Below are 57,671 nucleotides of genomic sequence, written 5' to 3' on the forward strand. Positions count from 1 at the left end.
GTTTAAATGGGCTACATAATTTGACTAGTATTACAGGGTCTTTAGTTTTATATGGTAATGCTAATATCACTTCATTAGATGCTTTTAGTTCTGTAAACTCGACAGTAACGTCCCTTGAGATTTATGTGTTCAGAGAAATAGAAACCTTAGATGGTCTTGAAAATATTTCAATAGCTTCTGGTGGTAATTTAATCATTGAAGGAAATGACAGTTTAACTAGTTTAGATGCTATTCAGGATGGAATCCCTTCTATCATGGGTATTGTAAAATTTGAAGAATTAATTGCTCAATGCGGACCTTTTCTTGGTTGTGGCGACATACCGCCAGTTCCACAACCATTTACATCTTTAATATTTTTAAGTAATTTGACAGAAGTAGAATGGTTACGTATTAAAGGTTTTCAAGGGATAAGTCTTGCAGGAGTAGAAAATATTACTGATATAAATCGCCTTTCCCTTTGGTACAATCCAAATATTACAAATCTTCAAGAATTAAGTGCAGTTACAAGTGACCTTCTTGGTGTTTTTATTTCAGATAATATTCAATTAGAAACGTTAGATGGTTTAGAGAATATTACAACAATAACAAATGGCCTTAATGTAGTAGGCAATTTATCTCTTACAGATTTTTGTGCATTGGGAAATAGTATATCTGGTCTTTCAAATGATGATGTTTTAATATTGATCAATTCATTTAACCCAACATTGCAGGATTTAATAGACGGGAATTGTAGTAATTAAGTACATTCATAAAATCTCCTAAATAATCGCAACTCTCTGTGTGCTTATTCCTATCTTTAGCCTACTAAAGAGTAACTATGAATTCATTACTTGTGGCAGATACAGTTTCTAAGCAATTTGGAAACTTTACTGCACTTAACGGAGTGTCTATAGCTGTACCTCAAGGAAGTATTTTTGGACTTCTAGGCCCTAATGGTGCAGGAAAGACGACACTTATACGTATCATTAATCAAATCACGATGCCAGATACGGGAAGCGTTACCCTAGATGGCGCCCCATTAGAACAGCATCATATCCGAGATATAGGCTATATGCCTGAAGAACGTGGGTTGTACAAATCTATGAAAGTAGGTGAGCAGGTGTTATACTTGGCACAACTCAAAGGACTCTCAAAAGCAGAGGCACAAAAAAGAGCCAAACATTGGTTTGATAAACTAGACATTGGAGCTTGGTGGAATAAAAAAATCGAAGAATTATCCAAAGGTCAGGCACAGAAAATTCAGTTTGTAGTCACGGTAATGCACAATCCTAAACTGCTCATTTTTGATGAGCCTTTTAGTGGTTTTGATCCTATCAACGCAAATCTTATTAAAGACGAGATTCTTCAATTGCGAGATGAAGGGGCTACCGTTATTTTCTCCACACACCGTATGGAGTCTGTAGAAGAATTATGTGATCACATTGCACTGATTCATAAGTCTAATAAAATCCTGGATGGAGAGATTAATACGATTAAACGTCAGTACAGAAATAATACGTTTGATATAGGTGTGGAGGTGGATGAGTCCGCTTTCGCGAAAGCGGAAACAGATTTAAAATCCAAGTTTCAAGTAACACCTGCACAATTCAAATCTCTTGGAGATGAACTAAAATTGCGCATTGAACTTGGAGACAAAGGGAGTCCAAATGAGTTGCTGAAACAACTACAATCTTACGGGCAAGTGACCCACTTTACAGAAGTAATTCCTAGTGTAAATGATATATTTATCCAAACTGTAAATGAAAGTATATGAGTGTATTGTCATTAATTATTAAAAGAGAATACAAGGCGAGAGTACGTAATAAGTCATTTTTGATCATGACTTTTTTGAGTCCGCTTATTTTAGTGGGTATGGTTTTCTTAATTACGTATCTCACACAATTAAACAGCGATACAAAACGCACCATTGTAATTGTAGATGACTCAGGTTTGTTTGAAGCAGAATTTACAAATACAGATCAAACAACCTATATTGATTTATCAGTCCAAGGACTTGAAAACGCAAAGGAAATTGCTGAGAAAGAAGACTATTATGGATTAATTCATATTCCGTCAGATAGAGAAGGTCTCACATCTAGCATTACCTTTTATGGAAAAGAAACCCCTTCTTTTGGTCTGGTAGAAAGTATTGAGAAGCGAATAGAAAAAAAACTAACTGATCAAACATTGATTGATAAAGGCGTAGACCTTGTCGTTATTGAGAATTCAAAAAAGAATATTGATTTGGCAATAGAAAATTATTCTGGAGAGAAATCTTCAAAAATGAGTAATTGGATCAAAGCCGCATTTGGAGGTGCAGCTGGATATTTGCTTATGATGTTTATTATTATCTATGGCAATATGGTCATGCGTAGTGTGATAGAAGAAAAAACGAATAGAATTATAGAAGTGATTATCTCATCGGTTAAGCCATTCCAGTTAATGCTAGGTAAAATTTTAGGTACCACGATGGCAGGGATTACTCAGTTTACGATATGGGTAATTTTAGGAGGTGTATTGATGGTTGTGCTGCAAGTCGTGTTTGATATAGATCCCTCTACAACTTCTGGAGCTGTAAATTCTGAAGCACAAGCGATTGCTAGCGATCCAGATAAGTTGACAGAAATCTTTACAGAAATCAGTAAATTACCGTTGCTACAATTGGTTTTCGGTTTTCTTATTTACTTTATAGGAGGGTATTTTTTATATAGCTCTATTTATGCAGCGATTGGAGCTGCGGTAGATAATGAAACAGACACACAACAATTTATGTTGCCTATCATTATGCCTTTAATGCTTGCTATTTATGTAGGCTTTTTTGCTGTGATAGATAACCCTCACGGAACCGTGGCAACCGTATTTTCTATCATTCCTCTTACATCACCTATAGTGATGCTTATGCGCATTCCGTTTGAGGTGCCAGCATGGCAACTTGCATTATCTGTAACGTTATTAATTGCTTCTTTTATCTTTACCGTATGGTTTGGTTCAAAAATATACAGAGTTGGGATCTTAATGTATGGTAAAAAACCTACCTATAGGGAGCTTTTTAAATGGTTAAAATATTGATGTATACACAAGAAGAAACAGCAGAGAAGGTCGAAGAGGCTGTAGACAAGGTAAAAGATGTCATTACTGATGATATCTGGGGGAGTATTGTGGATTTTTTAAATCTAGGATTACATTTTGGTCCTGATAATAAAAAAATTCATATCACTATAGGTACGTTCTTGTTTGTTGTTTTTGCATTTATTATTATGGGAAGGCTACTTAAGCTTTCGCGAAAGCTAGTATCAAAAAGACTGCCAGAAGACGATCGTAATAAGTTCAATAGCATATTTACTTTTGCAAAATACATTATTTATATTCTAGTTGTTATTGCTGTACTCAGCGCATCTGGAATAGATGTTACGGTGTTCTTAACAGCATCTGCTGCGCTGTTTGTAGGATTAGGATTTGCGTTGCAAACCTTATTTCAAGATGTATTGTCTGGGATCTTTATCATCTTAGACAAGACTTTGCATATAGGCGATATTATTGAATTTGATGATGGGAAAGTAGGTCGAATATTTGATATTAAGTTAAGGACAACACGTGCATTAACCAGAGATGATAAGGTAATTGTAATCCCTAATCATAAGTTCCTAACAGAAACAGTATATAACTGGACTCAAAATCATAAAACAACAAGAGAGAGCGTTAGTGTAGGGGTTGCTTATGGAAGTGATACAAAACTAGTGACGGCGCTATTGTTGAAAAGTTTGGAAGGACAGGCAAATATTCTCAAAAATCCAAAACCTTTTGTACTGTTTGAAGATTTCGGGGATTCTGCATTAATATTTGGATTGTATTTCTTTACCAGTAATAGTTTTGTAGATCTTCGTATAAAAAGTGAATTGAGATATAAGATAGATCAACTCTTTAGAGATAATAATGTATCGATACCTTTCCCACAAAGAGATGTACACATGTACGCCAAAAAGGAATAGTATTTGATTAGATAGCTATAAAACAAAAAGACATATATGCCTAAAATATTGATTATAGAAGATGAAGCCGCCATACGCAGAGTACTTACAAAAATTCTTTCTGAAGAAAATAAGGATTATGAGGTAGAAGAAGCCGAAGATGGGCTAGAAGGCATAAATAAAATTAAAGAGACAGATTATGATTTGGTGCTTTGTGATATAAAAATGCCAAAGATGGATGGTGTTGAAGTTTTGGAAGCAGCAAAAAAACTAAAGCCAGAAACACCTATGGTAATGATTTCTGGACATGGCGATCTTGATACTGCAGTAAATACCATGCGCCTAGGAGCTTTTGATTATATCTCAAAACCACCAGATTTAAACAGATTGCTCAATACCGTCCGTAATGCACTAGATAGAAAAAATCTCGTAGTAGAAAATACGTTACTTAAAAAGAAAGTGAGTAAAAAGTATGAGATGATAGGTAATAGTGATGCGATCTCTCAAATAAAAGAAATGATTGAAAAGGTAGCTGGAACTGATGCACGTGTTTTAGTAACAGGACCTAATGGGACAGGAAAAGAACTTGTTGCCCATTGGCTACATGAAAAAAGCGAGCGATCCAATGGTCCATTAATAGAAGTGAATTGTGCAGCAATCCCATCAGAGTTAATAGAGAGTGAACTCTTTGGACACGTAAAAGGAGCTTTTACCTCAGCAAATAAAGATAGAGCTGGAAAGTTTGAAGCAGCAAATGGAGGTACCATATTTCTTGATGAAATAGGAGATATGAGCCTTTCTGCTCAAGCAAAAGTACTAAGAGCACTTCAAGAAAGTCGGGTACAACGTGTTGGGAGTGATAGAGATATTAAAGTGGATGTGCGTGTTGTTGCTGCTACAAATAAGGATCTCAAAAAAGAAATTGAAGAAGGAAGGTTCAGAGAAGATTTATATCATAGGCTTGCGGTTATCCTTATACAAGTACCGTCTTTAAACGATCGTAGAGAGGATATTCCATTGTTGATTAACCATTTTGCAAAAAAGATATCACAAGAACAAGGAAATGCCGATAAGAAGTTTTCTGAGAAAGCTATAAAATTATTACAAGATTATGATTGGACAGGAAATATTAGAGAATTACGTAATGTCGTAGAACGCCTTATCATTTTAAGTGGTCAGGAAGTTTCTGAAGATGATGTAAAGTTGTTTGCAAGTAAATAAAGGTCTTACACAAACTAGCTATAAATAAAAACGCCGTGATCATTTTGATCACGGCGTTTTTGTTATTTACTATATAAAAACGAAAATGTCTTTCTATTAGTTTTTAATAAACTTAATAGTAGTAGTACCTTCTTGAGTGGTTACTTGAGCAAAGTAAATACCATTTGCTAATTTACTAGTTGCAATCGTATTGTTTCCAAATCCTTCCATAGAAGCATTGAGTACTTTCTGTCCATTTACATTAATAACAGCAACATTTGTAGCACCAAAGTTTCTAGCAAAGTTGATATTCAAATCTGTAGTTGTAGGATTAGGAAAAACAGAAATATTATCTGCAAGTACATTATCATTTACAGATAATGGATCACAATCACCGTTAAGATTATATGCTACTCCTGGAGGTAAGGTAGCTGGATTACCACCTCCGTCTGTAAATGTATTAGACCATGCAGCTGCAGGGTCATTACCAGTTTTGAATGCAGCAAGAGTAGTATCACTTGTCTCATCAGTAGTTTCTAGGAAATTACTTGCTGATGTACTATTTGGAAGAAATACACTAAACCAAAACTCTGTTTCTGCACCTGGTGCTTCAAGAGTAACCGATGAGTTGAGAGTAAAATCCAATTGATAAGCGTTCAAAGAAGCATTCACATCTCCTAAGTCTGTTACCGTTGGAGATACGATAATGTCTTCACTTATGATTGTGCTAGGAAATTCTCCTGCACTCTCATATAATCGAATGACTAAATTAGCAAATGTAGCCGCATCAGATGTGTTATCTGCAATTACAAAAACAGTACCATCTGTAATTTCAAAGAATTCATCTGCGGGTACGGTGAAGTTATCTCCTACTTCATTTGCATTAAGATTTCCAAATCCCATGTCTATAGATGTGCTTACTATTTCTGTAGTACAAGCAACTTGAGCAGCTGCAGTAGTAGCTGAGACATTGTTAGTAATTTCAAATCCTGCAGAAGAAATACTTTCTTGGGCAAAACTAATTCCTGAGATACATAGTCCCAGGGCTAATAGAGTAATTTTTTTCATATTGTTTTTATTATAATTATACCTAGCTAATATATCAAATAAATTGATATTTTTTTATGATACAATACGCTTTAACAATACTATATTGCATAAAAAACAGTTTTTTATTAAAAATTTAAGATTTCATGGAAAAATTAGATCAATATAAAGTCAGTAAGAATATTCGTCTAAAAGATTTTGAAGGAACTAAAATTTCTGAACTTTCAGAAGATGAGTTAGAGAAAAAACTTCGTAAAGTCCGTAAAAAACTAGGCAAACTTCAAGATACTTTATATGCTCATGATACCTATAGTGTTTTAGTATGTTTACAAGGGATGGACACATCAGGAAAAGATAGTTTGATTCGTGAAGTTTTTAAAGATTTTAATGTCAGAGGTGTAGAGGTTTATAGTTTTAAAGTGCCTACAGATTTAGAATTGAGTCATGATTATTTGTGGAGACACTATATTGCATTGCCACAGCGTGGTAAATTTGGAGTGTTTAATAGAACCCATTATGAAAATGTATTAGTCACAAGAGTACATCCCGAATATATATTAGCAGAAAATTTACCAAACATACATTCAGTAGACGATATCAATGATGCTTTTTGGGACCGACGCTTTGAGCAGATCAATAACTTTGAAAAACATTTATCAGAAAATGGGACTCTTATTTATAAGTTTTTTATGCACCTTTCCAAAGAAGAGCAAAAGAATAGATTGTTACGTCGCTTAGACAAAAAAGAAAAGAACTGGAAGTTTTCTGCAGGAGATTTGAAAGAACGTAAACTATGGGACGACTATCAGCGTTGTTATGAAGATGCTATTAACCGTACCTCAAAACCTCATGCGCCTTGGTATGTGATTCCGGCAGATAATAAACCTGCTGCTAGACTAGCGGTTGCAACTATTTTGCTAGAAGCATTAAGCGCCTATGATGACATTAAGGAACCAGAACTTGACGATAAAACAAAGGGAAATATTGAGTTGTATAGAACTCAATTAAACAACGAATAAATACACGGTGATGATAAAAAAAATGATAATTCTAATTTTGATTTGCGGGGTGTCCGCTTTCGCGAAAGCGCAAAATGACTCCATTCAAATTAGAAAGATATATGATGAAGCCCTGAAAAATGGAAATAGCTATCAATGGCTTGATTACTTATCTACTCAAATAGGATCTCGCCTTAGTGGTAGTCTTGGAGCAGAGCAAGCTGTTACCTGGACAAAAGAACAGTTAGACAGCGTAGGACTGGATAAAGTTTGGTTGCAGCCTGTTATGGTGCCTAAGTGGGTCAGGGGTGTCCCTGAATATGCGTTTATAGATACAGGATCAGGAAATACAACACAAGTGCCTATCTGTGCATTAGGAGGATCTATCGCAACACCTAATGGAAGTGTAAAAGCATCCGTGATAGAGGTGCAAAGTATAGAAGAAATAGAACAATTGGGAGCTGCCAATATAGGAGGTAAAATTGTATTCTTTAATCGCCCAATGCAAGCAGATGTTATTGATACCTTTAAGGCGTATGGAGGTTGTGTAGATCAGCGGTATAGTGGAGCAGAAGCTGCCGCAGCTTATGGAGCCGTAGGTGTTATTGTAAGATCAGTTACCCATAGTCTTGATGATTATCCACATACAGGATCTATGTCTTATGGAGATTTAAAACCCGCACAACGTATCCCAGCGGCAGCCATTAGTACCAATGGAGCAGATTTGTTAAGTACACTCCTTAAATTAAACCCAGCGACAAAGTTTTTCTTTTCTATGGGATGTAAAAATTTACCCGATGTACAATCATATAATGTGATTGGTGAGATTACAGGAAGTACATTTCCAGATAAATATATGGTAGTAGGCGGACATTTAGATTCTTGGGATTTAGGAGACGGATCTCATGATGATGGCGCTGGCATTGTACAAAGTATGGAAGTATTGCGTATTATGAAAGCTATTGATTATCAACCAAAACACAGTGTACGTGTCGTACTCTTTATGAATGAAGAAAATGGATTACGAGGAGGACGCAAATATGCTGAAGTAGCAGAAAGCAAAAACGAAAAACACGTATTTGCACTAGAGAGCGATGCAGGCGGCTTTACGCCTAGAGGTTTTTCTTTTGATATTGATGATAGAAACTTCAATGAAGTTTTAAGTTGGAAACCGCTTTTTGAACCTTACTTTATTCATTATTTCGTAAGAGGTGGGAGTGGTGCAGATATTGGTCCACTTAAAGGAAGTGGAACCGTACTTGCTGGTTTACGACCAGATTCACAGCGTTATTTTGATTATCATCACGCAGCAAATGACACTTTTGATGCGGTAAATAAAAGAGAATTAGAATTAGGTGCTGCTACGATGACGAGCTTACTCTATATGATGGATAATTATATACAAAAGCCAGGAAAACTGATGACGTTGCCTGTTAGAGAATAAGTTGATAACGATATAATACATAAAAAAGGGAAGCTACGAGCTTCCCTTTTTTATGTATTATAAAAGTATTTTTATTGTCTCCATTTGACCCAGATAATTACTGTCACATCTGTAGTTGTAGTTGCGGCATCTCTCGCTCTTGCAGTAATATGCTCATTAGCACTAAAATCAAGATTTGTGGTAGTGTCAATATATCTTAGACCAGATAGACTAAATGTTTCATTTACAGAATTTGTCCCAGCGGCGGTTCTAACCCTAACATTGAAATCTGTATCATCTCCAGAAGCCCCCATAGCAGTAATGGCTACAATGGTTCCGTTAAAAGGCATTAATGCACCAGAATCATTAGCCACCATATTACCTCCATAATGAAGAGCATTTGTATCTACATCTCCGTTACGTCCAAATTGAATAGCGGTACTTTCTACACTCAGCCATGCCGTTCGAGTAAGATCATACATATACAATTTGTCACCTATAACAGCAAGCTGTCCATTAGCGAGATTGGTGGTTGGTGTTGCTTGCGGTACTAGTTCTAATGCTGCTGTTGTTTCTGCACTAGCGTCTATAGTCAGTTTTCCATTTGGAGTTATTGTGCCTACACCCACTTGTGCATTAGCAAAAACGGATACGAGTAAACATAAAATAAGTAGTTTAAAATGAGCCCCTTTCATCTTCATTTTTTTTATATGAACATTAAAAGTAAAGACTTTTGCGGCAAGAATCATTTTTTTTAAAAACTATTCGATCAAGAACCGTAAAACTACGATGAAATCACATAATTCAACTGCGGTTATTACGTAATTAATAGCTTTTTTTCTTGATATACTTTAATACCCGTAGCAATCATTCTTGTAAGGTGGGTTTTTAAATCATCATCTATTTTTTTGAAGTGAAAGCAACTTTTGCCTTTTAAGCATTTGCGCAACATGGGATCAATATGCTCAAAACGTTCAGCATCTGTGTAGATAGGAAAAAAGTACAGTCGGACGTCTTTAGGTTTAGGCATTACACTTGCAAAATAAAAACCATCTACTTTTTGTTTTCCTTGCATTGCAGGAATTGTTCCAGCCACTTCTAGAACGTCTTCTTCGTCTTTTCTAATTTGTAAAGGGCCTACGTGTTCTTTAATTATTTCTCGGAGTATCTGGTCTATTTCTTTAGGATCGGTAATCATAGGATTTAGATGTAGTGGAGGTATGATATGTATCTTATTAGTAGGGTAAGCATACTAACAAGATACATAATAATTTAAAAAATGATGATAAGTTCGTAAGAAGTGAGTCTGTAAGTTGTGATGCAAGTCTTATTTTTGTTGCGAAAATGTATCCAGCTTTTTGAGTTGAGAATTATAGACTCCAAAGAGCAAAAAGTAACCATGGGATTAGACCGATATACTAAAGAATTTAAGAGCAATCTTATCATAGCATTTCCTATTATGTTAGGTCAGTTGGGTCATATTCTTGTGGCGCTGGTAGATAATTTAATGGTAGGGCGTTTGGGTGCTGCGCAACTTGCCGCCATAAGTTTGGGAAATAGCTTAGTATTTATTGCACTGTCTCTAGGGATTGGTTTTTCTTTTGCAATCACGCCATTAATTGCAGAAACAGACGGAGCAAACAACATAGAAAAAGGGCGTTTACATTTTCATCATGGAATCATCATGTGTACCATAAATGGGATTTTATTATTCTTAGCTTTACTATTGGCAAAACCTATTTTATATTATTTAGACCAACCTGATGAAGTCGTAGCACTGGCGATTCCGTATATGGAAGTGGTAGCGTTTTCCTTGATTCCGTTAATGATCTTTCAAGCCTTTAAGCAATTTGCAGATGGGCTTTCTCAAACGCGATATGCCATGTATGCTATCTTGGTAGCCAATGTGGTTAATATTATTTTTAACTATTTCTTGATTTACGGGATATGGATTTTTCCAAGGCTTGGAGTGGTAGGAGCTGGTTGGGGTACGTTGATCTCTCGATTTTTTATGTTGGGATTACTCGTTTTTATGCTTTCGCGAAAGCGTACATTTAAGCCTTATTTTCAGATCTCAAATGTATCACATATTAGATGGTCAGAGTTTAGAGAGCTATTTCGTCTTGGTTTTCCAACCGCATTACAAATGCTTTTTGAAGTAGGAATTTTTACAGCAGCTATTTTCTTATCAGGAATTTTAGGAACCAATGCACAGGCAGCTAATCAAATAGCGCTGAATCTAGCCTCAATGACCTTTATGATTGCGGTAGGTCTTGGTGTCACTGCAACCATACGCGTAGGAAATCAAAAAGGGAAAAGGGATTATCCTAATTTAAGACGTATCGCTATTTCTATTTTTTTATTGGTGTTTCTAATCGAAGCTGTGTTTGCAGTAGCATTTATACTGCTAAAAGAGATGCTTCCTCCTTTATATATAGACAACCCTGAAGTGATTTTAATTGCTTCTCAATTGTTGATTATTGCAGCATTATTTCAATTGAGTGATGGAATACAAGTCTCCATTTTAGGTGCATTACGAGGGTTACAAGATGTAAATATTCCTACAGGGATTTGTTTTATAGCCTATTGGATCATAGGGCTTCCTATAAGTTGGTATTTGGGAAAACCTGATCAAATGGGAGCCCAAGGTATTTGGGTAGGACTATTAGCGGGATTAACAGCATCTGCTGTGATGCTCTATTTTAGATTTAATTACCTTAGCAAAAAATTAATTAGAAGTACCCAAAACCACATCCTTACTTCTAATTAGGACGCAAAACAATAATACCTATTGACTAACCAATACGATATTTAAAATGACAATTCCAAAATTTCTTATAGGAGATCACTCTGAGCATGGAGATGCTATTTTTGTGATACATACAGAGTTTCCAAGATTCATTATTGATCTTACCAAAGACGAAATTGAGTGGTTTGAAGAGTTTGATAAACAAGATGAAGCAGAGCTTGCTTCCGAAACAGAAAATGCGATCAAAGAGGCTACTGAATTTTACGATTCGGAAATCGCCAAATATGAGCAGGAGTAAATAACATGGAGACACTTATAGAATATGATCAAGAACTTTTTCTTTTTTTAAATAGTCTCGGAACAGAGACATGGGATGGTTTTTGGTTGGTAGTAACCAATAAGCTATCTTCTATTCCTTTATATGCATTATTGCTATTCTTTATCTATCAAAAATTTGGTATTAAAGGAATGTTTATGACGATGGTGATCGTAGCAGTTATGATTACCTGTACCGATCAGATTTCAGATTTTTTTAAAAACTTTATCCAAAGACCTCGTCCCTGTAAAGTATTTTCGTGGGAGGAAACCATGCGTTTTATTGCTCCTCGTTGTGGGCGTTATGGCTACTTTTCAGGGCATGCTACCAGTAGTATGGCAACAGCTGTTTTTGCTGGACTTGCTTTACAATCTAAATACAGAAATCTTGTTTTTATATTGTTATTTTGGGCGGCTGCTATTGGATATAGCCGTATTTATGTAGGTGTTCATTATCCATTAGATGTCCTTACAGGTATGATGGTAGGAGCGTTGTTAGGTTATGGCTTTTATAGATTACAAACCTATCTTACTTTAAAATACACCTAATCTTCTACTTAAAAAAAGGACACTTTTTCAAGCTTTATGTTAACGTAAATTAACATACCCCCTTTTTCATTTTGGTTATCTTCGATGCTTAATTCCAAGTATACCTTTATGAACACTTTTCGTTTACTAACGCTAGTATGTAGTTTTTTATTAGTTCTTTCTTGTGATCAAGAAAAAACAGTAGCTATTGTAGAAGATTCAAAAGAATTTAAAGTCCCTTTTGAAAAATTTACTTTAGACAACGGATTAACCGTAGTCCTTCACAAAGACACCTCAGATCCTGTAGTTGCTGTTGCATTAACCACCCATGTAGGTTCTGCTAGAGAGATAGAAGGACGTACAGGTTTTGCCCATCTATTTGAGCATTTATTGTTTCTAGAATCTGAAAATTTAGGCAAAGGCGGACTCGATAAAATGAGTGCACGCATTGGAGGATCCGGCGCCAACGGATCTACAAGTCGTGATCGAACCAATTATTTTCAAACCGTACCTAAAGATGCACTAGAAAAAATGATTTGGGCAGAAGCAGATAAATTAGGGTATTTTATAAATACAGTAACCGATCCTGTACTTGCTAAAGAAAAACAAGTCGTAAAAAACGAAAAAAGACAAAGCGTAGATAATCGTCCTTACGGTCATGTACAGTCTGTAGTAGATAAGAACTTATATCCAGAAAATCATCCCTATAACTGGCAGGTCATAGGATCTTTGGAGGATTTGCAAAATGCAACATTACAAGATGTAAAAGATTTTTATAATCGTTGGTATACGCCTAACAATACGGTCTTGACAATCGCAGGAGATTTTGATACAGAACAGACAAAGGCTTGGGTGCACAAATATTTTGATGAGATCAAAAGAGGAGAAAAAGTACCTGCTCTAGAAAAACCAGCAGTCACCGTATCTGAAACAAAAAAACTGTACTACGAAGATAATTTTGCCCGCATACCTCAACTTACAATGTCATGGCCTACCGTGCCCTTATACCACAAAGACTCGTATGCACTTAGCGTGTTAGCAAGATATCTTTCAGATGGAAAGCAAGCTCCTTTTAATGAAGTGTTAGTAGATGATAAGCAGCTCACGTCTAGTGTGACCATGTATAATTACGCATCAGAGTTAGCAGGACAATTCCGAGTTCAAGTTCGGGCTTTTAGTGGAAAAGATCTGGATGAGGTAGCACTCAGTATTGATGACGCTTTCGCGAAATTTGAATCAGAAGGAATCCCACAGTCTGCCATAGATCGTATAAAAGCAGGGCAAGAAACCAATTTTTACAGCGGACTTTCAAGTGTATTAGGAAAAGGATTTCAGTTAGCTCAATACGAAATATTTGCTGGTGATCCAGGGTTTATTGAAACAGACATCCAAAATATTCTAGCAGTTACTACAGAAGATGTCATGCGTGTGTACAATGCTTACATTAAAGATAAAAACTTTATTGCAACTAGTTTTGTGCCTAGCGGGCAGATAGATTTAGCGTTGGCAAATTCAGAATTAGCCAAAGTTGTTGAAGAAAAAATAGTAGATGGCGCCGAAGATTCTTTTGATGCTAGTGTCGTAGCTACCTATGAAAAAACACCTTCTTCCTTTGATCGCTCTGTCGAACCTCCTTATGGAAATGCACCAGACTTGAAAATTCCAGCGGTATGGCAAACAGACCTTTCTTCAGGAATCAAGGTGTCGGGAATCGAAAATGCAGAAGTCCCTCTGGTAGAATTCCAATTAAGCTTTGATGGAGGTTTATTATTAGAAAACCCAGAAAAAGTGGGTGTTTCTAATCTGATGGCGCAATTAATGACCAAAGGAACTACTACCAAGACAACCGCAGAACTCGAGGAAGCTATAGAAAGCCTAGGGGCTTCTATTAATGTATATGCAGGAGATGAAAATGTAGTCGTAACAGGAAATACCCTTGCTAAGAATTATGAAGCGACCATGGCTTTAGTAGAAGAAATCATTTTACAACCTCGTTGGGATGAAAAAGAATTTGATATTATCAAACAAAGTGTGATGAATCAAATCGTACAAGAACAAGCAAACCCTAATAGTATTGCTGCCAATGAGTATGCCAAACTTATTTATGGAGACAAGCATATTTTATCTAATAATCGATTAGGAACTCTTGCCTCTGTAGCATCAATCACACTAGAAGATGTAAAAGCATTCTATAATAATCTGTCTCCTACGGTGGCAAACATGTATGTAGTAGGTGATATTAAAGAAAATAGAGTTGTTGCTTCCTTAGCAGGAATCAATGAGAATATGAAAGCAACAGAAGTAGTTATTCCTACCTATGAAATGCCTACACGACCAGAACAGTCCAAAGTATATTTTTACGATGTGCCTGGAGCTAAACAATCCGTATTACGTTTTGGATATCCTGCACTTGCAGCAACAGATTCAGATTACTACCCAGCACAAGTCATGAATTATCGCTTAGGAGGCGGAGGATTTGCTTCTCAGCTCACACAAGAGTTGCGAGAAGGAAAAGGATATACCTACGGAATCAGATCTGGCTTTATAGGTAGCGCCATCCCTGGTGCTTTTACAATTTCAAGTGGTGTACGCTCTAATGTGACCTACGAGAGTGCCGCTTTAGTAAAACAAATTCTTGAAGAGTATGGAAAGAATTTTAGCGAGGAAGATCTAGAAGTATCTAAAAGCTTTTTAATCAAAAGTAATGCACGTGCTTTTGAAACGGGTAGAGCGAAACTAGGAATGCTCTCTAATATCTCTGAACTTAATCTTCCAGTTGATTATGCAAAACAACGCGAAGCCACTGTGAGAGAAATGACCGTAGAAGATATCAAAGCGCTTTCTGCTACATACCTAGATCCTAATAAAATGATCTATCTAGTGGTAGGCGATGCCAAAACACAGTTGAAGAAACTAGAGCAATTAGGGTATGGAACGCCTGTGTTGTTGAATCCTAAAGAAGAGATTAAGAAGTAAACGGTATCCTATTTATTACTATTGATTCTATAATATAAAAAGAGGCTGTTGTACTGTATAATAGCCTCTTTTTATATAAAGCTTTTTAATGAAGGATACAGCATTTTCCATCAATAACAATACCTCCAATCTTTGCGCATAATTGGAGTGGTGTGTTAGAAAAAGAACACTCTAGAGGGACTGGTCTTGGGCTTAATCCTCCTTATACTTTTTTTCTGTGCAGTTTTTGATAATTCCTGAGTTCCTTCAATTTTCAAAATTAGAGACACTCACAGCTTGTGTCTTATTAGTAAAATGTTGCTTTTAATTCTTGAATCCACCACGAGCAAAGAAAATGAATAAACATATTGATTGTAAATTGATTACATTAAATTTAACGTAATTACACTAAAAGACTTACTAATTTTTTACGTCGAACCCACGTTAAATTAAGTGTAAAAAAATGGTAAAAGTGATCAATTGATAAACGTTAGCGATTAACATTTAAACGCAGTTATTTTATGTTTGAACATACACATACGTTCTGTATCATTTATTGAGCAAAGAAAAATTGTATGTTGATCAAGCTTGAATAAAAGATAATAAACCGTAGATCCCAGTGTTTACTGAAACAAGTTCAGTAAACACTGGGATTAGTTTAACTAACTACTTTGTATGGGTCTTTTGGACTTTACAAAACAGTGTTTCACTTATAAAATGAGGTCTTTCTTGAAGAAAACTGAGAAAAATCATCCCTTCCGTTTGATCCATACATTTAAGAGCATCCCTACAACCACGAGTGTCATCCCAACAATAGGCCAGAGGGTGTAGCTCTCATCAAATAAGAAAAAGCCAAAAAGTAATGCATATACAAGCTCCATATATTTTATAGGCGCTACTGTGCTGGTGTCTGCGAGCTGAAAGGCACGTGTTAAAAATACCTGTCCTATAAGCCCTAGAATCCCTATAATACAAACCCACCACCATTCTTCGCCTATAGGTATACGCCAATATTGAATAAAGAATAAACTCCCTACAATAGAAAAAACCATAAAATAATTAATGATGGTTAAGTAATGCTCACGAGATCCTAGATAGCGCACAATAGCAAACACACCTCCTACAAGTAATGAAGAAAACATAATCAGTATAAAACTTGTGGAGTCTATCCTAAAGTCAACGCCCTTCATAATAAAAGCACCCGCTATGGATATGATAAGACTTAACCATTGCCCTAATTTTACAGCTTCTTTTAAAAAAAAATACGCAAAAATGACACTAAAAATAGGGGCTGTATATCGTAAAGCAACTGCAGATCCTAACGGGATGTCTTGTACTACTTTAAAAAATAAGGCAAGTGACACAAAACTGAGAACGCCTCTAAGGCTTAACCAGAATACATTCTTTTTCTTTCCTACAACAGGCACCTTTTTGTAAAGCATGTACGGAAAAATAAAAATAAAAGTTCCAAAAGCTCTAAAGAAAACCACTTGAAGCGGATGAAAGTCTTGTAGGTATTTTGCCAGAAGATTCATCCACGCAAAGGCGAATGCGGCAATAAGCATATAGAAAATTCCTCTACCCACAAAGATGGTTTTATGTGCTCGCGAAAGTACGATAAATGTGCTAGGTGATATCGCCTAAAATCTCAGTTTTTATATTTTAGCTTAAAAAAAGGATCAAATCAACATCATAAAAAAAGCGAGCCTATCTAGACTCGCTTTTGGTATTTTATGTTGTGTACGCTTTCGCGAAAGCGTATAAAGAATATGTAAATAATAGATTACTCTTTAATCAAACTTCTAGAAATCACAATCTTCTGAATCTCTGAAGTCCCTTCATAAATCTGAGTAATTTTTGCATCACGCATTAAGCGCTCTACATGATATTCTTTTACAAAACCATTTCCTCCATGTATTTGTACCGCTTCTACCGTATGCTCCATTGCTACTTTTGAAGCATATAATTTTGCCATAGCACTAGAGCGATCATAGTTATTTCCTTGATCTTTATCCCAAGCGGCTTTCATCACAAGGTAACGCGCAGCTTCTATTTCTGTGTACATATCGGCAAGCTTGAAGGCAATCGCTTGGTGATTACAAATCTCTGTTCCAAAAGCTTTACGTTCTTTAGAGTATTTAAGTGCGATTTCATAAGCTCCAGAAGCAATACCTAGTGCTTGCGCAGCAATCCCAATACGTCCGCCAGAAAGTGTTTTCATCGCAAACTTAAATCCAAAACCGTCTTCTCCTATACGATTTTCTTTAGGCACTTTTACATCATTAAACTGTAACGTATGTGTATCACTCCCTCTAATGCCTAACTTATCTTCTTTAGGACCTATTTCAAAACCAGGCATTCCTTTTTCTACAATAAATGCGTTAATACCATGGTGTCCTTTAGATCTATCTGTTTGTGCAATTACAAGGTATACATCAGAGCGACCCCCATTGGTGATCCAGTTTTTTGTGCCATTTAATATATAATGATCTCCTTTGTCTATGGCTGTTGTCGCTTGTGACGTCGCATCAGATCCAGCTTCTGGTTCACTTAAACAGAAAGCACCTACAAACTCACCTGTAGCCAGTTTTGTAAGATATTTTTCTTTTTGGGCCTCATTACCATACGCTTCTAGTCCGTAACAGACCAAAGAGTTATTTACAGATACAATTACAGAAGCAGAGGCATCTATCTTAGATAACTCTTCCATAATTAATACGTACGAAATAGCATCCATACCACTTCCTCCGTATTTTGGATCGACCATGATTCCTAGAAAACCGAGATCTCCCATTTTTTTGACAAGTTCTGCAGGAAAATGTTGTTTTTCGTCACGTTCTATAACGCCAGGAAGTAATTCTGTTCTAGCAAAATCACGTGCTGCGTCACGTATCATTAAATGTTCTTCAGTTAAACTAAAATCCATGTGAGGGTACTTTTTTAAGAATTATGTAAAAATTGTATGCAAAGATACTAGATTCTTGCATTTTTCTCAATAATTTTAACGCTATGAAGAGAGAATATTACAACGTTATCGGAGTGATGAGCGGAACAAGCTTAGATGGTATTGACTTTGCGTATGTAAAGATCACCACAAAGCCACAGTATACAGCAGAGGTGATCGTGGCAGAAACACAAGCCTATCCAGACGTTTGGGTCGAAAAGCTTCAAAAAGCAGTTGATCATAGTAAAGATAAACTCCAAGAATTGAATGAAGATTACACACAATATCTAGGAGAAGCTATTAATCGATTTATTGAAAAAAATACCATTTCTCGTGATCAGATAGATGCTTTATGCTCTCATGGACATACTATTTTGCATCAACCTGATCAAGGATATACTCTGCAAATTGGTAATTTGCCAGAAATTGCGACGATTACAAAATGTACTGTAGTCTGTGATTTTAGAGTGCAAGATGTGGCAATGGGTGGGCAAGGAGCTCCTTTAGTACCTATAGGGGATCAATTGTTATTTCAAACGTATGATTACTGTCTCAATTTAGGTGGTTTTGCCAATGTATCTATGCAAAAAGGAACTATTCGGATTGCGTATGATATTTGTGCCGTCAACACCGTGCTGAATGTATATGCACAAAAATTAGGCGCAGCGTATGATGATGAGGGCGCTTTCGCGAAAGCGGGAACAACACACATCCCATTATTAGAGAAACTCAATACCTTGCCATTTTTTGAAAAATTACCTCCCAAATCCTTAGGGATAGAGTGGGTACACGAGTATATTTTTCCGATGATTAAAAGCTTTGATCTAGAACCAACCACTGTTTTAGCAACGTTTACAGAACATATTGCGCAACAACTTGCACATCAGTTTGAAGGGGGCGGCACTGTTTTAATTACTGGTGGTGGTGCCTATAATACTTTTTTGATAGAACGATTGAAGACGTTAAAAAATATAGATATTGTACTTCCCGATCCTGTACTTATAGAATATAAAGAAGCCATTGTCTTCGGGCTATTAGGTGTTTTAAAACTAGAAGGGAAAGATAATTGTCTAGCAAGCGTTACGGGAGCAAGTAAAGATCACAGTTCAGGCGTGATACTACCTTATACTATTTGATTTTTCAGATCAAAAAAGTAAGATTTTGTAGGATTATAACTGTATGAGATACAAACGATTCCTTATTTTTCTATTTATATTCTAAATTCTTTAGGGTATAAGTACGATGCTTTTTTATATTTGTAGTACACTATAATCTGTGTACACATAATATGAGACACCTACTTTCAAAGTACGAAGATAAATCTCCAGAAATCGTTTTTCATTGGAATGACCCAGAAACAGAAGCAGAAGGCTGGGTAGTTATTAATTCATTACGAGGTGGCGCTGCAGGTGGTGGTACACGTATGCGTAAAGGGCTTAATATGAATGAGGTACTTTCGTTGGCAAAGACCATGGAAGTAAAATTCACTGTATCAGGGCCTGCAATTGGAGGCGCAAAATCTGGAATCAACTTTGACCCTAAAGACCTTCGTAAAAAAGGAGTTTTAGAGCGCTGGTATAAAGTGGTATCTCCTTTACTTAAAAGTTATTACGGTACAGGAGGAGATCTGAATGTGGATGAAATCCATGAAGTAATTCCTATCACAGAAGAAAGCGGTGTTTGGCATCCTCAAGAAGGAGTATTTACAGGGCATTTCCAACCTACAGAAGCCGATAAGATTAATCGCATAGGACAACTTCGTCAAGGCGTAATTAAGGTCATAGAAAATCCAAAATTTTCTCCTGATGTTACACGTAAGTACACAGTAGCCGATATGATTACAGGCTATGGTGTGGCAGAAGCAGTACACCATTATTATGATATTTACGGAGGTAATATAAAAGGAAAACGTGCTGTTGTGCAAGGTTTTGGAAACGTAGGAGCTGCAGCAGCATATTACTTAGCTCAAATGGGCGCTAAGATTGTTGGTATTATAGATATTGTAGGAGGACATATCAAAGAGGATGGTTTCTCTTTTGAAGAGATTCAAGCGATGTATTTGGCTAAAGAAGGAAATACACTAGGGGGAGACAACTTAATTCCGTTTAAGGAAATGAATGAGCGTATCTGGAATCTTGAGACAGAAATTTTTGCTCCGTGTGCAGCTTCCCGATTAATCACACAAGATCAAATAGATCGAATGATCGACACAGGACTAGAAGTCATTTCTTGTGGAGCAAACGTTCCTTTTGCAGATACAGAAATATTTTTTGGACCTATTATGGAGCATACAGATGCAAAAGTGAGCTTAATTCCAGATTTTATTTCCAACTGCGGGATGGCTCGTGTATTTGCTTACTTTATGGAGCGTAAAGTACAAATGACAGATGATGCTATTTTTAACGATACCTCTATGACCATTAGAAATGCGATTCAAAAGACCTACGACCAAAATCCAGATACAAAAAATATTAGCAATACTGCTTTTGAAATTGCATTAAAACAACTACTTTAAAAGCTTCTTAAAAACCAACTTTTTTTATGGAATCAGTTATTATACTAATTTTTGTTATTGGCTACCTTTCAATAACCCTTGAGCATCCTTTAAAACTTGATAAAACCGTACCAGCACTTATTATGGCGTCCTTAATGTGGGCCTTCTTGGCCGTTGGATTTAGTCAAGGTTGGTTTAATGTAGTGGATTCTCACGAAGAAGTTTTTAGTTTTTTAACAGGAGGTGATGATGCCATGCATGGATTTGAAAACAGCTTACTTCACCATCTAGGAAAAACAGCCGAGATTCTGGTATTCCTAATTGGAGCGATGACCATTGTGGAAATTATAGATTTACATCGCGGTTTTGAAGTCCTTAAAACAGCGGTGCGTACCCGTAGTAAAAGAAAGCTGTTGTGGATTATTGGTATTTTAGCCTTTATCTTATCGGCTATTATAGATAATCTTACAGCGACGATTGTTCTAATTACGCTATTGCGAAAATTGATAAGTAACAAAAATGAAAGACTTTGGTTTGCAGGGCTTGTAGTCATAGCAGCAAATGCTGGAGGTGCTTGGTCTCCTATTGGAGATGTGACCACCACCATGTTATGGATTGCAAATAAAGTATCTGTAGGCGGACTTGTAAGCACATTAGTGATTCCTTCTATTCTTTGTTTTGCGGTTCCTTTTGCAATCGCAATGTATTTGCCTGCTTTTAGAGGGGACATAGAAATCGAAGAACTAGAAGACGATGAAGAAGCTGGTCGTTTACTGAGTAGTAAAACCATGTTGTTTTTAGGCTTAGGAATGATTGTTTCTGTACCAGTATTCAAAACCCTAACACATTTGCCCCCTTATATGGGGATGATGTTAGCATTGGGGGTTGTATGGCTAGTCTCAGAATACATTCATCCTGAAGAAGATTTCTCTAAAGAACGTCGTCACTTATATTCTGCACATAAAGCATTATCACGTATTGAGATAAGTAGTATCCTGTTTTTCTTAGGAATCTTAATGGCCGTAGGAGCTCTGGAAACACTCGTATATGGAACGATAGGAGGAGAACAAGTAGGAACCTTACGCTACCTAGCAGAAGTCTTACAAGCAGCCATTCCTAATCAAGATGTTGTTGTGGCATTATTAGGAGTGTTCTCAGCAATTATAGATAACGTACCCTTAGTAGCCGCTTCTATCGGAATGTATGGAGGTACAGCCCTCGATGCAGATTTATGGCATGCTATTGCCTTTGCGGCAGGAACAGGAGGAAGTATGTTAATTATAGGTTCGGCAGCAGGAGTCGCTGCGATGGGAATGGAAAAAATAGATTTTATCTGGTATCTTAAAAAAATCTCTTGGCTTGCTGCTGTAGGATTTTTAATAGGCTACTTATACCTTGTCATCATGTTCTCCTTATAGCACATACTTATTCCCCATATAATGCGTTATGAACTTAACTAATTCTGAATTATGATTAATAGATTACTGCAAGATGGCGCCCAAAACGCTGCCGATGCATTGAATACGGACGAACCTGTAGAAAAAACACTTTCGATAATAGATTTGTTAGTTACAGGAGGAATCTCTGGAATGATTATTATAGGAGTTTTATTTGTACTCCTTTTTGTGGCTATTTATATCTATTTTGAACGTGTATTTGCCATCAAAGCCGCTTCAAAAATAGATAGCAATTTCATGAATCAAATTCGTGATAATGTTTCTAACGGAAACATAGAAGCTGCAAAAATACTATGTGCTCAGACCAATTCTCCCGTGGCTAGACTTACAGCAAAAGGAATCTCCAGAATTGGAAATCCTCTTGAAGATATCAATACCGCGATTGAAAACAGTGGTCGTCTGGAAGTATATAAACTAGAAAAAAATGTAAGTGTACTTGCAACCATTGCAGGAGCCGCTCCTATGATTGGGTTTTTAGGAACTGTAATAGGAATGGTTATGGCTTTCCATACATTAGCTACCAGTAGTGGACAAGCAGAGATGGGTACCCTTGCCGAAGGGATTTATACGGCAATGACCACCACCGTAGCAGGACTTATTGTGGGTATTATTGCCTATATGGGATACAATCACTTGGTAGTTCGTACAGATAAAGTAGTACACTCTATGGAAGCAAATGCGGTAGATTTCTTAGACTTACTTAACGAACCGATCTAGTATGAATCTTAGAGGAAGAAATAAAGTAAGCCCAGAGTTCAGTATGAGTTCTATGACAGATATTGTATTTCTGTTGTTGGTCTTTTTTCTATTGACCTCTCCAGCGATTACACCAGATGCATTAGACCTTATATTGCCCAAAGCAAAAGGAAAGACCAGCAATAAACAAAACCTATCGGTAAGTATCACAAAAGACCTTGATTATTACGTTAATAAAGAACGTGTGAATGAACAAGGTATCGAAGCCTTTATCACAAAAGAATTAAGCGGTGTAGAAGAGCCTACCATTATTTTAAGAGCAGAAGAAGGAGTGCCTATCGAAAATGCTGTAAAAATCATGGATATCGCAAATCGTAATAAATATAAGATTGTACTTGCCGTACGACCTAATTAAATAGGAATTGGTACGCTTTCGCGAAAGCGTATAAAAGTGCATAACAAATTAATATACACGCTATAAAGTGCCATATCTAGATACGCCACATAAAAAGAAATCCTTTACCATAAGTAGTATTATTATGGCGATCATCCTTTTGTTGATGTTTTGGGTGGGTATGGACTATATGGATCCGCCTATAGAAGGAGGGATTGCCGTCAACTTTGGAACCTCTAGTGTGGGATCAGGAAATGTACAGCCTACAGAACCTGTAGCTTCAGCACCTAAAAATACCGCACCAGAACCAGTGCCGACACCACCTCAGCCAGAAATTACCGAAGAGGTTGTAACTCAAGACACAGAAGACGCTCCCGTCATAGAGGAAAAACCAAAAGAAACACCGAAACCTAAGGTAAATAAACCGAAAGAAAAGCCTGTTGAAAAACCTGTAGAAGAAGCAAAACCAGACCCTACACCAGATAAGAGTACGACAAGTGCATTAGATGCATTAATCAACGGTCCTAAAAAAGACGGTACTGCTCAAGGAGGTCAAGGTGATGATAATCAAGCAGGCGATAAAGGTGATCCTAATGGAGATCCAAATGCCTCTAGTTATTACGGAACAGGAAAGGGACTAGATGGTGATGGGAATTACCAACTTGGCGGTCGTAAAGCGCTTGGGAAACCAAAACGTGTACAAGAATGTAATGAAGCTGGTATTGTTGTGGTGAGTATAGAAGTAGACCGAACAGGAAAAGTTATCAAAGCCATGGCAGGAGTTCGTGGTACTACAAATAGCACAAAATGTTTGTTAGATCCAGCAAAAGAAGCAGCACTTGCTACAAAGTTTAATGCAGATCCCAATGCACCTTCCAAACAAATAGGTAAAATCGTATATCGTTTTAGCCTTTCTAATTAATTCATAAGGTAAAAGTCTTTTGCTTTTTATTTGTAAATTTTACAAAACGTAGTAGTACTTCCTTTGAATAAATGAGTTTCTTTCATTTATTTTTCAAGTATCTTTAGATTAAGATTATTAAAAAATTTCTATGAAAAACTTCATATTCCTCTCATGTATAGCATTATTTGCTTTTTTATCGTGTAGTGAAAAGCCTACTGAAAGCAAGAATATTAAAACAGAAATAGCTAAAAAGCTTCCCACAGATTATATGTTTATGCAAAGAGCATATCCTAAGGGAGAAATAAAACCCAATGCACAACGACAAGCAGCCATCTGGAGAAAAGACCAGGTGCAAAACACAAGAAATCAAGCCAACCTTTTTGAATTTGCAGGGCCACTCAATATAGGAGGACGCATCACCGATATCGAGATAGTCTCTGGTACAGCAAACACCGTCTATGTAGGTGCAGCTTCTGGTGGAGTATTCAAATCTACAGATTCTGGAGATACGTGGCAACCTATTTTTGACGATCAACCTATGCTAGCCATAGGGGATATTGCTGTTTCAGAAAGTAACTCGGATATTATTGTTGTAGGAACGGGAGAGCCAAATGCAGGTGGAGGTTCGCTTGCCTATGATGGCGATGGTGTTTACATCTCTGAAAATGCTGGAATGACTTGGCAAAATATAGGTCTTCAAGAAGTAGGAAGCATTGGTAAAGTACTCATCCATCCTTCCAATCCAGATATTATCATCGTAGGAGCAATGGGATCTCTTTTTAGAAACGATTCCAACCGTGGGATTTATAAAACCACAGATGGTGGGACGACTTGGAATCAAGTACTATTTGTAGCAGATAACACTGGGATTATTGATATGTCTATTCATCCTACAAATCCAGATATTGTATATGCCGCTTCTTGGCAACGGGAACGCACGCCAGAAAATAGAACGTACGGTGGGGATGCTTCTAATATTTATAGATCTACAGATGGCGGAGAAACTTGGTCTATTCTAACCAATGGACTCCCAACAGAAGGGGGGTTAAAAGGACGCATTAGTATCGATATATCATCATCTAATCCAGAGATCCTTTATGCTTCTTATGCAGATGCCTCAGGAAATATTCAAGGGATTTACAAAACGGAAAATGGAGGCGATTCTTGGATGACCAAAAATTCAAGTCAACTCACAAATGTAGGTTTTCATTGGTGGTTCGGAGGTTTATTTGTAAACCCCCAAAACCCAGATGAGGTGTATCACTCAGGTTTTAGGATGCAAAAAACTACAGACGGAGCAGATAGTTGGCAATCTACCTTTCCAAATGTACATGTAGATCAGCATGCATTGGCTTTTGATGCTACCAATCCCGCTACCGTTTTTGTAGGAAATGATGGAGGTCTTTATAAAAGCGCAAATAGTGGAGATACTTCAGAACTAGATATCACACTCCCGATTACACAATTTTATAGAATGTATGTAGACCCTTCCAATCCTGATAAAATATATGGAGGCACACAGGATAATAGTACAATGCGTACAACGACGTCAGGTCTTTCTGACTGGACGATTATAACTGGAGGTGATGGTTTTCAACCACTTGTAGATAAGGATAATACCAATGTCATTTATGCACTTTCTCAGTTTGGTAATTTGATTCGGTCTACCGATGATGCTGTAAGTTTTGTAAGTGTGCTCAACGGAATTCCAAATGCAGATCGGCGTAATTGGGATACGCCCATTGCATTTGACCCTCAGGATAATCAAACCTTATTTTATGGAACACAGCGGGTGTATAAAAGTACAGATATGGCTGCCAGTTGGACTGCGATTAGTCCGGACTTAACCAACGGTTCTTCCTCTGGAAATTTGACGTATGGGACTATTACCACCATTGATGTTTCTCCTTTGGATAGCGATATCATCTATATAGGTACAGACGATGGCAATGTCTGGCAAACCACAGATGGTGGCGCAAACTGGATAAGTATTAGCGCAACGCTACCCAATAGATGGGTGACACGGGTACAAGCATCACCCAATACACTTAATGAGGTATATGTGACCTTTTCTGGATACCGGTATGGAGAAGATGATGGTCATGTTTTTAAAAGCACAGATAACGGTACTAACTGGACAGATCTCTCTAATGCAATTCCTGATATTCCTGTGAGTGATATTGAAATTGATCCTTTTGACAACTTGTTTCTTGCTACAGATATAGGCGTGCTAAGTTCTAATGATGGAGGCAATACTTGGTTGCCTTTCGGCGAAAATGTTCCTTCACTAATTGTAACAGATTTACATTTTGATGAAAATTCAGGATTCTTATTTGTAGCTACTTATGGAAGGTCGATTTATAAAATAAATATATCTGAAGATGTGTTGGCAACAGATGCTTTCGAAGATCCTATTGTTGAGGTTCTCATCTATCCAAACCCTGCTCAAAATGAAATTTCTATTGGGCTTAATGGAACCATTTCCTCTGGAAATATACGTATCTTTAACCAGTTGGGGCAGCAACAATTACAGACAGAAATTTCTGTAAACAATCCTTATGTTGATATCCGTAATTTAGCTACTGGGATGTATATTTTACAGATTGAAACTGGGGAAAGAACATATACCCAAAAGTTTATAAAAAAATAAAAACAGAACACCATCACATATCAAGAAACTACAGAATGGCTCTTTACACAGCTTCCTATGTATCAGCGTCAGGGAGCTGTAGCCTTTAAAAAAGATCTCACTAATAGCTTATTGTTAGCAGAGCATCTAGGGAATCCGCATACAAAATTCAAATCAGTACACGTGGCGGGTACCAATGGAAAAGGCTCTACCAGTCACATGCTCGCTTCTGTATTACAAGAAGCAGGATATACCGTAGGATTATATACCTCACCTCATCTTAAAGATTTTCGAGAACGTATTCGTATTAATGGAATGCCTGTGAGTGAGACGTTTGTTGTTGATTTTGTAAAAAACAATAAATCGTTTCTAGAAGCAAATTCCTTATCTTTTTTTGAGATGACGGTAGGCATGGCATTTGACTATTTTGCGAGTCAGCAGGTGGATATTGCCATCATTGAAGTAGGACTTGGCGGAAGGTTGGATAGCACCAATATTATTACACCTGAAGTGGCTGTCATTACCAACATAGGACTCGATCATACACAATTTTTGGGAGATACACATTCAGAAATAGCTTTTGAAAAAGGAGGGGTTATTAAAGAAGGAATTCCTGTGGTGATAGGTGAATACCATCCTGAAACGGAAGAGGTGTTTGATACGCTTTCGCGAAAGCGGAATGCACCCTTATACAAAGCATATTCCTTTGACGCGATCCCGATGAAGTCAGATTTAAAAGGAGCCTATCAACAACATAATATCCGAACAGTACAAGTGGTGGTTGCGCAATTACAACAAAAAGGATTTGGCGTCGGGATACAACACATCGCCAAAGGATTATTGAATGTGGTTGCAAATACAGGGTTGCAAGGACGCTGGCAATTGTTAGGAGAATATCCTACTATTATTTGCGATACAGGACATAATAAAGAAGGGCTTTCGTATGTGTTACCTCAACTAGAAACCATCGACTACGATCATTTACATATCGTAGTAGGAGTTGTTTCAGATAAAGACTTAGATGATATTTTACCGCTGTTTCCAACACATGCTACCTATTATTTTTGTAAACCATCAGTGCCTAGAGGAATGCCCGTTGAAACATTAGAGGAAGCGGCTTCTAAATTTAACTTGAAAGGAGCGAGTTATGCATCTGTTTCTGAAGCATTGGACGCTGCCAAAGAAAAAGCAACGCCTCATGATTTTATTTTTATAGGTGGCAGTACGTTTGTGGTTGCAGAAGTACTTTAAGTACATCGTTTTAAGATAAAGCGTTTGTTAAAAACTGTATCAAGTAATGAGACTTTAAAGAACGTGAATCACTCTTCTTTATAATATGTATTATAAAAGTTTCTATATAAGGTCTCAATAGTCTTTAATTTTTCTGTTTTTAGATTGTAGAACGTTAAAGACTCGATGCTCCTTTTGAATTTCGGATTTTTTACAGATCCTGAATTATCTTTAAATGGAAGTACATCTATTTTTGAGGACGTTGATAATGATGTGATTTTATAAATGCTAGAGATCTCTTGTTTTTTGGTAAAATGAGAGAAGCGAGATGATGTAAAATCGGTTCCAGTATAAAAAGCGATAGAATCCCCTTGTTTGAAGTTCAATATGCTTTTCTCATTTTCAGGAATGATAATCGCTTGATCTACGCCATCTTGAAGTTTAAAAACTATCAGCTCTTTTTGAGTGCTATTTTTTATCTCTAATTGCGCAGAATTAGTAGGAACATCTGTGGGTATTGCATTAAATGTTTTTGGATATGGATTTGTAAAAGGGGTTATTTTTATAATCTCTTTAGACTCGTTATCATCACCTTTTAATACTTTTCTCTTTAAACTATATAAGAAGCGTATATGACTATCTTGTGTATATCCTTTAGTTTGATTAGGAAGTGTTATATATTCAGGAATAAAGGGTTGTGTTGTTTCTTCAGAAATGATGCTATTCTCTTCAGTTTGTATTGTTGACTCGGTAGTTTCTATTATAGTTTCTTCGGTTTTTTCAGTAATCACTGTTTGATCATAATCTGTATAAGGAGTGGCTTGGTTTTCTTTACTGATTTTTTCAGAATTTAGATCACCATCTTTAGTATAGTTAGTGCCAAGATTACTTTTAAAAATACCTATAGTAACTCCAATTATGACAAAGGCGATGACGGTAATGATGATAATTGGATATCTGTTTTTTGAATTACTTTTTTGGGAATCACGTTCTTCAAGTTCTAGTAAACCTGATTTGAACGTACTAGACTTTGCAATTGCAGCATTTTTTGTAAATATTTCTTGTTGCTGTTGATTAGAAGGCTTTAGCTTTCCAAAAGCAACCATTGTAGAAATTGCAAAATCCCACTCCCTATTTACAAATCTTTGATTCCGATTATAAATACGTAAGATCGTACCGTTTATTTCTGTAACCTCCTTTATTAATGCTGTGATATAGATATTTACACTTTCTATAAAGTCAGTATTTTTCAAAAATGAAACAGGCACTTGAGATTCTTTTAACTTCCCTTGCGTTATATACCTATTTGCTTCAAGGAGTTGTGTCGCAAAAAAACGAATGATTTCTTGTTTAACTTCTTCAGAAAAGAAGCGTTCTTGAGATACAAGTCTGATGACGAGATGAAATTTTTCTTTAGAAAATAAATAAGATAATGTAGGATTAAGTGATTGAAGCAAAAAAGGAGTGATAAATACTTTTGTATACGCTGTTGCTGTACGAGGATTATACGTGGAATCAAAAGCTTTAACATCAAGATCTTCGTACGTTTCTAAAAGTATTCTTTTTAACCAAAGATGACTTTCTATAAAAAGATGTGCTTCTTTTGTTTCTTGATGTTCAAGTTGAGATACGAGTTCTGAAAGTTCTTCTAGATGACTTTTGTTTTCGAGAACAGCTTTCGCCTTCAGCTGTTTTTGTAGGCGTATAATCTGTGCGGTATCAATATGAATGATAGCATCCAGAGTAATGTCTAGTTCATCTAATAAAGAAATATATCTCAAGAAAACTTTTTGAGCTAAGATATTAAAATTAATGAAGTGGTAGAACTCATCTCGCTTTTTCAGCAGGATCTATAGATTTAATACCTCGACTTTTGGGTTGATTTTTAGTGTCCAGAGTTTGCTTTAAGGTTTGAGACCTTTCAGGTTGCTGTGTTAGCTCATTATTACAGGGAAGTTCAGTTTTTTATGAAAGAAGTAATTATTTTTTGACAAAACATTTTACACTCACAAACTTTAGCTTATATTTGCACCCGCATTGAAAGAAAGGGCGCTTAGCTCAGTTGGTTCAGAGCACTTGGTTTACACCCAAGGGGTCAGGGGTTCGAATCCCTTAGCGCCCACAGAAAAGTCCCAATGAGATTTATTTCATTGGGACTTTTTATTTTATGCTAGTATGTTTTCTAAGTACGCTTTCGCGAAAGCAAACACAACATTAATCTTCGTTAGATGAAATATCATTATCACTAAAACCATGTGTTTCATAAAACATTTTTTTCAGTTCTAAGAGTTTATCAAAATACATTTGGAAATAACTAGGATCGTGCATATCTGCTCCTTGTATTTCTTTATTGTATTCAATGACATTGTTTAATACATCTGAAAATTTTGAATTAATATCAGAAAAGTCTGTAAGATCTAAAAAATCTATGCTCACAAATGATAAGAAAGTTAATTTTTTACCTAATTCAGATTCTACATTTACAAATTTTAGTGCATCTTCAAAAAATTTGAAAGAAATCCATTTGTTTGCAGTCCAAGTATTATTTTCACTAATTAATATTGACATATTCTTTATATTATAAATCGTTATTTGTCCATATTTTTATAAAATTATCACTTTCTATGATATTTTCATTTTTTAAAAATATTTCAACATTTTTTATTTGTGGTTTATTCATGTATCTATAATCGAGAACCACAACATCGGATTTTACAAAATGATCTTTTAATGATTTGATGAAATCTTTCATATCATCTGGCACGAAATTACTAATACCTTTTTTTAAACCAATTAAATCAAATGTTTTTCCTTTATATGAGCCACTTAGTGAAACCCATTCAACATCTGGCTTGGTAGATCTTTCAAGGTAACCAAATCTTTTTTCGATAGCAGCTCCTACTTCAGCTTCATGTTCAATATAATCTTTTGCAGGATCAGTACCTAATTCTTTTTTACGCTGCTCTAGTGTCTGTTTTTTTATTTCTTCTATTTTTTCCTTTGTTTTAATTTCTTCTAATCTTTTCCTCTTCTGTTGTAAACGTTCTTTACGTTGCCCGACAGTTTCTTTAGGTTTCTGTTTTCCGGGAATATTATCGGCATTATCTATAAACTCGCTGTGTTGTTCAGGATTAAACTCTTGTTTTTTAACCTTCGCTTTCTTAGAAGCCTTTACAAGTTCTTTAAGTCGGCTAATGACTCTTTGTAATTCTACTTTGCTTAATTCTAGTGTATTTGGACCACTTTTAAAGCTGTGGAGGAGATCTTCCAATTTACTAATTGCTTTTGGGCCAAATTTTAGAATTTGTGGACCAAAGGCAGTTGTAATCATCACCATGTCATAACTCACACTTAAAATATTCCAATAATCACTTATCCACTCAGCATCTGCTTCTTTTAATTTTTGCTTGATAAAAGGGTGTTGCATCACAAGGTCTACACCTGTTTTCGCTAGTTCTACAATGGCAAGTCTTCTCACTAGAATAGAAGCTCCTTTTACCGTAAGTGCGCGTATCGCGCCTGCAATACCCGCAAAATGTGACGCAAAGCTTATTATTTTCCAGAATTCTGTAAGCTGCTGGTCTTTTATTAGATAATGGGCAATAATTGCGGGAGCAATCATTTCTGTACTACCATCTGCAGAGATAATAGTAATGATATCCAGCGGGTGTGGATGTATTTCATTGTAAGGGTCGCTTCTTACTGAAACAGACATTCCTCTTGCAGAGGCATTCTCAGAAGTTTCATTATATATATTGACAGAAGTGCCACCATCCCATGTAGACTGTATCGTAAATAGTTTTAAAGGCGCTTTATTTGCCATTTTAGTACTATTAATAACAACACAGCTATCATATTCTGCCGCCTCCTCACCGTATGCAATACATGCTATCCAGATGCTATTCATAGCTTCTTTTAAGTGCTCTCCGTGTAGCTCATCATATATCTTTTGTAATAAACCTAAATCTTGGTTAATAGCATCATAAAGTGCTTTGCCAGACATGGCTTTCAAAATATTTACAATAGCTAGCTCTTCATTTGTATTAAACAAGGTTATTTTTCCAGCATTCTTTCCAGAAACACCAGCAGCTAACATATTTTTTAAATCATCCAACAGTACCTTATCGTTTAGCTTTCCATATACAATATTGGGTAGATTCTCATAGATTACGTCTAAGTCATTAATGTTTCTTGTTTCTGATATAATGCTTTGATATTCTTTGGTAATTTTCTGTAGTATTTTTTTGGTATTTGGTAATTGGATATAATCTAAGATTGTTTTTATACCATCAAAAGTATCTGTGCACAGATCTATAACTGGATCTCCATCCATTTCTCCAGATTCTTTGATAATTAAATGGAACTCTGTATGGGCAAATCCATGTATTACCTCAACATCTGCAAATTTTAAATTAGCATGTTTACCTCTTATTATTTCTTTTTGATACAAGACAAAGTTGCCACTTTGTGAGGATAGAACCTGTTTGTTCAAATAATTAAGGATAGGTATTCCATTAAGCATAGTATTGCTATGTGCTTTTATCCAAGTTAATAAGTGCCAAAGATTGTAGTATACGTAGTGTTGCTGTTTTTGTTGTTGCTGTTGTTGTAATACATTAGCTTCATAGTTATCTGCATACGCATTAAAGAGTCTCTCATTGTCTTGTTGTTCTTTTATTTGATGTAATAACAAGGGAAGCTTTACTTCTAAATCTGCAATGTTTGCTACCTTTAGGTAATGTTTTTTTATGATACTCATAAGAAGTGAGTTTTGTAGTACTGTGTATAATATGTATGAGGTGTCTTTTTTTGCGTTAAGGATCATAGCGGCATCCTTTTTTGAGTGGCATATATGCTCAAAAAAGATATAGCGGAGAGCCTGCCCTGCAAGGGAACGCCCTACAGGGAACATGGTGTTTTTAGAGATTTTAAGAGCGTGATAAGATCAGGTCGTTCAGTGATGTTGTAGTATATAATCACTCTAAGCATACACACAAAAAAATGCTTGTCGATGTATTGAAGAGGTATCGAAACTCCCTGATCTTAAAATGCTCCCAGGTTATGTGATGTTACCTACGCCCGTTCCTGTTTGCGCCGTTGCACTCCCAGCAGTGACTACGGTGGTCATCACAGTCCCCGATTTTATATAGGTGTCTATGGCAGTCGCTAATGCATCTGCTAATTCATTAATAGAATTTGTTGAATCAGGGTCGTCTGATGCTTTTGCTCTTTGTTGCTCTAATGCACTTTTTATGGCATTTTGTAATGTTATTTTTACTAAAGGCATGCTATTATTTTTTTATTGATTAAACTAAGAGGTTTGATAGGTTTGTTCCTATGGTGGCAAAATTATTGGCATTAATTGGAGGTCCCGAGGGTCCTACAGGAGTGGGCACCGTAAGTGCTTGAAGTTGGGTGATTAATGTTTGTAATTCTGTCCCTAGATTAACGCCTCCTTTTTCTATAGTGACAAGATCTGTCAGTTTAAAAGTGAGATCATCTTTGGTGATCAATACTTCGCCATCTTTTACAGAAGCCATATATCCATTGCCTTGATCTGTCGTAATCGTTAGCTCATTTTCCAGAAGCGTCACTACAGTCATATCTTCATTTATAGCGATGGTAGTTCCAAGTTCTGTAATGTCTATTTTTTGTTTGCTAGTCTCATCTTCTCCTGTAAAATGTAGGGTTGCAACAGTATCACTTGTAGTATTGAGGTCAAAACATACACGAGGGATAGGTTCTCCATTTTTAATGGTATTAAGTACTGTTTTTTGTACTTGTCCAGTAGCGAGTGTTTCTGACAGTAATTTTCCTTCGCCGTCATAAAACGTGGTCACCATACTAGGATGGTCTCCATTGTTTTGAGATTCAAGGCTATTAAATGCTATTTTGGCAATAGACTTGAATTCGGAAGGTGCTTGACCTGGCAGGGTAGGTTGTGCTTCTTTAAAAAGGATATGAAACTGATCTGCATTACTGTCAATTTCTAAGTATTGATTATTCTCATTTTTAAACCTCACAAACGTGCGTTCTATTTCAGAATATTGAGAGATAAACGCACGTGTCTCGAGATTATCAATAATAGAAACCAGTACCCAGCTATCTAACTTAGGGATACTTATGACTCCTTGTTCTTCTTCTTGAATAGATGCTTTAAGCCGTACGTTTTTTATCATCGCACCATCGGGGCGTATCACGTTTACTGTAAAAACATCTTCTGGGCTGTGGATAGAGTTTTGTGGTGTGTTTATAGCCACAACCTTAGCCGCATACGTTTGTACTGTAATGTCTTTTTCGGCAATATTTTGTATTAAATCTTTAAGCTGTATCATACTATTTCTATTTTTCGTCCTAACTCAATCTCTTGTCTATATCCATTTAATCCATACGTACGAATCACTTTTTTCACCTGAAAAGTTCCATTTTTTTCTTTGTCTTCAGCGTTATCTAGGGTAACTCTGTCTGTAGGTCGTATAAAAGGTTCTCCAAAAGTGGTAAAGGTTCCTGAGAGACCTGTAACTCTTTTTTCTAAGGCTCTAAATGCCGCATATTGTATTAACTCAGCCTCTACTTTTAACTTTTCAGCTTTAAAAAGAATAGGCTCGTTAGGAAGGTCTTTATCTTGCTCGTGGAGTACGTAGGTTTTTTCTAATAATCCATCTTCATCTCCTATTTCTATTTGGATAGGGGTGTTGGAGTTTTTAAAATATTTTTCAACTCGAATACGTGTGTTCTTTACCTCTTCTTCTACAACCTTTAAATTATCTTGTATAATATTATGCTTAAAGCGAAATCTCGCACTGCCTAAAAATTGATCACTTCCAAAGGCATCATCTATCGCATTTAAAACGGGCGCGAGTAACTGAAGCCCTTGATTAAAAAGACGTTTTACAACCTCTCCAACTAAAGGGGTTTTAATAAAATTGCGTTCTACAAAATTTCCAATTTCTTCAACACCATACTTTTGTGGGTTGTTCGTAATGGTTAGTACTGGTGCAGTAGCTTCCATCTTGAAGAACGCGCGGATCCCGTGTTTTTGTAATTCCTCAAGAAGTTGGCATACGCTCTGTCCTCTTTTGATGACCATAGCCCCTAGATTTTCATCCAGTGCATTGATTTTAAAAGGAAACCCTAAAGCAGTAAGGCGTTTTGTAAAAAAATCTTTAGGATTAAATGATGCTATATTTATAGATGGGTTTTCTGCAATCACATTTAAAACATCGGTACCATCATTAGGAGACTCATCTTCTACAGCTTTTACTTTTTTACACGCATACATCACATCCTGACAAATAATTTTAACAGGAGCATCGCTTTCTACAGAAGTGATATAGCCTCTAAAAGCAGGTTTGTAATCTCCATCATAGCCTAAGAAAATTTCTATGAAATTTTCTAGCTTAAAAAAGTCATGAATCGACACAATCCGATCACGGTTATTAATGGTATTAAATTGAGAAGGATTAAACTCTTCTTCCAGATGATTAAATACCTTCTTAGGCATCATAATCGTAGCGGTATCTGTTAAGGTGTCATAAGACGATTCTATATGCACATCCTTCACATAATCAAACTCATACGAAACGGAAGTAGGTATGAGATTGACCGTTTCATACACTATAATTCTTGCATTTAAACTAAACATTGTCTCTTATAATTAATTCAACGGTTTCATCTGATGTGGCACTAGCCGAAAACTTTTGGATATTCTTTGTACCCTCTATAGAAGGTATTGAGTAAGAATCGATCACTAGCTCATAGATCCCAAAACGGTTTAAAATCGCATGGGTTACTCCAAGAGTATAGGGTGCATTCAAAAACTGTTTCAGTAAGAATAGTTTGTCTTTAGGATAATTGGTGTTACCCTTATCACTGGCGATCAATCCTTCTATAGAGATGCTAAAATCACCATTGGTAATATGTTCTTTTACAGTAAACTCTCTCCCTTCAATACTTTGTTTGCTAATATTTTTAGAGCGATTTAAAGAAACTGTCACGGCATCTATACGTAACTCAGGTAATGATATCCCTGGACGTACAAGCGGTTCAAAAATTAATGGAGCAAAGACACGTTGGTTAAACTCACCCCCAGCATCTACAATAAAATCTTGCCCTTCTGAATTGTTGAAATTAATGGCATTTTCTAGTGATCCTCGTGTAAAAGAACTGTCCCTACCGTCTAAAATATCGTCTATATTGATTGTAAATCCCATAGTTGTTTTTTTAATTTGAATGTATTTTTGCAAAGGCATTTAAGTAAACAGCCTCTAGTTGTGTATTTTGATGTTTTTGGAGCCATAATGCTTCTTCCAGAAGTTTATAATACTCCGTAATAGGAAGTTCATAAGGATTCACCAGAAATGCCTGTCGGATCAATGCAGCAGATTTTTTGAACTCATCTTCCTGTGGTGTAGGATCAATAGAAAAATGACTCGCCATTTTTACATCCTTCGCAATCGAATTTGCGACAGAGAGTTTAAAATCACTTTCATAAGTTTCGTCTGTTAAGACACAAGCATCAAAAAGATAGATGAGTGCCTCATAAACATCGTCCTCGTAACGTTCTAGGTAAGATTGGAATGTGGCAGCATTTGGTGTTTTACACAGCGTGTATAGATGATCATCTTCTGCACTATACCTTTTTATTTCACCATGTATCGCTTTTAATTTTTGTATATTTTTTTTATCCATCATTATTTATACATATTAGCGTCGTTATATTCCTTTTTTATCGCTTCCGCGAAAACATCCTCTTGTGGCTTTTTAGTAGGATTTGTGATATGGATTTCTCCGATAGAAAGTCCAATTTTTGAAGCCTGAGCGTTTATAGTATTCAACGTGCTTATGTTCGGCGTTACTGGAGTTTCTCCAAGGTCTTTTTTGGGCATAATGGCATCACTCATAATATGTTGTTTTTAATTAATAATTACGCACTAGAAATTCTTGCTAGTGACTATAAAATTTGCAGATAATTAGTAAGGATACCTTGTACCCGTCGTTGCGTTTTGAGGATGTAAAACTAGGTAAGAACAGAGTGATAAAATAGAAAAACACCCTGTGTTTTCCGTAGTTTCAGTAAATGGGTTTCTTTGCTGAAGCTATTGATATGCTGTAGGTTGAATTTTTTTAAGATGGGTTTTTGAACTTATTTTTACAGGCTCAAATTTTACTCGATGCATAAAAATATCATTCACACTATTGACATTACGATAGCACATTTAGACACTCAAGAAACAGAGCAAGAAGTTTTAGACGGAGTCATAAAAGGTGCGGCTATTTATATAAAAGAAACAGAAATAAAAGAAGCAACCCAAAAAATAGAGAAAGATTTTATTGCTGCTCAAAAAGGCACTGTCCCGGCCGAAGGAGGCGTTACTGGAAACACGACGACACCTACCCGTAATACTACTCCTTCGGCGTCCGCTGGGAATAAGCCATCCACGCCAATTCAAAGGTCAACTGTCATTTCTATGTCTTCAGGAGAAGGACAATCATCAGCTTCTAGTACAATAGCATCTACAGATATTCCTTCTTATACTGCTACAGGAACAGGAAATCAAGTAGTACCTCTTACTGTAGCAACCACATCACAACTATATGGAGGATCACAAATGCAACAAATTGTAGTACCTCAAAATCTACAAGGAAGTATAAATACAAAACCTACATTAGAAGAGATGAAAGCCTATGTGGCAACCCAATTAGAAACAGCAGATGAGGGTAGTAAGGCGAAAGCATACTGGAAAATGCTTTCTAGCACATTAGCTACAGTTACAAGCGATGAAGAAATAAAAGCAATCCTTAAAAAAGATGAAGAAGAAGGATATGGCGAAGGCTTTATCTTATTTTCAGAATGGTACAAGACCCAAACGAAGGAAGAAACCACTAAAACAGAAAATAGTTATGATTGGGAAGCAGTACGGATAGATCTTATTGACCAGATCAAAAACCATATTTTAACAGATAAAGCAGAAAAAGGAACTAAGACTCATTGGAATGAGATCATCACAAAATTAGAAAACCCATCTATAGATATAGCACAATTATTTATCGATTACGAAGAGTTGTTTTTAGTATTACAACAATTAAAGAATTTTGAAAGTTTACCGTCAAAGATTACAGTAAGGACAAAACTTCGTGTCTATACAGATATTACAACAAAAAATATGTATGCGGCTATTGGAGTTGCAGATATCTATACATTCTTACGTCGTTTTCCAGATGAAATAGGCACTGGAGTATTGAAAATCTATATAAATGTGAAGGAGACAGATACTACTTTTGGAACAGGAGATCTGGAATTTAAGATTCATAAATTTGGATCAAAATTAGGAAGTAAGGCAAATATTAACTGGGTAGTGTACAATGCTTCTGGCGAGGTGATAGCAAAATATGTAGATCATGGAGAAGTACTGACCCACAAATTTGATACCTATGGAGATTTCGTAGTAGAAGCGTATGGAGGTAGTGCTAGCAAACCCACGTTTGAAGAAGCAAAAAAATCTTCTCTTGCAAAACTAAAAAATCAAGATAGAAAGAGCTATATGGCACTTACTATAAAAGCGCCAGAATTAGTAGGGATAAAGTCAAGTAAAGTAAAAGAATACGTTCTTGGAGAGAAGACAACCATAGAGGCTCAATTTGATGTTGTAGCAGATAGCTACCCATCTATAACGTGGAATCATTATGTTAAGAAACCAGATGAAAAGGAGTACACTAAGACGCCTCTTACAGCCTATACTGATAAGAAAAAAATCACAGATTTTGATTTTAAAGAAAAAGGATATCATTACATAGAAGCAATTTCTGGTGATAAAACAGCATATTATGGATCTGTGAAAAGTCCTATCAAAGTAGGAGGTAATTATATTACATCGATACAAGAGACAAAATACAAGAAATCGTATTTCCTATATCATACCAATGCACCTTTGCTATTTACTCCTACCAAATATAAACTGGGAAAAGGAGACGATATCCCTGAAGAAAGTATCTATTGGACTGTACTGAAGGATGGAAAACCAACGGGTTTTAAAAGTACTGGAAAAACACTTAAAATAGATAAAACGACAGACTATGATGAGGGTAAGTATACGATCAAAGCATGTGTGAATGATCCTATTCTAGGGAAGAAATATGCAGAGACAAGCATTGAAATTATACATCCGCAAGTTGCAGAAGTAAAATGGGCAGATACAGAAGGTCGTATAAAAATTGAAACAGGTTTTAATAATAACATTAATAATGTAATACACGCTAGTATTCCGTATTTTAAAAATAGAAAAGTTTCTATATCCTTATATAAAGATGCTGGTTATAGTAAACTAATTACAAGTTTTGAAACGACAACAAGTGACAAAGGAGATGTGAAGTATCGTTTCGGTATTACAGATCAAGGTTCGCTTGCAGATTATATTACTAATGCTAACGAAGATGAGATACAACTCTACTTTCAAATTCAAGGAAAGGACTACACATTAAAACCATCGGAGAATACCTCTGTACACAATTTGTCAGGCATAAAAGTAGTAAAGGGAGCAAAAATTATACGTTCCTATTTCATGTACAATAACAACATTATATCTCCAGTATATCAAGCAGTTCCTTACGGTACTAAGATTACATTTGTAGCAGAAACGGTCAATATGATCGGAGAAAAGATGAAGATTGAGGTATACAAATCTGATAAAATTGATAATTTCTCAGGCGATTATGTGACGCACAAGAATAATGTTGTTGTTGATGCAGATGGAAAGATCGTAGTTCCTTTTACCTTAGAAAAGAAATGGATGTCTACGGACAATAAACACCCTTATTTTTATGCAGGTATAGAAAAAGAAAGTGGGTCTTGGCTTTCTATAGAAAAAGATTCTTTGATGCTAAGAGGGTATATGGAAGGAGAGGTGTTGGAGGATAACGTTAACATTTTATCTTTTTATAATCCTGATCATGGAGACTGGTATGATCCAGTAGTAAATCCAAACATAAGAGGGTGGTATAATCCGTATTCTACAAATAATAAAGATTCAAATATAAAAGGGTGGAATCCTTATGGTTCTTTAAAATATGGAAAAGAAAAAAGTGATGGGTCCAAAAAATATAATTATGGTAGAGTACAAAGAGGTGGTAATCCCCATAGTGGATTAGATATATATGCACCCGTAGGAACTCCTATTTATGCATGTGTTGATGGAACAATTACCTATAAGAGATTTCTAGGTAAAAAAGCTGGATTTATGATACAGCTAGAAGGAGATTATAAAGGTAAAACCTATATTTTTCAGTATTTACATTTGATGGAAATACAGAAGAATAAAGATCTTTTTAGGTTTTATAATAGCTATGGCAGTAAAAAAGTTCTTAATGATGGATTTATAGATTTAAATCAGCTGAGTGCTAGTTTTAAAGATCCTATTGTTGGAGAAATATACAAGATGAGTTATTCAGGTGCTATACTAACGATAGATACTAACAAAATGGATATTAGTAAAGACAGAGCCATAAAAGAAAATAAAAAAGTTAAGCAGGGAGATGTAATAGGATATACAGGTTCTACTGGAAATTCATATCAAGGTAAAAGTAAAAACCATTTGCATTTTGGGATAAAAGATAAAAGCACAAATAAAAGAATAGCACCTTACTCATTAATACCTGATTATATAACATTTGATCCTACAGGGAAGAAAACGAGTGCTTTGCAAGATGGGGTAACTCCAAGTTCAAAATGGGAATAATTAATAAAGTACATTATCTACTGTAATTCCTTCTGTGGGGATTTCGATAAATTTTTCAGTTTCTCTATCAGCTCTCCAAGCTTTGTGAATTTCTGTGAAAACTTTATTGTCTTCATAAGTAGCTATGGCTATGATTTCTTCATTAGCTACCTGATCTTTACTTGCCATCACGATATAGAGTTCAATTTCAGAATTAGACAGAAGATTTCGGGTTTCTTCATCAATTTTTAAAACATCAATAATTTTAAAAGAAGGGATGTTGTTTTTACTGGTTACTTCTTCAAATAACACATAATGAATGATATCGTTTTTCCCACTTATCGTAGAAAGGCTATATTCTTTTCCATGATAAACACCACTGATTAGAGCACCTCCATTAATATATAAATCAGAATTATCAAAAGAAATATTTTCTCTATTTACTTTACCAATAAGTATGTCGTTTAGATTGTCTCCAGTTATTTGTATAGTACTGACAGCATCTGTTTCGGCTTTAGAAACTTGTTTCTCGCTAGAAATAGAATCTTTTTGTGTAGGTGTTTTATCTATTTTACAACTGTATAAAATAAATAAGGGAATAAATAACAATAGTTTATAATTCATAAGCGAAATATAATTAAAATACCAAAATGACCAACGGTATATTAAATAATAATAAAATTAGAACATACAACAATCAACCAACAGTTGAAAGCGTACGTCTATGAATCAAAAGTTTGATAATTAATAAGCATTCCTAAGCACAGCCTATGCCCATAAAAGTATAGGCTTTTTTAATACCATGATTTTTTCTTTTGGGCATTCCCTTGGTATCACTTCATTACATTTCAGTCATACCAAGGTCGGGCTATCCGTTCTTAGTTTTGACTCGACAGCGGTCGCTCGTCAAAAGCTAACCACTGCTATCCCTAATGCAGGCTTTTTATACAAATAATGCCTTACAACTACTTTCCAGTTTAATGCCTTCGCTAACACTTAAAATTCTTTTTTACAAACGTTAATCATATTACAAAATAATTAAATTGTAATAAGGATAGTAGTGACATCCTTTTAAAACTTTAATATATGGTTTTAAAAGATATAACGGATAGCCTGACGCTATTATAATCGCTATGTAAAAGCGATTATAATGGAGGATTACCCTCAAAATAATAATAATCCTGTACCTGTTTTATACCTTTTAAACCTACTGAAACTATTGTTATCAAAGGTTTTTAAGTTTTTTTAAGGAGCAGATTCGTGTTATTTTTACATGCTGTAAATAAGAGTATTTTCTGATAAAATCTGGTAAGTCTTCTGCCATATCATTTTTAAAAATGGGATAATGTAAACAAGATACAGCCGTAATAATAAGATACCTAAAATTCAAACAAATTATTAAATATTGATATACATGAAACAAACAAGAAGTACTTTAAAAACGTATTTTGAACGTGGTGACAAACCTACCGAAGGGGAGTTTGCAGATCTTATAGATAGTATGCTTCTAGAGGGAGATTTAGCTACGAGAGCTGCAGCAGCGTTTTCGTATGCAGATTTGACCACCTTGATTGCAAATAATGCACTCGTTGTAGGACAGAAGTACACCCTCTCTGATTACCAAACACGGTACTATATTGAGGGTACAAATACAACAAATATAAATAGAGAAGCGGCAAGTCAAGGAGTTGTTTCTGGTTTTGCTTTTTTTGACCCGCCACTTAATGAAGTGACTAATGGAACCCCTATAGAAGTAGTAAGTTTACCAGAAGGGTACACAGGAGCTATCCAAGTAGGAGATACCGCAGCAGTGACTAGTTTCTTTTCTGGTTTTTATATGAAATTTACCAATGGATTACATACGGTAGATGGAGCTATTTTTAAATATTCAATTAAGCGTTTTAATACGATAGAGGAGGATGCTGTTATCATAGATGCCAACTCAAAAGTCATGATGAAACCTAACGGTGTTATTAATACCGAAGTGCATAATGGTACTCCTTATATGGAAATGACTGCCGAAGAAAATAAAGCGGTTCCTTTTGAAAAAATTGTACTGACAGCCATCTCTGGAAATGCGTTTTCAAAAGAAGCAGAAAGCGCTACGTATCCTGGAGAAGTCTTGGAGTTTGATTTTTCCGATACAGAGATCAAAAATGAAGATGAGGTGGTCATAGGACAACGTAAAGGGTTGGTAAAGAGACGTATTTCTGCCGATAGACGTATAGATGTTAATAAAGATTGGCGTGTACAACGATACAGACGTTATAAGCTGTCTGATAGTGATTGGGCAAATTATATTCTTCAAAATGCAGTAGATAGTACGTTGTATAATGTAGGAAGCAATCACGCATTTACACTTTCTAATATCAATACCAATGAAGATCATCGATATATTTTACCAGCAATAGAGAATAAGAATTTTTACCAAGATTTCACAACAACAGGTACGGTACCCAATATATTTCTAGAAGGTATTTCAAATGGAGCTTCTATTTTATATGGACAGCGTATGGAAACCTTTGCTGATGATGTATATAAGATAGCTGTAAATGCAACACTTACGGATAATGGAAAAGATCTTTTTATCTTCCCTTTAGACGATCAAGGCGAACCTACGGAGCGCGTAACGCTTTTTAAGGTTAATAAATTAGAAAACACTGTATTTCGAAGCAATAAAGGTCAGTATATAGAAGATCCAAAGATTACAGTAAACATTACTGATGGTATTTTACAATCCAGTTTTATGTCAGGAGGTATTGTATTTTCTTCTTCACCGTATGATAGTAATGGTTTAATCAGTATAACAGCTATAGATAATGTAGTAGAACTAACAAATAAAGGACGTATTTCTGGGCTAACCATGTTAGGAAGTACATTACTATCTAACAGTGGTAATATCGAATTTCTGACAATAGGGGGTATGGCTGCAAATGCAACAGCTTTTGGAGTTACGTATGCAGATGTGAGATTTGATGCTGGATGCCAGATTAAAAATACGATGATAGGAGGAAAGCGTGTTGATAGACTCTCTTTTAACAATGTATACACTAATAAATGCTTATTTGGATATAGCAGAGGACAATACCTTAAAATTTCAGATAGTATTATGTTTTTAACCGCCTTTAAACAAGCTGGAGACTTTTTTACAAACAACTTAAGTATAGATACATCTGATCGTAATATTCCAAAAGGACTTTTTGGATTCTTATACGAAGGGATACCAAGCATATCAGGAAAGTACATTTTTAATAGTGCAGAAGGTGATCTTGTGTATCGACAAGCTAATATCACTGATTTTGGAGATGATGGTATAGGAAAATCGTTTGGAATAGAATTACTTATTAGAGCAAAATAAAAAAACCATGACAACAGAAGAGATAGCAAGATTACAGGAGATTAAAGCAACAATCCAAGGGTGTCCTGCAGGGTGTGCGATAGAGGTGTTGGGATTACCAATACTAGAAGAATTTTTAGCGTTATTAATCAAAGAAGAAGATACTGCTTAAACCCACTGAAACTACAGATTATCAGGAGTATAAACTTCTTTTTTCTTATGTGGTTACCGTATTTTTACAGGGTTGGATGATGCTGCGTTTTGAGACATTAGGTATATAATCCTTTAACAATGACACTAATTTAAAACAATGATTTATGAATGATTTTATCATAGAGGACGATCTGGAAATAAAGAATGGAGATTTTCGTATCGATGAGGCAAGCCAGCAGAATTTAACACATATTTTGTTAAGTCAGAAAGGAAGCTTTAAAGAATATCCTATCCTTGGAGTAGGACTTACTAGATACTTAAATAGCCCAGACTCTACAGCTCGTTTGCGATTAGAAAATGAAATAGACAAACAATTAATTTACGATAACTTTAATGTGAGAGCATTAGATGTTAACGATCTGAAAAACATAAAAATAGATGGGAACTATTAGACCACAACAAAATCAAAATATTCTCGATGTAGCCTTACAGGAATACGGTAGTATAGAGACTGTTTTTGATGTACTGGCAGATAATGATCGGTTTGATCTTACAGATGATCTATCTGTATATCAAGATTTACAAACAGGAAGAGAAGCTTTCAAAAAAGATATTGTTGCCTATTATAACGCAAACACTATAAAACCTGCGACAAGTTCAACAAGAGAAGAAGAGTTGTTATTAGCGGATCTATCAGGAGTTGATTTTATGATTGTTGAGGAAGATTTCTTTATCTCCTAAGCCCTTTTTTAAGGAAGCACATCATAAAAAACGTTACCACAAAAAATAATTAAAACCCTGATTATAAGCATTTTTATAAATGTTTAAAGGGAGAACTATATTAAAATTTTAAATATGTCAAGAACAATTGCCGAAATACAAACTGAAATTTTGGATGAAAAAGAGAGACAATCCGTTTTAGCGGGTCTTACCAACGAATCTAAAACTGCAATATGGAGGGTATGGACCTACATTGTTGCCTCTGCTATTTGGATACATGAACAAATCGTTGAGAGAAATGCGAGAATATCTCGCCCACATACCTTAGACTGGTACCGCTCACAGGCCTTAGATTTTATAGATGGAAGAGATCTTATTTTTAGAGATGGCTTTTTTGAATTTGATACAGTAGGACTAAGTGAAAGTGAAATCGAAGATCTTAAAATTGTAAAGCATTGTGCTGTAAGTGAAATAGATTTAGAAACTATTATCAATCCTGAAGGGGATTTGACACTAAATACAGAAATCAATCAGAATAGTAACAGTGTTCAATTGCTATCAGATTATTTTCATAATCAAGTAGGAGTGGTGTTTATGAAAGTGGCTAAAAATGAGGGAGAAAATAATATTGTTCCTCTTAATGCTGATGAGCAAGCACGATTAAGAGAATTTATACGTCGTATTAAAGATGCTGGGAATCAGATACAAATTAGTTCTATTCCAGGAGATAAACTAAAGTTAGACTTACGTGTGTACGTAGATCCTCTGCTTATTTATGTAAATCCAAACGATCCTAATGATCCTGATAACGGAATCCTAGTATCTGATGGAACTTTAAAGCCTGTAGAAAAATCTATTAAAGAGTATTTAAAAAATATTGAGTTCAATGGGGCTTTAGTAAAAACATTTTTGATAGATGCAATTCAAGGAACACAAGGTGTAAATATTCCTATTCTGGATAAGATGTTTGCAGGAGGACGTGCGGTTTTATTAAGTAATGAAAATCTTATTAATAACGAGTTTTATATTCCAAATGCAGGATATTTTAATTTGAGTGAGGATGTGTTAGAATTAAGTATTTCATACTTCCCATATACTTTTTATAGAAATAACCAGAATATATTTTAAACCCAGAAACGATGAAAAAATATTTAATCGTAAACTGGAGTAAATTACTACTCTGGTTGCTACCACCAATTTTAAGAAAGAAGAGGCATTTTAAATGGCTGTTTTCTCTCTTAAAGCCTTTGGAGACGCTGTATGATACAACTTTGTATCAAATGCAGCATAACGGACAAATTGTGTATTTAGAAAAAGTGCTAAATGAAACGTTTAACCCAGATGTTGCTTATGATCCTAATCTTTCTATTGAAGAAAAAAGATATGCCAGCCTCATCTATATAGATGAAACCCTGCAGCCTAGATTAAAATTTGTCTATAGACATGATGAGTATTATTTGCATACAGAAGCAGAGCATTTTTCTTTACCAGCTGTTATAAATGAAGAAATCGTATTAGATGAGTTGGGTTTTTTAGACCCAATAGAGTTATTTACGCATGATGAGTTAGCATGTCTTTTAAATCCTGATTATATGGTAGATACAAATGGAGATGGGGTAATTAATGTAGAGGACGATCCTAGTTTCTGTAATAAAGCTAGAGAACTGGCTTACAATACGTATTTGGCAACAGAAGAAGATTATACGAATGTAAATTATGCTAATTTCAGAATTATGATCCCGGCAAGTCTTAATAGTGGAGCTGTGCCAAGTGGTTTGAGTGAAGTTCAAAAAGCTGCAGCAATACAAAGAGTGACTAATGAAGTCTACTTTGAACCAGATCCCGATCCGATTAAAGCACTTGCCAATGCAGTAGAAGTGAGAACACCAAGATTTCATCAGGTGGTCAACTTTTATAAACTCGCAGGAAAAACGTATGAGACTTACAAGTATGGTGAAGAAACTTCGGATGTTTTATTAAACACTTTGGTACCTGACCAATCTCAAGTATCAGTTCTATAAGACGATACATTAGTAACATTAGGAATCCTTCAAAATAATACACTTTCTGAAAAATTGAAGGAGGGGTTTCTAATGCCAAAACCTTTATGAAATAAAAAAACGTATTCATCCTTTTTAATAAAATAACATGAAAAAAATAAATTTTACAAATGCAGGTGGATTTCCTCTAGAACAAGAGACACTAGCACGATTGCAAGCAGCATATAAAGACGAATTATATGAAATGCTAAAGCGAAATTTTGATATTTCAAACGATCAAAATTACATCATCTCAGAACCAACAGATACCTTAAACGGATGGTTCGTGATCAATGGAATATTACACCTTATGGAGCCAGGAGTAACAACTCCTACAAATAGCATAAAAACATCAGAAACCATTACAAAATTACGTTTTGGAGATGGTGTCTACCAAACTGCTTATACAGATTATACAGTAGAGTACGTAAATGAGATTCCAGTAGATTATGATTCAAGTATTGAAGAATTAGGATTGGCAGATACAGATATAGCATTGCCTAATGAAAGAAAACTTAGGTATTATAATATTACAAATTTACCTACCAACCCTGACAGACTTCAAAGAATAGGTTTTCTTCCTATAAACGGTAGTAAACCTATGGAAGGAGATTTGGATATGGGAGGGAATCAACTATCAAATCTTGATACATTAGAAACAGCATTGGCAACCTTACGAGCTAAGTTTTTTAATTTTGGATTTTCTACAGAAAGAGGAGCGCCAGGACGCGCTTTAGTAGATGAGGAAATAACCATAAGCCCTACAGGAGATTCTAGACCTGTCAATCAAGATACTACAGCACTCCATCTTAACTATAATAGTGATTGGGGAACAACAGTCATAGGAGGCGAAATAAAACTTCCAGAATTTGCAGAAAACAGTACTTCACTACGAAAATCTCCTTTATTGATAGACTCAAGAGGGAATGTTTGTAAAGGAAGTGCTTCAGAAAATATTCCATTAGGACTGATCGCATTATGGTATAATACAAATCAACCTATTCCTCCAGGATGGGTGCTTTGTAATGCTACAAATGAAGGACTAGCCGGAAATGTTACAGTACCTAATCTGTCTAGTAATCAGTTAACACCTACCACTGTTGATACTCCCGTAGCAGATGTAAACGTGGTAGATTACATTATTTACGTAGGAAGAGATACCCCAACCATTAACGCATTGATTGTAGATCTATCAAGAAATAGTAAGAGTGTCGTAAGAACACTTTCTAGTGGTCAAACCTCTTTTGATGCCACTACAAATCCGTTCGAGTTAGAAGCCACACTTGAAAACTTAACACTACAAGGATGGACTCAAATTTCTGGACCATCATCTTCTACAATTACAACTCCAAATTCAGAAAATACTACGGTAACAGGAAACTTAGTGATAGGTACCTATGTCTATCAAGTAAGAGGAGTAGATAGCTTAGGAGCTGAGTTTACAGATCAGGTAACCATAACGATAAAAAGAAGCAATATGCCACCAGTATTTGACTCAATTGTAAATACAACAAGTGGTGTGAATGTGACAAATGATATGAATATAGTAATAACATCAGATCTGATTCAACAAGAAGATGTTTCATCTCAATTAACAGAATTAGTTTCTGAAGATCAGTTAGACGCAGATTTGGTTGATGTCTCAAGACAACAAATATTGAGAAGAACCGCGTTTAGAGTAGGGGTTTCAGATCCAGATGGGAATATTTTCGCTTCAAGCGTAACCGTAGTTGCAAGAATACGTAGAGCAGATGGAACTGTACAAATCATCCAGCCATTACTTATAGAGGATGTTAGCACTTCAAGCGCTTCTAGAACAAGTGCAGACATGACGGCACCTATTGTAAGAATCTTTAACTTTAGTATTATAGGATTAACGGCAACAGATACTCTTGAATTTGTAGCAACAGATGAAGGTGGAGCAGAAACTGTAAAATCATATACAATAACGCTGAACATAGAGCCAAGTATAACCCTTTCTCAAACAGGTCCAGTACTCACAACAGTTAATGGGAATCTTGCAAAATTCTTTGATGTAAGAATTCAAGGTACACCAAATACCACCGTGTCTTTAGTAGCAGGTAGGTTATTATCAAGCGCTATTGGCAGTGTGATTACAGTAAGTAATACAGGAACGGTGCCAGCATCATTTAGTTTGACAACACTCAATACACCATTTAATGTATTGCTTGATGCAACAGGAGTTAGAGTGATTAGAGTGCTGCATGAAATGACAATTCCACGATTAACAACTATTAATAACGGAACAACATACACGCTTAACTCAAGAATTTCATTAGCTAGTAATCCATCCAATGGATTAAACCTAAGATTCGCATATACCCTTTCGGGTAGTATAGATATCACTCCTATTGATGATACTCCCATAGATGACTTTCCAATTGGCGGAGGTGGTGGAGGCTGCTTTGATGTAAACACCTATGTGTCATTAGCATCAGGAAGTGCTAAAAAGCTTAAAAATGTGGAACTAGGAGAAATGCTTATAGGCTTTGATTTTCCAAATAGAACCGATGCTTCATCAGGAAACTATTTTAATTGGACGGGTAAAGTATCTGAAGCTATTGAAACTCCTGTGAAAGTAATCAATAAGAGAATATTTACAGTAGCAAGTTATTTTGAAATTGTGACCAAAGAAGGTCGCGTACTTAAAGTGACAGGAGATCACCCACTACTTATTTCAAAAGATGGACGTCAAGTACAGTGGTTGCCAGCACAAAGTGTAAATGAAACCATGTCTTTGGTAGCTAAAAAAGGAGCTCTCAAAGAGGTACAATCTATCACTTGGATATCAGGATCATTAGAAGTAGCTACTATTGATGTAGAAGAGGTAGATAACTATGTAATAGGAGGTATTGTAGCGCACAATAAGGAGATTATTTCAGAAGAAATTGAATCTCCAGAACAACGCTAAACTAAATCAAGTCAGGTGTATATGGTTTCTGAATAACAACTATTCAGAAACCACTACCTAGACATCATAAAATAAAATAGATAGTACATGAAAACAAGTATATCAACACTAAAATCTTATTTTGAGAGAGGCGATAAACCCTCTCAAACAGATTTTGAAGACCTTATTGATAGCTTTATACATAAAGATGCAGGTGTTGCCATTAAAAGTATAAACGTAAATGGAGCTGGAAATCTTGTTTTTACATTTTCTGATAATACAACAGAAATTGTAAAACAACTTCCTAATGAACTCCCTATTAGTTTTATAACAGACCTTCAAAATCAACTTGATGTAAAAGTAGACAAAGAAGCCAATAAGCAACTATCTACACAAGATTTTACAACAGCGTTAAAATCGAAACTTGAGCAGTTAGAAAACTATGTACACCCTGCAACACATAGTATTGAAGAAATAGAAAACCTACAACAATCTTTAGATGGAAAAGTAGGCACAATAGGGAATGAAACGATCAACGGATTAAAAGTATTTAATGAGATTGTAGAGCTTATCGACGGCCTGAAAATTTCTAATTTTTCAGGAACAGGATTGAGAAATCTAGTAGTCCAAGCAGACGGAACTGTAGCCGTAAGAGCTATTGCTACAGATCTATTTATTGACAACACAACGTTTAATGAAACGACAAAGATCCTAACCCTAGAACTAGTAAATGGAACCACTATAGATGTCGATTTGTCAAGCCTTGAGGAAGATTTAACAGGACTTCAATCCAGTATCGCATCACTGCAATCTAGTGTAACGTCTTTGCAAAATACAAAGTTAGATAAGGGAGGATATAACGGGACAGCACAAGATTTAGACACTATAAAAAGAAATAAGTCCGCTTTCGCGAAATCAATTACAGATGTTTCAGGAAATCTAGAACTACAAGGAGATCAAGTAACTCCTGGTCCTAGTCGTTATTACGGAACCAATGGAGAGGGCATAAAAGGATATCACGAGATAGAACCTATCTATTTTAACGTAACCAATCTTTTTATGGGAGGATCGACACTTAATACGGCAAACCAAGCATTTTTTGTGAATCTATCGTCTTATGGTGTATTAAAATCAGGACATCAATTAGAACTGAATAATATAGAATTTAGAGGTGATTTTGGTCTATTGACAGAATACATAGATGTAGCTTTTGATAACGTCTTAAATTCAAAAATACGTATTGGAGAAGTTAATGGAGTAGATTCAAATCAATGGCAAAGTGCGCAATCCATAGGAGATGGAAGTGTTGTAACCCTTGTAAAATTACCTACAGAACAAATAGGATTTAGAATCTATGTATCTCCTAGCAGCAATGTAAATTTTATCCCTTTTGGAATGAATAATTGGTGGGAAATAAGAGCAGATGTGCAATTTAAAATTTAATAAAAATGATTTGGATAGGAAAAGGAATAGATAATAAAGTAAGAGCACAACTGGATAAGCAACCAGCAGATGATTATTTGGGATTGACTTGGGAAGAAGTAGCAGATTATAAAAACCCAGACCCAAAACATCTTTTAACAACACTAGTTGTCTCTTCTCAAGAACGAAAAGAGATTACGGCCATCAACTATGTGACAGAGCTTAAATCTGGTGTACGCCTTATAGAAGATGTAGCTCTCACTCATGACGGTTTGGTAAAAGAAACAATCTATTATTACAAAGATGGAATTGAAAGAAGACCCGTCGTAAAAATTGCCGAAACGTATGAGTATAGAATAGGAGATTTAGAATTTAATCCTGCAGAACGCGGGATGTATTCTAGAGAAAAAAAATGGCAATATTATTTTGAAGATGGGACTTTAGATGAACAAGATTTAAATACAAAAGTGAAGTATAAAGTTTATGAGACCAATAGACAAATACTGGATGTAGGGCTTAAAAGACGTACTAATATTACACGCGTTTTGTCAGAAAAAGTAGGAGCCATACTAGTGATTTTAGGAGTCTTTAAAGACGATGAGATCTCTACGGCAAAAAAGAAAGCTTATGATGCCTTAAGAATACTTTCTAGACAGTTTTCTTCAGACTTTACAGAATATAAAGCGTATGCAACGACAGGTCTTTATGCAGCTATAGAAAATGAATCAACACTGCCTTGGCTAGATGTTTTTGTGCCTACACAAGAGCAGTTGATAGCATCGGGCAAAACAGAAGAAGAAGCGGCTGTTTTTCAGTCGTATGTCACAGCACTTGAGTTGCAGGATATGCAAGGAAGTACAATACGCAGCTATTTTGTAGAAAAATTAAAAGGAAAAGTATCTTAAAAAGAGAATAATACTAGCCCGTGACTACACGGGCTAGAAATACCCCAAATCGTACCTAGTACATAGTAGTTTCACCCTAAAAAAAATGAATATGAAAACTGCAAAAGTTTTATTTACAGCAATGGCATTGCTTTGGCTTATTGTCACAGTAAGTTGCTTAATACCTATAAGCCTATTATTAATGCCATTTCTATATGTTTCAAAAAAATACTATACAGAATGGATCTTATTCTTCTTTGCAAGTATCAGTGCAATAGGTATATATCCTATTGGATTTTTATATAGAATCGTAAAATGGAAAGGATTTAAAAAGTATCTCAGGCAGTTGAGCCTTAGTATTGATATCTCAGGAAATAGTATTGCAGGAGACCTTTTAAACGACAATTTTATAACCAAAGAGTCTGTGCATAAGTTCGGAGTTGTGAGAGAAACGATTAGTGATAATCTAGGAGAAAATGAAAGGGATAATACGCTAACATCATTTGGAAGAAGAGTGACAATTCTTTTGAGTGTTTTTGACTTTGACCATGCCAGAAAATCAATTATTGAAGATTAGAAGAGTTTCCAAAAAAGAAATATATGTATTCAATCTGTTAAAATCGTAAAAAGAAATTTTCACATTAAAAAACAGAATTCTATCTCTTTTGTAAACTCCTTTTTTAGGAATTATAAAATTAAAATATATGAAAATAATGTTTGTAAGTAGCTTGCTAAATAAAGTCATTTTTAATTTCCAGAAGATCCCCACATCTACATTTCTGGAATATGGTTTACTAGGCTCTCTCTTTGTAGTAGCGCTTATTGTAATAAGATACCTGTATATGGAGAATAAGCAACTCCACAGAGAAAGAATAGAAATGTTAGAACGCTTAATGAACTTAAAAAATGAAGATGCAGAGAAGTATGTAGCCAGTGTGGGAGCCTTACGCGAGCTTATCATGAACTATAGTATCACAACAAAGGGGTACCTGGAAAAGCATATTTCTAAAGAACATAAAGATATTTGTGATAAAATCACAGAACTAAAAATGAATTACAGAAATGGGTGAAGCTTTTAGAAAAATACTGAAAAAATTGTCGACTGAAAATTCAGAAGAGATTCTGTTGGATGATGTATTTAAAGCATTTCCACTGGGAATTTTGGTGGATGATTTTTCCGATGGAAAAACACTTAAATGTATCGAAAAGATAGTTGATGAGAAAGGTCTTCAGACAGGTATTATATTAGAAGGGTTTGCCCCCAAAGGAGCCGAATATACCAAGCATTATCATGATGGTATTGAGGAACTCATCACGCTGTCAGGGATAGCAATAGAGACGGTAACACCCTTGAAATTAGAACCTTTTAAAAGTATTTTCTTTCCTAAACATAGAGTTCATGGATTTAAAGTAATTAAAGATTGGCGATTTGTTTGTAAGGTCACAAGACCTAATTATTAATATTTCTGTCTGTAATACATCCAGTACGTGAGACGCGGTTTATGAGTTGCTTAAAGGACTATAAGAATACACCACATTACTTATAAGCAAGATGCCTTACCCTTATAAACCATATTCTAAATTTTAAAAATAGTTTAAAATTAGATTTTAACCCTTTTACGCTTTCGCGAAAGCATACCCCACACTCAAAAATGAACACACCACTATTAGCACATAAATAGGTTTAATAGCACATAATACAATTTAAAATCAAACAAAAAATGAAAAAACATTTGAGATACGCCTTCAGTCAGTATGGAGTTAAAGAACTAGAAGGACATAAAAACAATCCACAAATTATATCGTATTTCACTGAGATAGGATACAAAGGAAAACACCTAAAAGATGAAACCGCTTGGTGCTCAGCCTTTGTTAATTGGGTGCTTAAGATGTGTGACGCTCCGTACACAGGAAAACTCAATGCAAGAAGCTGGTTAGAAATTGGAATGAAAACCAATAGTCCGCAGCCAGGTGATATCGTAGTACTGTGGAGAGAAAGCAAAAAAAGCTGGAAAGGACACGTAGGATTCTATATCAATCAGGTAGATGACGAAATCTTTATTCTTGGTGGAAATCAAGATAATCAAGTAAAAATATTAGGGTATCCCGCATCAAGGCTTTTAGGATATAGAGTGATTATTTAAAATGTATGAAAACAAAACCTGTATATGTGTTTATCTGTTCTGTGTTGTTCTTTATGCTCCTACACGAGTGTTGTGTATCTCATGATAAAAAGGCTCAAAAGGGCAAAAACCAGGATATCATGTGTAAAAAGAAACCTATAAAGCCGATGGATGATTTCTGTACTAATCAATCAAATTAACCTACAATTCAGCAGACTTTATCACATACGCCTTCTTTATAGCCTTATAACACCTTAACAACTGTAATATGTTGAGATGTGTGTAAAATTACATAGAACACTCTTTTTTAAAACAAACAAATTACAAGTATTTAGACAATAATATAAGGTATGTAATCGATATAATGTTAAATATCACTGAAACTATTGTATTATTACAAATAATAATTGCACATGTCTAACATTTGTTAGATATTTGTATCAAATAAAGCAAACAAATGATTTTAAAAGATTTTTACTTAGACAAGAAAGCACGTATCGAAGCCGAAACTGGTTTTAGTGGAGTCATACCAGATATTACTTTATATAATGATACTATTTTCAGAACGCCCATTACAACACCAACAGTGCTATTCAAATATGATACGGTAGATTGGGAAACCTCTTCAGAGCAAACCTACAAAGCAGATGCAACATTCTGCATTTATATCGTACTTCCTTTGCAAGGACAATTGGCGAGTATTCAAAATTATGAAATAGTATTTGATATCGCTCAAAACATTGATAAGGCCATTCTGTCAAGAAATACAACAGCGACCCCTTTGATAGATTCTAATTCGACTTTTAAAATTAAAGAAAAACAGTATTGCAATCACGAGCAAGATAACTGGGAAAAAACAGATTATTTCATTTGGGAGATATCTTATAAAACCACACTTATAGAAACGGAGCTTAAAAAACGATACAGGTTGGTATACAATGGAGCTACGGTTGAAGAATTAGAAAATCAGGGATACACGCTTACAGAAGGACCTGCAGGCGCCTTTATTTCTTTAGAAGATCAAGAAATCAATGAGATCATTGAGTCTCCATTAAAAAACAATAATTAGTAATAACATATAAACAATAATAAGCTATGAGACGCAGTAATAAATTATTAGAAAAAAGAAGATTATTTGTATTAGATTATATACAAGAAAATCAAGAAAAACAAATGAAAGTGATTGTAAATGAGCTTTCAGAAAAACTCTTTGTAACAGAACGTACAATTTATACCATTATACAAGAAGGAGTACAATCACAAGCTTCGTAATAAGTTAATGAAACTATTGATTTTGAATGCTTTAAATTCAATATCAAGATAAAATGAAAGTATATTTGTACTAGGAATAAAGCGCGCTCCTTACCTTAAATAAAGTTCAAAAACTCTTCTTAATCCTTAAGAAGAATCATATTCTAAAATTTCTGAATACTAAGATTTTATGAAGCCATACAACGCTTCATACAGCCCTTTTTATGCTCAAATTTTAAAACAATTAAACAATAAAATAATTAAAACCTTAACATTAAAATTAAATTATGGGTACATTAAATGACGTAGTAATTAACAAACTTTCAGGCGGATTAGGAAGAAGAAATCCTAGTCAAGACATGGTGTCTGGATTACTATTTGACGGATTAGCGACAACTCCATCTGGATCGCTAGAACAAGACAAAGCGTATCGTTTAGCTTCTGTAGAAGATGCTAAAGCATTAGGAATTGAGGAAGCGTATGATGTAAATGGGCAATCAGCGTATTACCAAATTCAACAGTATTTTAGATTAAACCCATCAGGAGATCTATTCATTATGGCAACAACTGGTGCTACGTATACAGAAGTAGCAGGAAAAGCAAAAGCATTCCAAGAAACTGTCAATGGAGAAATCCGTCAGATGGCAATTATTTATTCTGGAACAGCAGATTTTGCAGCAACAAAAGCAGCTGCGCAAGAAGCACAGGTACAAGCAGACGCAGCCTATGCAGACTATATGCCTTTTGAAGTGTTGATTGAAGGAAAAGGATTTGCAGCAGTAGTATCTGCAGGAGTATCAGATGCAGAAGACCTTGCAGATTTTGGAGCAAGTAACGTATCTGTTGTGGTCGCTATGGATGTGGCAGCAGCAGGAACCTATCTTAATACAGCAGCAGTAGGGATGGCTCTAGGAGCAATTTCTCGTGCAAAAGTATCAGAAAACATCGCATGGGTAGAGCAATTTAATCTTGCAGGCGCAGGATTCTCAAAAGCAGGATTTGTAGGTGGAGAAGAAGTAAAAACACAAGGAGCACTTGAAACATTAAACAGCAAGCGCTATGTATTTGCAAGAACACATACAGGATTGCCAGGCGTATATTTTAATGACAGTCATACGGCAACTTTAGGGACTTCAGACTTTGCGTATGTAGAGAGCAATCGTACTATCAATAAAGCCGCACGTTTATTACGTACCGCATTATTACCAAAACTAAACTCACCTATCCTCGTAAATGATGCTGGACAATTAGCACCCTCTGTTACAAAAGGATTTGAGACGTTATGTCGCGCAGCTTTAGAAGGAATGGTTTCAAACCAAGAAGTATCTGTATTTGATGTGTTTGTAGATCCTTCTCAAGATATCCTTGCAACCTCTGAGTTACGCATTAAAGCAGAAGTTACCCCAGTTGGAACGGCTCGTAAAATTATCGTAGACCTTGGATTTAAAAATCCATTTGGACTAGGCGCATAAGAAGAGTCTTAAAAACAATTATTCACAAAGAAAAATTAGAATTTAAAATATGAATGCATTACCATTAATAAACGGACAACAACATAGCTGGTCTTCTATTGAAGTACGTATGTTAGACAACATCGTAACAGGGATTACCTCTGTAAATTATGACGATTCAGTCATGAAGGAAAACCACTATGGAGCAGGAGATCTTCCAGTACACAGAGGACGTGGTAAATATGAAGCAAAAGCTTCTATTACATTATATAACTATGAGGTAGAAGCAATTATCGCAGCGTTACCAAGAGGAAAACGTTTACAAGACGTTCCTGCTTTTGATATCGTCGTAAGCTACTTGGATGATACAAATGATATTATCACGCACGTAGTACGTAACTGCGAGTTTAATACAAACTCACGTGGTATTAACCAAGGAGATACAAAAATTGAGGTTTCTTTTGACCTTATTTGTTCTCACATTGAATGGAACTAAAAATACCATAAAGGAGTTGGGTAGAAGAGATACTTAAAACGTATATGCACCCTACTATTCAGATCCTTTGACTTTTTAATGTGCCCTTCACAAGACCCTAAACGGGCAAGACAGACAACATAGCATAACGTTTGTAGCGTCTCGTTGGAGTAGCACATCACTCGTAAAAAGGTTGCTTTTAAGAATATCTTAATTGTATATCCTTAAAGGTAGCCTTTCTCATTAGTAAAACTCAATTTTGAGAAGTCTGTAAGACGTACT

General features: G+C 35.5%; 52 protein-coding genes and 1 tRNA gene. 38 read left to right on the plus strand and 15 right to left on the minus strand.

Translation table 11 applies throughout. The features are described 5' to 3' along the window. The 5 genes from Q0505_RS10845 to Q0505_RS10865 form a co-directional block, all read left to right on the plus strand. On the plus strand, positions 1–740 hold a 740-nt coding region (locus Q0505_RS10845), incomplete at its 5' end, for a hypothetical protein (RefSeq protein ID WP_299212680.1). Between the two features lie 77 nt (positions 741–817). Continuing rightward, positions 818–1,753 (plus strand): ATP-binding cassette domain-containing protein, encoded by a 936-nt coding sequence (locus Q0505_RS10850; RefSeq protein WP_299212682.1) that lies wholly within the window; start codon positions 818–820, stop codon positions 1,751–1,753. Continuing rightward, a complete protein-coding gene (locus Q0505_RS10855) occupies positions 1,750–3,048 on the plus strand; it encodes an ABC transporter permease (RefSeq protein WP_299212683.1) in 1,299 nt (432 codons plus the stop codon). Before Q0505_RS10850 ends, Q0505_RS10855 begins: the two co-directional genes overlap by 4 nt. Next, positions 3,048–3,968 (plus strand): mechanosensitive ion channel domain-containing protein, encoded by a 921-nt coding sequence (locus Q0505_RS10860; RefSeq protein WP_299212684.1) that lies wholly within the window; start codon positions 3,048–3,050, stop codon positions 3,966–3,968. Before Q0505_RS10855 ends, Q0505_RS10860 begins: the two co-directional genes overlap by 1 nt. 36 nt (positions 3,969–4,004) lie before the next feature. Then, positions 4,005–5,168, plus strand: a complete 1,164-nt coding sequence (locus Q0505_RS10865) for a sigma-54 dependent transcriptional regulator (RefSeq protein WP_299212685.1) — start codon at positions 4,005–4,007, stop codon at positions 5,166–5,168. 96 nt (positions 5,169–5,264) lie between these two features. Here Q0505_RS10865 and Q0505_RS10870 read toward each other — a convergent pair whose 3' ends face one another. After that, entirely contained in the window at positions 5,265–6,215 is a 951-nt protein-coding gene (locus tag Q0505_RS10870) for a T9SS type A sorting domain-containing protein (RefSeq protein WP_299212686.1), read from the minus strand. A gap of 125 nt (positions 6,216–6,340) precedes the next feature. On the opposite strand from Q0505_RS10870, the gene Q0505_RS10875 reads away from it, so the two are divergent. Further along, on the plus strand, positions 6,341–7,213 hold the full coding sequence (locus Q0505_RS10875; protein WP_299212687.1) for a PPK2 family polyphosphate kinase: 873 nt from the start codon (positions 6,341–6,343) through the stop codon (positions 7,211–7,213). A gap of 22 nt (positions 7,214–7,235) precedes the next feature. Next, entirely contained in the window at positions 7,236–8,636 is a 1,401-nt protein-coding gene (locus Q0505_RS10880; RefSeq protein WP_299212688.1) for a M28 family peptidase, read from the plus strand. Positions 8,637–8,707: 71 nt separating this feature from the next. Here Q0505_RS10880 and Q0505_RS10885 read toward each other — a convergent pair whose 3' ends face one another. Together Q0505_RS10885 and Q0505_RS10890 are read right to left on the minus strand one after the other, a co-directional pair. Then, the gene (locus tag Q0505_RS10885) at positions 8,708–9,316 is read right to left on the minus strand and encodes a hypothetical protein (RefSeq protein WP_299212689.1); all 609 of its coding nucleotides are present in this window, start codon (positions 9,314–9,316) and stop codon (positions 8,708–8,710) included. Between the two features lie 116 nt (positions 9,317–9,432). Continuing rightward, entirely contained in the window at positions 9,433–9,813 is a 381-nt protein-coding gene (locus tag Q0505_RS10890) for a hypothetical protein (RefSeq protein WP_299212690.1), read from the minus strand. Between the two features lie 201 nt (positions 9,814–10,014). On the opposite strand from Q0505_RS10890, the gene Q0505_RS10895 reads away from it, so the two are divergent. The 4 genes from Q0505_RS10895 to Q0505_RS10910 all read left to right on the plus strand — a co-directional run bounded on the left by Q0505_RS10895 (position 10,015) and on the right by Q0505_RS10910 (position 15,183). Then, a complete protein-coding gene (locus Q0505_RS10895) occupies positions 10,015–11,385 on the plus strand; it encodes an MATE family efflux transporter (RefSeq protein WP_299212691.1) in 1,371 nt (456 codons plus the stop codon). A 46-nt stretch (positions 11,386–11,431) separates the two neighbouring features. Continuing rightward, the gene (locus Q0505_RS10900; RefSeq protein ID WP_299212692.1) at positions 11,432–11,662 is read left to right on the plus strand and encodes a hypothetical protein; all 231 of its coding nucleotides are present in this window, start codon (positions 11,432–11,434) and stop codon (positions 11,660–11,662) included. Between the two features lie 5 nt (positions 11,663–11,667). Beyond that, on the plus strand, positions 11,668–12,228 hold the full coding sequence (locus Q0505_RS10905) for a phosphatase PAP2 family protein (RefSeq protein WP_299212694.1): 561 nt from the start codon (positions 11,668–11,670) through the stop codon (positions 12,226–12,228). A 108-nt stretch (positions 12,229–12,336) separates the two neighbouring features. Continuing rightward, positions 12,337–15,183, plus strand: a complete 2,847-nt coding sequence (locus Q0505_RS10910) for a pitrilysin family protein (protein ID WP_299212696.1) — start codon at positions 12,337–12,339, stop codon at positions 15,181–15,183. Positions 15,184–15,911: 728 nt separating this feature from the next. Here Q0505_RS10910 and Q0505_RS10915 read toward each other — a convergent pair. Both Q0505_RS10915 and Q0505_RS10920 read right to left on the minus strand, forming a co-directional pair. Continuing rightward, positions 15,912–16,748 carry a DMT family transporter gene (locus Q0505_RS10915; protein WP_299212698.1) on the minus strand — a complete coding sequence of 279 codons (837 nt, stop codon included), beginning with the start codon at positions 16,746–16,748 and terminating at the stop codon, positions 15,912–15,914. Between the two features lie 197 nt (positions 16,749–16,945). Next, positions 16,946–18,088 (minus strand): acyl-CoA dehydrogenase, encoded by a 1,143-nt coding sequence (locus Q0505_RS10920; protein WP_299212700.1) that lies wholly within the window; start codon positions 18,086–18,088, stop codon positions 16,946–16,948. Positions 18,089–18,171: 83 nt separating this feature from the next. Here Q0505_RS10920 and Q0505_RS10925 point away from each other — a divergent pair, with 83 nt between their 5' ends. The 8 genes from Q0505_RS10925 (at position 18,172) to Q0505_RS10960 (ending at position 27,931) form a co-directional block, all read left to right on the plus strand. Then, the gene (locus Q0505_RS10925) at positions 18,172–19,242 is read left to right on the plus strand and encodes an anhydro-N-acetylmuramic acid kinase (RefSeq protein WP_299212703.1); all 1,071 of its coding nucleotides are present in this window, start codon (positions 18,172–18,174) and stop codon (positions 19,240–19,242) included. A gap of 152 nt (positions 19,243–19,394) precedes the next feature. Then, positions 19,395–20,621, plus strand: a complete 1,227-nt coding sequence (locus Q0505_RS10930; protein ID WP_299212705.1) for a Glu/Leu/Phe/Val dehydrogenase dimerization domain-containing protein — start codon at positions 19,395–19,397, stop codon at positions 20,619–20,621. A 26-nt stretch (positions 20,622–20,647) separates the two neighbouring features. Further along, positions 20,648–22,018 carry a sodium:proton antiporter NhaD gene (gene nhaD / locus Q0505_RS10935; RefSeq protein WP_299212707.1) on the plus strand — a complete coding sequence of 457 codons (1,371 nt, stop codon included), beginning with the start codon at positions 20,648–20,650 and terminating at the stop codon, positions 22,016–22,018. A 51-nt stretch (positions 22,019–22,069) separates the two neighbouring features. Further along, positions 22,070–22,774 (plus strand): MotA/TolQ/ExbB proton channel family protein, encoded by a 705-nt coding sequence (locus Q0505_RS10940; RefSeq protein ID WP_299212709.1) that lies wholly within the window; start codon positions 22,070–22,072, stop codon positions 22,772–22,774. A 1-nt stretch (position 22,775) separates the two neighbouring features. After that, positions 22,776–23,168 carry a biopolymer transporter ExbD gene (locus Q0505_RS10945; protein WP_299212710.1) on the plus strand — a complete coding sequence of 131 codons (393 nt, stop codon included), beginning with the start codon at positions 22,776–22,778 and terminating at the stop codon, positions 23,166–23,168. A gap of 67 nt (positions 23,169–23,235) precedes the next feature. Next, on the plus strand, positions 23,236–24,069 hold the full coding sequence (locus Q0505_RS10950) for an energy transducer TonB (RefSeq protein WP_299212712.1): 834 nt from the start codon (positions 23,236–23,238) through the stop codon (positions 24,067–24,069). 130 nt (positions 24,070–24,199) lie between these two features. Next, positions 24,200–26,701 carry a T9SS type A sorting domain-containing protein gene (locus tag Q0505_RS10955; protein WP_299212714.1) on the plus strand — a complete coding sequence of 834 codons (2,502 nt, stop codon included), beginning with the start codon at positions 24,200–24,202 and terminating at the stop codon, positions 26,699–26,701. 12 nt (positions 26,702–26,713) lie between these two features. After that, positions 26,714–27,931 (plus strand): folylpolyglutamate synthase/dihydrofolate synthase family protein, encoded by a 1,218-nt coding sequence (locus Q0505_RS10960; RefSeq protein ID WP_299212785.1) that lies wholly within the window; start codon positions 26,714–26,716, stop codon positions 27,929–27,931. A gap of 68 nt (positions 27,932–27,999) precedes the next feature. Here Q0505_RS10960 and Q0505_RS10965 read toward each other — a convergent pair whose 3' ends face one another. Next, positions 28,000–29,691 (minus strand): hypothetical protein, encoded by a 1,692-nt coding sequence (locus Q0505_RS10965; RefSeq protein WP_299212716.1) that lies wholly within the window; start codon positions 29,689–29,691, stop codon positions 28,000–28,002. A 266-nt stretch (positions 29,692–29,957) separates the two neighbouring features. Here Q0505_RS10965 and Q0505_RS10970 point away from each other — a divergent pair. Beyond that, positions 29,958–30,032: transfer RNA gene (locus Q0505_RS10970), tRNA-Val, on the plus strand. Positions 30,033–30,124: 92 nt separating this feature from the next. Here the strand turns inward: Q0505_RS10970 and Q0505_RS10975 are convergent. The 8 genes from Q0505_RS10975 to Q0505_RS11010 all read right to left on the minus strand — a co-directional run bounded on the left by Q0505_RS10975 (position 30,125) and on the right by Q0505_RS11010 (position 36,813). Then, positions 30,125–30,478, minus strand: coding sequence for a hypothetical protein (locus Q0505_RS10975; RefSeq protein ID WP_299212718.1), 354 nt, complete (start codon positions 30,476–30,478; stop codon positions 30,125–30,127). A gap of 10 nt (positions 30,479–30,488) precedes the next feature. Then, positions 30,489–32,669: a hypothetical protein gene (locus Q0505_RS10980; protein WP_299212720.1), complete on the minus strand. Its 2,181-nt coding sequence runs from the start codon at positions 32,667–32,669 to the stop codon at positions 30,489–30,491. 300 nt (positions 32,670–32,969) lie between these two features. Then, the gene (locus Q0505_RS10985; RefSeq protein ID WP_299212722.1) at positions 32,970–33,197 is read right to left on the minus strand and encodes a hypothetical protein; all 228 of its coding nucleotides are present in this window, start codon (positions 33,195–33,197) and stop codon (positions 32,970–32,972) included. 19 nt (positions 33,198–33,216) lie between these two features. Then, positions 33,217–34,245 (minus strand): hypothetical protein, encoded by a 1,029-nt coding sequence (locus tag Q0505_RS10990; protein WP_299212724.1) that lies wholly within the window; start codon positions 34,243–34,245, stop codon positions 33,217–33,219. Further along, the gene (locus tag Q0505_RS10995) at positions 34,242–35,555 is read right to left on the minus strand and encodes a hypothetical protein (RefSeq protein ID WP_299212726.1); all 1,314 of its coding nucleotides are present in this window, start codon (positions 35,553–35,555) and stop codon (positions 34,242–34,244) included. The genes Q0505_RS10990 and Q0505_RS10995 overlap by 4 nt, the downstream gene beginning before the upstream one ends. Beyond that, positions 35,548–36,123, minus strand: a complete 576-nt coding sequence (locus tag Q0505_RS11000; protein ID WP_299212728.1) for a DUF6046 domain-containing protein — start codon at positions 36,121–36,123, stop codon at positions 35,548–35,550. The genes Q0505_RS10995 and Q0505_RS11000 overlap by 8 nt, the downstream gene beginning before the upstream one ends. 10 nt (positions 36,124–36,133) lie before the next feature. Beyond that, a complete protein-coding gene (locus Q0505_RS11005) occupies positions 36,134–36,604 on the minus strand; it encodes a hypothetical protein (RefSeq protein ID WP_299212730.1) in 471 nt (156 codons plus the stop codon). Continuing rightward, entirely contained in the window at positions 36,604–36,813 is a 210-nt protein-coding gene (locus Q0505_RS11010; RefSeq protein ID WP_299212732.1) for a hypothetical protein, read from the minus strand. Before Q0505_RS11010 ends, Q0505_RS11005 begins: the two co-directional genes overlap by 1 nt. 270 nt (positions 36,814–37,083) lie before the next feature. Here Q0505_RS11010 and Q0505_RS11015 point away from each other — a divergent pair, with 270 nt between their 5' ends. Then, positions 37,084–40,644, plus strand: coding sequence for a M23 family metallopeptidase (locus Q0505_RS11015; protein ID WP_299212734.1), 3,561 nt, complete (start codon positions 37,084–37,086; stop codon positions 40,642–40,644). Here the strand turns inward: Q0505_RS11015 and Q0505_RS11020 are convergent, their stop codons facing one another. Next, entirely contained in the window at positions 40,645–41,247 is a 603-nt protein-coding gene (locus Q0505_RS11020) for a hypothetical protein (RefSeq protein WP_299212736.1), read from the minus strand. Between the two features lie 790 nt (positions 41,248–42,037). Between Q0505_RS11020 and Q0505_RS11025 the strand changes: the two genes are divergently transcribed. The 17 genes from Q0505_RS11025 (at position 42,038) to Q0505_RS11105 (ending at position 57,410) form a co-directional block, all read left to right on the plus strand. Then, on the plus strand, positions 42,038–43,981 hold the full coding sequence (locus Q0505_RS11025; RefSeq protein ID WP_299212738.1) for a hypothetical protein: 1,944 nt from the start codon (positions 42,038–42,040) through the stop codon (positions 43,979–43,981). A gap of 7 nt (positions 43,982–43,988) precedes the next feature. Then, positions 43,989–44,132: a hypothetical protein gene (locus tag Q0505_RS11030; RefSeq protein WP_299212740.1), complete on the plus strand. Its 144-nt coding sequence runs from the start codon at positions 43,989–43,991 to the stop codon at positions 44,130–44,132. A 145-nt stretch (positions 44,133–44,277) separates the two neighbouring features. Beyond that, positions 44,278–44,565 (plus strand): hypothetical protein, encoded by a 288-nt coding sequence (locus tag Q0505_RS11035; protein WP_299212742.1) that lies wholly within the window; start codon positions 44,278–44,280, stop codon positions 44,563–44,565. Continuing rightward, a complete protein-coding gene (locus Q0505_RS11040) occupies positions 44,552–44,854 on the plus strand; it encodes a hypothetical protein (RefSeq protein WP_299212744.1) in 303 nt (100 codons plus the stop codon). The genes Q0505_RS11035 and Q0505_RS11040 overlap by 14 nt, the downstream gene beginning before the upstream one ends. Before the next feature lie 114 nt (positions 44,855–44,968). Continuing rightward, complete coding sequence (locus Q0505_RS11045) at positions 44,969–45,961, plus strand: hypothetical protein (protein WP_299212746.1); 993 nt, start codon at positions 44,969–44,971, stop codon at positions 45,959–45,961. 11 nt (positions 45,962–45,972) lie between these two features. Then, complete coding sequence (locus tag Q0505_RS11050) at positions 45,973–46,854, plus strand: hypothetical protein (RefSeq protein WP_299212748.1); 882 nt, start codon at positions 45,973–45,975, stop codon at positions 46,852–46,854. 127 nt (positions 46,855–46,981) lie between these two features. Next, positions 46,982–49,804, plus strand: a complete 2,823-nt coding sequence (locus Q0505_RS11055) for a hypothetical protein (RefSeq protein WP_299212750.1) — start codon at positions 46,982–46,984, stop codon at positions 49,802–49,804. Between the two features lie 87 nt (positions 49,805–49,891). Further along, a complete protein-coding gene (locus Q0505_RS11060; protein ID WP_299212752.1) occupies positions 49,892–51,226 on the plus strand; it encodes a hypothetical protein in 1,335 nt (444 codons plus the stop codon). 5 nt (positions 51,227–51,231) lie between these two features. Continuing rightward, positions 51,232–52,110, plus strand: a complete 879-nt coding sequence (locus Q0505_RS11065; RefSeq protein ID WP_299212754.1) for a hypothetical protein — start codon at positions 51,232–51,234, stop codon at positions 52,108–52,110. 91 nt (positions 52,111–52,201) lie between these two features. Continuing rightward, positions 52,202–52,666, plus strand: coding sequence for a hypothetical protein (locus Q0505_RS11070; protein WP_299212756.1), 465 nt, complete (start codon positions 52,202–52,204; stop codon positions 52,664–52,666). 127 nt (positions 52,667–52,793) lie between these two features. Further along, complete coding sequence (locus Q0505_RS11075; protein WP_299212758.1) at positions 52,794–53,159, plus strand: hypothetical protein; 366 nt, start codon at positions 52,794–52,796, stop codon at positions 53,157–53,159. A gap of 25 nt (positions 53,160–53,184) precedes the next feature. Further along, positions 53,185–53,550, plus strand: coding sequence for a hypothetical protein (locus Q0505_RS11080; RefSeq protein WP_299212760.1), 366 nt, complete (start codon positions 53,185–53,187; stop codon positions 53,548–53,550). 260 nt (positions 53,551–53,810) lie between these two features. Then, complete coding sequence (locus tag Q0505_RS11085; RefSeq protein WP_299212762.1) at positions 53,811–54,233, plus strand: TIGR02594 family protein; 423 nt, start codon at positions 53,811–53,813, stop codon at positions 54,231–54,233. Positions 54,234–54,669: 436 nt separating this feature from the next. Beyond that, on the plus strand, positions 54,670–55,281 hold the full coding sequence (locus Q0505_RS11090; RefSeq protein WP_299212763.1) for a hypothetical protein: 612 nt from the start codon (positions 54,670–54,672) through the stop codon (positions 55,279–55,281). Between the two features lie 26 nt (positions 55,282–55,307). Beyond that, entirely contained in the window at positions 55,308–55,484 is a 177-nt protein-coding gene (locus tag Q0505_RS11095) for a hypothetical protein (RefSeq protein ID WP_299212765.1), read from the plus strand. Between the two features lie 266 nt (positions 55,485–55,750). Beyond that, positions 55,751–56,935 (plus strand): DUF2586 family protein, encoded by a 1,185-nt coding sequence (locus Q0505_RS11100; RefSeq protein WP_299212767.1) that lies wholly within the window; start codon positions 55,751–55,753, stop codon positions 56,933–56,935. Between the two features lie 49 nt (positions 56,936–56,984). Further along, complete coding sequence (locus Q0505_RS11105; RefSeq protein WP_299212769.1) at positions 56,985–57,410, plus strand: hypothetical protein; 426 nt, start codon at positions 56,985–56,987, stop codon at positions 57,408–57,410. The last annotated feature ends 261 nt before the right edge of the window (positions 57,411–57,671 follow it).

It is taken from the genome of uncultured Dokdonia sp. (assembly GCF_937910895.1).
Taxonomy (GTDB): domain Bacteria; phylum Bacteroidota; class Bacteroidia; order Flavobacteriales; family Flavobacteriaceae; genus Dokdonia.

What these genes read in the sequence shown, in the direction of transcription:
- Q0505_RS10850 (WP_299212682.1), top strand. Translation starts at nt 818, where the DNA reads ATGAATTCATTACTTGTGGCAGATACAGTTTCTAAGCAATTTGGAAAC.
- Q0505_RS10855 (WP_299212683.1), top strand. Translation starts at nt 1,750, where the DNA reads ATGAGTGTATTGTCATTAATTATTAAAAGAGAATACAAGGCGAGAGTA.
- Q0505_RS10860 (WP_299212684.1), top strand. Translation starts at nt 3,048, where the DNA reads ATGTATACACAAGAAGAAACAGCAGAGAAGGTCGAAGAGGCTGTAGAC.
- Q0505_RS10865 (WP_299212685.1), top strand. Translation starts at nt 4,005, where the DNA reads ATGCCTAAAATATTGATTATAGAAGATGAAGCCGCCATACGCAGAGTA.
- Q0505_RS10870 (WP_299212686.1), bottom strand. Translation starts at nt 6,215, where the DNA reads ATGAAAAAAATTACTCTATTAGCCCTGGGACTATGTATCTCAGGAATT.
- Q0505_RS10875 (WP_299212687.1), top strand. Translation starts at nt 6,341, where the DNA reads ATGGAAAAATTAGATCAATATAAAGTCAGTAAGAATATTCGTCTAAAA.
- Q0505_RS10880 (WP_299212688.1), top strand. Translation starts at nt 7,236, where the DNA reads ATGATAATTCTAATTTTGATTTGCGGGGTGTCCGCTTTCGCGAAAGCG.
- Q0505_RS10885 (WP_299212689.1), bottom strand. Translation starts at nt 9,316, where the DNA reads ATGAAGATGAAAGGGGCTCATTTTAAACTACTTATTTTATGTTTACTC.
- Q0505_RS10890 (WP_299212690.1), bottom strand. Translation starts at nt 9,813, where the DNA reads ATGATTACCGATCCTAAAGAAATAGACCAGATACTCCGAGAAATAATT.
- Q0505_RS10895 (WP_299212691.1), top strand. Translation starts at nt 10,015, where the DNA reads ATGGGATTAGACCGATATACTAAAGAATTTAAGAGCAATCTTATCATA.
- Q0505_RS10900 (WP_299212692.1), top strand. Translation starts at nt 11,432, where the DNA reads ATGACAATTCCAAAATTTCTTATAGGAGATCACTCTGAGCATGGAGAT.
- Q0505_RS10905 (WP_299212694.1), top strand. Translation starts at nt 11,668, where the DNA reads ATGGAGACACTTATAGAATATGATCAAGAACTTTTTCTTTTTTTAAAT.
- Q0505_RS10910 (WP_299212696.1), top strand. Translation starts at nt 12,337, where the DNA reads ATGAACACTTTTCGTTTACTAACGCTAGTATGTAGTTTTTTATTAGTT.
- Q0505_RS10920 (WP_299212700.1), bottom strand. Translation starts at nt 18,088, where the DNA reads ATGGATTTTAGTTTAACTGAAGAACATTTAATGATACGTGACGCAGCA.
- Q0505_RS10925 (WP_299212703.1), top strand. Translation starts at nt 18,172, where the DNA reads ATGAAGAGAGAATATTACAACGTTATCGGAGTGATGAGCGGAACAAGC.
- Q0505_RS10930 (WP_299212705.1), top strand. Translation starts at nt 19,395, where the DNA reads ATGAGACACCTACTTTCAAAGTACGAAGATAAATCTCCAGAAATCGTT.
- nhaD (WP_299212707.1), top strand. Translation starts at nt 20,648, where the DNA reads ATGGAATCAGTTATTATACTAATTTTTGTTATTGGCTACCTTTCAATA.
- Q0505_RS10940 (WP_299212709.1), top strand. Translation starts at nt 22,070, where the DNA reads ATGATTAATAGATTACTGCAAGATGGCGCCCAAAACGCTGCCGATGCA.
- Q0505_RS10945 (WP_299212710.1), top strand. Translation starts at nt 22,776, where the DNA reads ATGAATCTTAGAGGAAGAAATAAAGTAAGCCCAGAGTTCAGTATGAGT.
- Q0505_RS10955 (WP_299212714.1), top strand. Translation starts at nt 24,200, where the DNA reads ATGAAAAACTTCATATTCCTCTCATGTATAGCATTATTTGCTTTTTTA.
- Q0505_RS10975 (WP_299212718.1), bottom strand. Translation starts at nt 30,478, where the DNA reads ATGTCAATATTAATTAGTGAAAATAATACTTGGACTGCAAACAAATGG.
- Q0505_RS10980 (WP_299212720.1), bottom strand. Translation starts at nt 32,669, where the DNA reads ATGAGTATCATAAAAAAACATTACCTAAAGGTAGCAAACATTGCAGAT.
- Q0505_RS10985 (WP_299212722.1), bottom strand. Translation starts at nt 33,197, where the DNA reads ATGCCTTTAGTAAAAATAACATTACAAAATGCCATAAAAAGTGCATTA.
- Q0505_RS10990 (WP_299212724.1), bottom strand. Translation starts at nt 34,245, where the DNA reads ATGATACAGCTTAAAGATTTAATACAAAATATTGCCGAAAAAGACATT.
- Q0505_RS10995 (WP_299212726.1), bottom strand. Translation starts at nt 35,555, where the DNA reads ATGTTTAGTTTAAATGCAAGAATTATAGTGTATGAAACGGTCAATCTC.
- Q0505_RS11000 (WP_299212728.1), bottom strand. Translation starts at nt 36,123, where the DNA reads ATGGGATTTACAATCAATATAGACGATATTTTAGACGGTAGGGACAGT.
- Q0505_RS11005 (WP_299212730.1), bottom strand. Translation starts at nt 36,604, where the DNA reads ATGATGGATAAAAAAAATATACAAAAATTAAAAGCGATACATGGTGAA.
- Q0505_RS11010 (WP_299212732.1), bottom strand. Translation starts at nt 36,813, where the DNA reads ATGAGTGATGCCATTATGCCCAAAAAAGACCTTGGAGAAACTCCAGTA.
- Q0505_RS11015 (WP_299212734.1), top strand. Translation starts at nt 37,084, where the DNA reads ATGCATAAAAATATCATTCACACTATTGACATTACGATAGCACATTTA.
- Q0505_RS11020 (WP_299212736.1), bottom strand. Translation starts at nt 41,247, where the DNA reads ATGAATTATAAACTATTGTTATTTATTCCCTTATTTATTTTATACAGT.
- Q0505_RS11025 (WP_299212738.1), top strand. Translation starts at nt 42,038, where the DNA reads ATGAAACAAACAAGAAGTACTTTAAAAACGTATTTTGAACGTGGTGAC.
- Q0505_RS11030 (WP_299212740.1), top strand. Translation starts at nt 43,989, where the DNA reads ATGACAACAGAAGAGATAGCAAGATTACAGGAGATTAAAGCAACAATC.
- Q0505_RS11035 (WP_299212742.1), top strand. Translation starts at nt 44,278, where the DNA reads ATGAATGATTTTATCATAGAGGACGATCTGGAAATAAAGAATGGAGAT.
- Q0505_RS11040 (WP_299212744.1), top strand. Translation starts at nt 44,552, where the DNA reads ATGGGAACTATTAGACCACAACAAAATCAAAATATTCTCGATGTAGCC.
- Q0505_RS11045 (WP_299212746.1), top strand. Translation starts at nt 44,969, where the DNA reads ATGTCAAGAACAATTGCCGAAATACAAACTGAAATTTTGGATGAAAAA.
- Q0505_RS11050 (WP_299212748.1), top strand. Translation starts at nt 45,973, where the DNA reads ATGAAAAAATATTTAATCGTAAACTGGAGTAAATTACTACTCTGGTTG.
- Q0505_RS11055 (WP_299212750.1), top strand. Translation starts at nt 46,982, where the DNA reads ATGAAAAAAATAAATTTTACAAATGCAGGTGGATTTCCTCTAGAACAA.
- Q0505_RS11060 (WP_299212752.1), top strand. Translation starts at nt 49,892, where the DNA reads ATGAAAACAAGTATATCAACACTAAAATCTTATTTTGAGAGAGGCGAT.
- Q0505_RS11065 (WP_299212754.1), top strand. Translation starts at nt 51,232, where the DNA reads ATGATTTGGATAGGAAAAGGAATAGATAATAAAGTAAGAGCACAACTG.
- Q0505_RS11070 (WP_299212756.1), top strand. Translation starts at nt 52,202, where the DNA reads ATGAAAACTGCAAAAGTTTTATTTACAGCAATGGCATTGCTTTGGCTT.
- Q0505_RS11075 (WP_299212758.1), top strand. Translation starts at nt 52,794, where the DNA reads ATGAAAATAATGTTTGTAAGTAGCTTGCTAAATAAAGTCATTTTTAAT.
- Q0505_RS11085 (WP_299212762.1), top strand. Translation starts at nt 53,811, where the DNA reads ATGAAAAAACATTTGAGATACGCCTTCAGTCAGTATGGAGTTAAAGAA.
- Q0505_RS11090 (WP_299212763.1), top strand. Translation starts at nt 54,670, where the DNA reads ATGATTTTAAAAGATTTTTACTTAGACAAGAAAGCACGTATCGAAGCC.
- Q0505_RS11095 (WP_299212765.1), top strand. Translation starts at nt 55,308, where the DNA reads ATGAGACGCAGTAATAAATTATTAGAAAAAAGAAGATTATTTGTATTA.
- Q0505_RS11100 (WP_299212767.1), top strand. Translation starts at nt 55,751, where the DNA reads ATGGGTACATTAAATGACGTAGTAATTAACAAACTTTCAGGCGGATTA.
- Q0505_RS11105 (WP_299212769.1), top strand. Translation starts at nt 56,985, where the DNA reads ATGAATGCATTACCATTAATAAACGGACAACAACATAGCTGGTCTTCT.